Source organism: Candidatus Limnocylindrales bacterium (assembly GCA_035571835.1).
Classification (GTDB): Bacteria; Desulfobacterota; Binatia; order UBA1149; family CAITLU01; genus DATNBU01.
Genome location: DATNBU010000024.1, coordinates 115,344 through 165,001, shown reverse-complemented (window position 1 = coordinate 165,001; position 49,658 = coordinate 115,344). Strand labels below are relative to the sequence as shown.

The following is a 49,658-nucleotide window of genomic DNA, read 5'->3' as shown; positions in this document are numbered from 1 at the left end:
AGCTGCATCTCAGCGCGATCCATCTCCTGGCGAGGCATCTGACCACCGAGAACCACTTGCGAGTGCTCGAGCGCGCGAGGCACAAGAGCTCGCGCGAGGTCGAACGGCTGGTTGCCGAGCTGGCGCCGCGACCGGATGTGGTGTCGCGTGTTCGTGCGATGCCCAGGGCTCGCGCAGGGTGCGCGGCGAACAAGGGGCTGGTGGGGGCGGCCGGCGCGACTTCGATGGATTGCGAACAGGCCGGCAGTGCGAGCGATCCGCGCACTTGGGCAGACCGCGAGCCCATGGGCTGCGCGAGCGATCGGTGCACTTCGACAGACCGCGAGTCCGTCGGTTGCTCGAGTAATCGGCGGGCCTCCACAGACTCCGAAGTCGTCGGCGTCGCGATCGCTCCACGCTCAGCGCAGCCGGCAACACTGACGAAGCCGATCGTTCCGCTCAGCCCGCGTCGTTACAAGATCGAAATCACCGTAGACGAAGAAACGCATGACAAGCTCCGGTCGCTGCAGGATCTGCTGGGCCGGTCGTCGACCGGTCGCGACGCGGCCGCGATCATCAGTCGTGCGATCGACGTGCTGCTCGTGCGGACACTCGCGCGCAAGGCAGGCTCGACCGATCGACCGAAGTCGACGACGCCGACGAAAGAAAAATGCACCGATGGGCCGAGGTCGACCACGTCGACGAACGCGGGGTGCACCGATCGACCCGCCACAATGCCCGCGATCGATACGGCGGCCTCGAAGCGAGGACAGCGATCCCGAACCATCCCCGCAGCCGTGCGGCGCGACGTATGGCGGCGCGACTCGGGACGCTGCCGCTACGTAGACGGCCGCGGACGTCGCTGCCGCGAGACCAGCAACATCGAGTTCCACCACAAAGCTCCCTTCGCGATGGGCGGACCTCCTACGCCCGAAAACATCGAGTTGCGCTGCACGGCACACAACCAGTATCAGGCGGACCTCGACTTTGGCCGCGCCTTCATGGACGCGAGGCGCGGCAATCTTGCCGATGCGCGAACATTCCCCGGGGAATGTCGTACCGTCGACCGCGAGGGGATGGCGGCCGCGCCGTGAAGTCGTCATCGGTGTCCGGATCTTGTCGATGTGGACCGGTAGCGAAGGCGCACGCGAACTCCTCGAACGTTCGGGTCGCCGAACATGCCGATGACCGACTGCTCGGGACCGAAACCACCGAAGCGACAGGAATCCGACAGGCGCCGGCGAGGTGCGACGCGGCATGCGCAGATCGTCCCAGGTTTCCATCGCTGACAGCAGTAGTCTGAGTCTGGAAATCAGGCTGGTTGCGCGCGGCTCAGGACCCGAAGCACCCACACAAACCCGCGAATAGTCCAAAAGCTTACCTCGCGAGCCCGAAGGCGAATGCTGGAACCGGAGGCAGGCTCGGGACATACCGATCGGCGAGTCGATGCGCAGTCCATAGCCCCCATGAGCAAAGCCTTCACAAAAGAGTCCGATGGTGATGACGACGATGGCGTCGAGCTCGACGACGACAAGCCGGTCGGATTCAAAAACTACATCACGCCGGCGGGCTACAAGCGGCTGAACGACGAGCTCCGCCGCCTGTGGGATGACGAGCGGCCGAAGCTCGTCGAAACCATCACGTGGGCCGCAAGCAACGGCGACCGCTCCGAGAACGGAGACTACATCTACGGCAAGCGCCGCCTTCGCGAGATCGACCGCAGGATCCGCTTCCTGTCGAAGCGCATCGACAGCGCCGAAGTCGTCGAGAATACCGCGCGCGATCCGGACCACGTCTATTTCGGTGCAACCGTCACGGTCGCCGGCGAAGACGGCAAAGAACGTACGGTCAGCATTGTCGGTATCGACGAGCTCGATCCGGCGCGCGGCCGCGTCTCGTGGATCTCGCCGATCGCCAAGGCACTGATGAAAGCGGAGGTCGGCGACGTTGTGACGTTGCGGACGCCGGGCGGCGTCGAACAGCTCGAGATCATCGACATCCGCTACGACGAGCTGTTGTAGCTCGCATCCTGGCATCGGAGGCCGCGAGTGCGGACGTGGCCGATATCACGCTTTGTGTGTGGACATAGGCGTCGCACTCCCGATAGAACCTCTGCGGATTCGAATACGGTTGCGGTGGCCGCAGCGGATCTGCTCACAGTCGTTGAAAGGGAGAGATCTTCATGACGATGCCCGTTCGCATTGTTCCGTTCGCGTGTGCCGTGCTTCTGTCGCTCGCGCCGTCGCGCGCCGAGGCGCTCGAGGCGTCTTTCGCCGCCGACGTCTGCGCGACCAATGCCGATCCCTGCACGGTGACAGAAACCGTCCACGTCACTCCAGACGCAGTACTCGATTTCGGCGTTCGCCAGGTCCAGGTCGGACCCGACGCAAAGTTCGACTTCGGTTCCGGGAACGGCCGCATCTGGTGCGGTTCGTTCGTCGCGACAACCAATGGTGATGCCATTGTCGCAACGGGGCCGGGGGCCGTCAGCGGCAGTGACAGCGGCAGCGTGAGGATCGACGCGCGCGGATCCTGCTCGAGCGGCAGTCAGCCGCAGGCATGCGTGGACAGTGGAGATTGCCAGCTCGGCAGTTGCTCGGCCCGGCGCTGCAGCGCCCGCCCGCGCCTGAGCTGCGCATCCGATCTCGATTGCGACGTCGGGCCATGTTCGCCCACGCATCGCTGCTCCGGCTCGGCGGGATTCATCGGTTGCACGTCCGATGCCGACTGCAATTTCGGCACGTGTCCGGCAGAGCTTACATGCTCCAGCTTCGCTTACAGTCCGCAGCTCTGCACCGGCGATTCCGACTGTGACTTCGGCACCTGCAACGCGAACGGAGCGTCGATCACGATGAATGGCGGAATCCGCGGCAGCTCCGATTTTCCTGCCTTGATCGAGCTTCGCGCCGCCGACTCCGTCACGATCGGCGGCCCCGTCGACCTGACCGGCCGTGACGACGAATCCGATGGCGGCGAGCTCTTTGCGGAATCGGGACAAGGCGACGTGACGATCAGCGGCAAAATCCGCGCGAAGAGCGGCGGCGAAGCCACAGGCGGCGACATCGAGGTCGATTCCGCGCGTGACATCCTGATCACGGCGCCCATCGATGTGTCCGGCGGAGACTTCGACGGCGGATCGATCGAGCTCAACGCGGCGCGCGACCTCACCGTCGGAGCAAACCTGCTCGCGAGCTCGAGAGACGGCGCCGGATACGGCGGCGACATAATGCTCACCGCTGGACGGGACGCGAGGATCGCCAGCACGTCCCGTCACATCCGCATCGCCATCAGCGGCCACGCCGACGGAGAGAACTTCAGCGGCGACGGCGGCCTTTTCCTGCTCAGCACCGATGGCGATGCAACGTTCTCGAACGTCCGCATCCTGGGGCTCGGGTCCGCGCCTTCGGGCTTCGGAGCAGACATCGAAGCGACAGTCGGCGGCGACTTCCTTTTCGATGGAGACGTGATTGCGAAATCACGCGGAAAAAAAGGGTCCGGCGGAAGCCTCACCGTCGGCGCGACGGGGCTGCTCGCGATCGGCGATGGCTCGCGCTTCGATCTTCGCGGCGCGACCGGCGGCGGCGGAACCGTGGACCTGACGTCGTTCGAAGGCACGGCTGCCGTCTCCGGAAACTGGCTCAACAGCGGAGTTGCCGACGGGTCGGTCGGCGTGTTCAGCCTGGAGGCGTGTCGCGTCGAGTTCTCGGGCAGCCTGCTGAGCAAATCGGCCGGCGCACAGACGACGCTGACCGCCCACGAAAGCATGCTCGTCGAAGCCGGCAGCACGCTGAACACTCCGAAGGGCGAGAACCGCCTGATCTATCGCACGAGCACCAAGCCACCGGTCGTCGACGGCACGCTTTCTCCTGTTGCACTGCTGCAGATCGACGGCGCACTGGCCGGCTGCCCGGTCTGCGGCAACCACGAGATCGACGAAACCGAAACCTGCGACGACGGCAACACCGCAGACGGAGACGGCTGCAGCAGCGCCTGCCTGCTGGAATAAAAAGGGGACAGGTACATTTAAAATTACCGTTGAAATCCGGGACGAGGCACACCGACAGAAGCCTGTACCCGTCCCGGATTGCCGCGCCCGACCACGTTACGGCGCGCGCCAAAACGCGTAACGATTCCCGGCGACGGCTGCTCGTCACAACGAACGATTGTATGAACGTGTTCCGTCACGCATTGTGACGGTAATGCCGCGCACGTCGATCGTCTCCCGCATTGCCCACGACAGCTTCCGCCGCGCGCCTTCGACGATGCCGGGCGGCCAGTGGTGGGAGAATCTCGAGAGCAATTTCTGCGACCGGCCCGAAGGCTTCGAGCTCGAGCCGTGGGACTGGGCGCGGGTCAACGCGACGGCCGCCGTCGATCTCGTGATGCGGACGTGGGGCGGAACGCTGCTCGCGCTGACGATGCCGTTCGGCTACCTGCCGTCGCTCTCCGGAACGGGCTTTTCCGACACCCTCGAAGACTGGCAGCTCTACGTCGACCTTCTCGACGAGAATCGCGAGCCGACGTTCTTTTTCCGCGAGCCGCCGTCCGGCGTGCCGGTTACCGAGTACGAGCCGCGCTGGGGAATCTTCGAGCCCGAAGGCGGGCGCTGCCTCGGCCTCAAGTTCGAATCGCCGTACGCGCCGTTCAACTCGCGCCTCGACGAAACCTTCGCGAGCCACCGCAACAACCGCACAGCCCGCGCACGCTGGTGGCGCCACGACGGCCCTCCCCGTCCCGTGCTGCTCGCGATCCACGGCTTCATGGCCGATCCGTACTGGCTCAACGTGCGGTTCTTCTCGCTGCAGCAGTTCTACGAGCAGGGCTACGACGTCGTGCTGTTCACGCTCCCGCACCACGGCCTGCGCGCCGAAGACTCCACGTACTACAGCGGCCAGGGTTTCTTCACGGCCGGAATGAGCGGCATCAACGAGCACATGGGCCAGGCGATCTGCGACCTGCGCGTGCTCATCCGCTACCTGCGCAAGCAGTGCGGGATCGAAAAGATCGCGCTGACCGGCGTCAGCCTCGGCGGCTGGACGGCCGCGCTGTACGCAAGCCTCGACGACCAGGTCGACGCCGTGATCCCGAACGTCCCGGTCGTAAGCCCGGTCGATCTTCTGCTCGAATGGCATCCGGCCGGCGGCATCGTCCGCACCGGGCTGTTCGCTTTGCGCTGGTCGGTCAGGCACCTGCGAAAGATCATGGCGGTGACGACGCCGCTCACGTACCGGCCGAAGATCGCGACCGAGCGCCTGATGATCATCGGCGGCGTCGGCGACCGGCTGGCGCCGCCCAAGCATTCCCGCTTGCTGTGGGATCACTGGGACCGGTGCCGCATCCACTGGTTCCCGGGCAACCACGTGCTGCATCTCGATCGCGGCGCCTACATCACGCAGATCGGCGAGTTCCTTGAGCAGATCGGGTTTGCCGAGCCGGAGAGCGAACGGTCGCAGGCCGAATCGGCCTGACGGTGATCACCCTATCGCAGGCCGAATCGGGCCTGACGGTGCCGTCGCCGGCTGCCCCGCCCCTTCCTGTTTCTCGAGCGTGAAGTAGAACGTCGCGCCGTCGCCGGGAGCCGATTCCGCCCAGATCCGGCCGCCGTGGCGCCTGACGATCCTGTCGACGATCGCCAGTCCGAGCCCGGTCCCCTCGAACGGCCGCGCGGAAACCAGGCGGTGGAACACACCGAAGACTTCCGGCGCGTGCTTCATGTCGAAGCCGATCCCGTTGTCGCGCACGTACCAGACCCGCTCGCGGCCGACTGCGCTGCTGCCGATTTCGATGCGGGCATCCGGCCGGTCGCGGCTGAACTTGACCGCGTTGCCGACGAGGTTGACGAACACCTGCCGCAGCAGCGCGGGATCGGCGTCGCAGGCCGGCAGCTCCCCGAACACGACCTCGAACGGATTGCCGGCGGTCGTGCGCAGGCCGAGCCCGATCTCGTCGATCACGTCGTCGACCACCGGCCGTGATTCGACGGTTGCGATCTCGATCGGACGCCGGCCCAGTCGCGACAGCGCAAGCAGGCCGTCGATCAGGCTGTCCATGCGACACGCCGACGACTGGATGCGTGCGAGCGAAGCGATGCCGGTCTCGTCGAGCGCGTGCGACTGCTCGTCGAGCACGATCTTCGCGTAGCCGTTGATCGCGCGCAGCGGCGCACGAAGGTCGTGCGACACCGAATACGCAAAGGCCTCCAGATCGTGGTTTGCCGCTTCGAGCTCGGCCGTGCGCTCGGCAACGCGGCGTTCGAGCTGTTCGTTGAGCTGCTGGATCTGCTCGCGCGAGCGCGTCCGCTCGGTGACGTCCTGCGTCGTGCCGATCAGGCGCACGAGCTCGCCGGATTCGGGATCAAACACCATCTCCGCGCGCGCGTGGACGATGCGTACGCTGCCGTCCGGCCGGACGAGGCGGTGCTCGTTCGAATAGACGGTCTGCGTTTCGATGGCCTTGCGGAGCGCGCTCATGAGCGGAATCCGGTCGTCGGGATGGACGAAGCGCAGCGTCATCGACGGCGTCAGGTCGGTGCCGCCGGGCTCGAGGCCGAAGATCCGGTAGCACTCGTCGGACGCGCGCAGCACGTTCGAATCGAGGTGCTCGAGGGAGTCGAGCTCGAGCTCCCAGCTTCCGACGTTCGCGATGCGCTGCGATGCGATCAGGTGCGATTCGCTGCGTTGCAGCAGGCGGAGCGCAGCGTTGCGCTCGGTGACGTCGAGGAACGTGGTCAGGTGCCGGTGCGGCAGGAAGCTCGCGACCGAACGCAGCTCGAGATCGCGAAGCTCGCCGTCGGCGCGCCATACCTTGACCTCCGCCGTGAGCCTTCCGTCGTCGAGCAGCAGCTCGCTCAGCGTACGCGACTCGGCCACGTCGCCGATGTGCTCCCAGAACCTCGAGCCGACCACGTCCTGGATGCGGCGGCCGAAAATTGCGCAGCCCGACGGGTTGATGTCGAGCACGCGGCCGGAATCGTCGGTGATCATCACGCCGTCGGCGCACTGCTCGAACACCGCACGGAACTGCTCCTCGTTGGTGCGCCGCTCGAGCTCGGCGCGCTGGATCTCGTCGATCAGCCGGATCGGCTCTTCGACCTCCTGACGCCTGCGCTCGGCGAGCAGCAGCGAATCGGTCTCGTCGCGAAACGCCACGGCGACGAATTCGAGATGGCCCGACGAATCGACGAGCGGAAATGCGCGCGCCGACAGCGCGATGCGGCTGCGAGCTCCGTGGGTCGGAAGTGTTTCGTGCTCGTACCAGAACGTCGGCGTCGTGATCGTCTCGCCGGAGAATGCGCGGCGCAGCCAGAACAGCACGCCGCTGCGTCCGAGCACGGGATCTTCCGCGAGCTCGCGGCCGCGATCCGGAATGTCACCGAACAGATCGCAGTACGCGGGATTGACGCGCACCGGACGGCCTTCGGTGTTGTAGAGCGCAAGCGGAGTCGGTGTGTGCTCGAGCAGGCTCGCGAGAACGCCTGCGGGATCGGAAACAGCAACGAGGGATTCCTCGAGACCATCGGAGCGCCCTTCGACCATCGAGACCCTCCTCGACGCCGTACGAGCGATCGCACGACGCGTGGGTTTCGTAGAGAGCGCTGCCAGCCTCCGCCGCTCGTTTTCCGCCCGGCTCTCTCGCGGCGCACCATATGGACTTGGCCGCGTTCGCGGAAGAGCCATGCGAACGATTGCAACGGTTCGCGTACGGATTGTTGTCGGCGGCGCACGCTGCGGGATCCCTGCTGCAGGGCGCGCAGCGCAGCACTTCGTTCGAGAGAAACGGCGGCGGAGACGCGTATCTCCGCCGCCGATTGCCAGGCGGATTCGCTACGGTGTCTTCAGCGTCCGCGGGTTTGCGCGGGTGAACGTCGCATCGGCCTCGGCGTGATCGTTGCCGCTGTCGAATGCGACGCGGATCACCATGTCTTCCTCACCGTGGAAAGCCGCGAGGTCGAGGTCGCGTCCCTTCACACGAACCGAGATCGAGCCATCATCGGCCTGTTTGAGCGTGGCGCGCGTGAGCCCCGGCGGCGAAGATCCGGCGCCGGAGCCGTCCTTGTACTCCCACGTCGTCGCATTCTTCTGCGAAATCGCGGCGGCGGGGATCGTGAACATCGCGGCGTCGAACGCGAGCGCGAAACCGTCGGCGGCCGGATCGATGCCGCCGCCGTCGGAGTCCGTCGTGATCCGGATCCTGGCCGTGAGGCGATCGGCTGCGTCCTGGTCGGGCTTCAGGCTCATGCGTGCGCTCTCGACCTGGAGCTCGCCCTGGAACACTTCGCTTGCCGTCTGGCCCTGCGCTTCCTCGTAGTTGCCGGTGTTGCGCAGGTCGTGCCGCTTCTTCGGCCACTGGCCGGCGGCCGCGGGCGCCGTCGTGTCCCAGACGAACAGGCTGCCTTCGCGAACGCTCGAGACGACCTCGGCCAGACCGTCGCCGTCGACGTCGCCGACTGCAGCATTTGCGATGTGCCAGCCGCCGGTGAACTTGGGCCAGCCCGGCGGCTGCACGCCGGAAGCATCGTACGCGTTGACGAAATACCCCGCGCTGCCGAGCACGACCTCCGGCAGCGGCGTTCCTCCGACATCGGCGATCGACGGTCCCATCAGGAACGACAGGTCGTCGTTGTGACGCGGGAACGCCGGCTCCCACTCTCCGGTCCTCGCATTCCATGCACCGACATGATCCTCGGCGGTGATCTGCTGCTCTGGGATCACGATCGCCAGGAGACGCATGAGCCCGCCCGACGGAGCGGCAAACGACAGCTCGCCGAGACCGGCGAGATCGCCGAATGCACCTTCGCCGAGATTGGTGATCGACGGAGTGTCGGCGCTGTTGGCCGCCGGATAACCTTCGGTCGCGAGCACGTTGTACTTGCCGTTCGGGTCGGTGCCGTAGAACGACGTGCCGTCGGCGCGCAGCATGTAGCCGGGACCGGCCGACGCAAAGATGCCGATTTCGAGCTTGCCGTCGCCGTCGATGTCGGCGAGCGCGGGCGATGCGTTGACGCCTTCGCCGACGTCGGGCAGCAGCTCCGGCATCAGCTGCGCGATCTTTGCCGGCCATCCCGGAAGGAACGGCGACGGTGCGTGCAGCGCGCCGTCCTTGTGAATCGCATACACGCGCGTGTTGCCGGGGCTGACGAGGCCCGACTGCGAGACCGCCTGCAGCGTCGCATTGGTCAGCGTGACGTTGGGTTCTTCGTCGTAGGCTTCGTTGGTGCCGACGACGATGTCGAGGCTTCCGTCGCCGTCGATGTCGCCGACCGCCGGCGACGTCATGATCTTGCTGCCGCGATATGCGCCGGCAAGCGGCGTGACCTTGTGCGTGACCGGGTCGATCGACGCCATCCGCGCCGGATCGACGACGAGCAGCGGGAAGCCGCTTCGCAGCGCGCCTTCGTCGTTCCACACGTACACGTGCCGGTCGTTGGCGCCGGCGATGATGTCGAGCGTGCCGTCGCCGTCGAGATCGGCGAGCGCCGGCGATGCGATCACGGCGACATCGACGGTGTTGGCCGGATCGAGCACGGCGCTGCTCGAGTAGGCAGGGTTGACCGAAACCGGGAAGCCGGGCCGCCGCTGGCCGAGCCGGTTCCACGCATAGACTTTTCCTTCGAGATCGGCCGCCACCACGTCGAGCGAGCCGTCGCCGTCGAGGTCTCCGATCGCGACCGACGCGAGCACCGCGCCGCCGACCGGCACGGTCAGCTCGCCGGACGAATAACCCGCCGAACCCAGCCTGAGAGGCAGCGGATCGGTTGCGACCGGCCAGCCGGCAAGCTCGCTGCCGTCGCTTCGAATCGCGTGCACGACGCCGTCGGAGCTTCCGATCACGATCTCACCGACGCCGTCGCCGTCGAGATCGGCGATCGCCGGCGACGACGCGCCGTCGCCGGTCGTCACCGGAAAGCCGGCTTTGAGATCCGCGTCGTGGTGCACGAAGACGGTGCGGCGATCCTCGCCGAGAAGATTTCCCGGCTGGTCGCGCACCTGCACGCGCACGGTGTACGTGAATTCGTCGTAGTCGGAGCTGACGTCGGGAAGCTGCGTAAGGCGGCGCGAGACCTGCTCCGCGGTCGGCGCGGGAATCTGGTCGGCGCGGATCGTGGCGAGAACCCCGTCGGTCGGCGCCGTCTTCGTCGCACCGAACGCGACGATGTCGGTGTAGTCGCTCTCGCGCGGCTGGATGCCGTAGCCGATCTGGACGCGGTACGTGTAGCCGCTCGCCCGATCGGCCGCGACGCGCCCGCGCACGTCGAACGCACCATCGCGTTCGGCGTCGAGGTACGCGAACCACGACGGCTCGTCGATCTCCGCTTCGGGCGGAATGGTGCCCGCAAAGATCGCATCGACCGCGCGCGTCGCGTTGACGCGCCCGTAGCCGGTGAACTGGTCCCAGCCGTCCTGCGTCGCGTAGCGGACGGTGTCCGGGAACGAGACCGCGCGGTTGAGCTCGAAGTCGATGTCGTCGGCGCTGCGCGCGTGGAGCTGGCGCACCTCGTTCGGCGTCAGCGGATGATCGAGGATATGCGCGTCCGCTGCGTCGCGGCCCGCCGAGATCAGGAGCCCGGTGATGCCCGACGAGCGCCCAACTGCTTCCGACGAGCACGACGTCGACGAGACCGACACGGAGATATTGCCGCCGAAGTTCGTGCACCCGTTGAAATACAGCCACGACGCCGGCTGGACCGGCACGCCGTCGACGCCGAAGTCGCGGATCGAGTTGGCGACGATGGTGTGCACGTAGCTCGACGGAAAGTTGTGATGCCACGCATCTTCATCGGCCGCCGACGCCATCACGACGACGCCGTGGCGATACGCGTACGTGACTGCTTCCTGGCCGAAGCGCGAGTTGTTGTAGGTACCGAGCGCTTCCTGGACCACCGACGCGCCGGTGTCCACGGCGAACACGACCGCCTGCGCGAACGCATTGATGTCGGCAACGAAGCTGTCGCCGACGCGGATCGGAAGCGACATGCAGTTGGGGCACGCGCCGGCGTCGCCGCCGTTGTTCGATTCGGCGGCCGAGTCGCGCGACTCGCCGGTGCCGTGTCCGTACTGCACGTCGTCGAACGGATCGTTGTCGTACTGGAAGAAGTCCCAGCCGCAGATGTTGTCGGTGTAACCGTCGCCGTCGCCGTCGACGCCGTCGGAGAACAGATGGATCAGATCCTGCGGATCCTTTGCGCCGTTGCCGTTGGTGTCGGTGACGCGCGGATCGTCGTCGTAGTCGGGCGTGTTGAACACGCCGTCGCCGTTGCAGTCGTACGCATCGGTCCCGAGGCCCGCACACGGAGAAGGCTGCGGCAGCTCCCCGCGGTTGATCTTCCACTTGTTGCGAAGGTCGGCGACCGCGCCGCCGTCGTTCCATTTGATGCCGGAGTCGAGCACGGCGATCACGACGTCGGATCGTCCGGTGGTCCTGCGCCAGGCCGTATCGACGCTCATGCCGCTTACGCCGAGCAGCTCGTTCGCGCTCAGCTTGATGAGCGGGTCGGTCGTGCAGAACGACGTGCTCGCATACTTCCAGTTCAGGCCCGAGCAGTCGCCGGCCGTGCCGCCGAGCTCGTTCGGCAGCGGCGTGCAGCCGGGCGGCATGCCGGAGTTGTCGCAGCGGTTCGGATCGACCGGCAGTGGGAACTCGGCGTGCGCGGCAGCCGCGAGTGCGAGGATCGTGAGAAGGGCCGCGAGAAAGGCCGCGGCACGCCGCTCGCAGCCGCGATACGCGGACGCTTCGCGGCGCTCTACATCGCTGAAATCACGACGGTTTTCGCTACCGTCGACGGTCGGACCGACTGGGACGCTGAGCCGCATGGGACGACACCTCGTTCCTCCCCCAGCCTTTGGCTTTGGATCGGAGTAAGACCGCTTTTTACAATGTCGTCAATAGTGGACCGGACGGCGATTTCAGGAAAATGACGGCACCCGCGGCCGGGTCGGCCCGGGTTGCGCGCGGCCGGTTCTGTCGCGGGCGTTGAGGGTCGTCACGAGAAAGTCGGTCAGGAAGCGGGCTTCGTCGCGCGCGCCGTACAGTCCGACGCCTGCGACCACGACGCCGAACGTGACCATCGTCAGCGGCCCGACGAGGCCGATCCATGCGTTCGGTTTAAGATTGCCCGCACCGGAACGCATCGCAGAGACGGTTCTGAAAAACGCTGCACCGCCGATCGCGGTGACCATGCCGAACCAGATCGCCATGGTCACCGGGACGAACGGGTTCACCCCAACCTTGCCGGAAATCGCGGTGCCCTCGGCTGAACGCTGCATCGAGGCACGCAGGTGGCTCTGGAATGAGTTCCGGTAACCGATGCGTTTGCGCAGACGCAGCTTCGATTCCGACGCCTTGCCGATCACGGGCTTTGCGTTCGCCGGGGGAAGCAGCGTGAAGGCCGCCGACCACTCCGAGTCTATGGCGGCTCTCAGCAGGGACGCGCACTCGACCGGAGAATGCGGCGCCACCAGATCGACGACCGTCGCGCGCGGGATCCATTCAGAGAGGCGTGACATTGCTGACTCCGCGATCTGCCATCAATCCACAGTGCAGCCAAGAGGATGGGGACCGTTGGCCATCCGGACTTCGGCGTTGGAGATCCGGACTTCGGCGTGTGCACATGCATGCGCGGCGCGTCGAACCCGGCCGATCGCAGCCCGGCCTCCGCCTTGTGTTTTTGGGGGTCCCTGTGTACGTCGCCGGTGATTTTCGGCAGTCGCGGCGAACGGTTCGGGCTTGTTCCCGGGCCTGCCGTGGCCGCCCCGGCCGGGCCCAACAACCTCCAGCAGGAAGCGCAACACACCGAAATGGCTCTCAAAGAAGTCCTCGACGAACTCCAGGCCCGCAGCAGCCAGGCCGAAGCCGGCGGCGGCAAGGAACGCATTTCCGCCCGCCATGCCAAGGGGCTGCTCAGCGCCCGCGAGCGCATCGACCTGCTTTTCGACAGCGGCACCTTTGTCGAGGTCGACAAGCTCAAGACCCACCGCTGCAACGACTTCGGCATGGACAAGCAGCGGATCCCGGGCGACGGCATCGTGACCGGCTACGGCACGGTCGACGGCCGCACGGTGTTCGCGTTCGCCCAGGACTTCACCGTCCTCGGCGGCAGCCTCTCGCACGCGTTCGCCGAGAAGATCTGCAAGATCATGGATCTCGCCATGAAGGCCGGCGCGCCGGTGGTCGGCCTCAACGATTCGGGCGGCGCGCGCATCCAGGAAGGCGTCGAAAGCCTCGGCGGCTACTCCGACATCTTCTGCATGAACACGCTCGCGTCGGGCGTCGTGCCGCAGATCTCGGCGATCATGGGACCGTGCGCCGGCGGCGCTTCGTACTCGCCGGCGCTGACCGACTTCATCCTGATGGTCGACCAGAAGAGCTACATGTTCATCACCGGCCCCGAGGTCATCAAGTCGGTGACCCGCGAGGTCGTCACGCAGGAAGACCTCGGCGGCGCGTTCTCGCACAACTCGAAAAGCGGCGTCGCGCACTTCATGGCGTCGAGCGACGAGGACTGCATCGAACAGGTGCGCAAGCTGCTCGGATACCTGCCGTCGAACAACATGGACGAGCCGCCGATCCTCGCATGCGACGATCCGGTCGACCGCGCGACAACGGATCTCGACACGCTCGTCCCGGAAGGCTCGAACCAGCCGTACGACATGCACCACGCGATCGAATCGGTGGTCGATGCCGGCAGCTTCTTCGAGGTGCACGCGCACTTCGCGAAGAACGCCATCGTCGGCTTCGCGCGCATCGGCGGGCGGCCGATCGCCGTTGCCGCCAACCAGCCGATGTTCCTTGCCGGCTGCCTCGATTCGAACGCGTCGAACAAGCTCGCGCGTTTCATCCGCTTCTCGGACTGCTTCAACCTGCCGGTCGTCACGTTCGTCGACGTGCCCGGATTCCTGCCGGGAACCCAGCAGGAATGGGGCGGCATCATCCGGCACGGTGCGAAGATCGTCTACGCGTACGCCGAAGCTACGGTCCCGAAGATCACCATCATCACGCGCAAGGCGTACGGCGGCGCGTACGCCGTCATGGGCCCGAAGCACGTGCGCGCCGACGTGAACCTCGCGTGGCCGAGCGCGGAGATCGCGGTGATGGGCGCCGACGGCGCCGTCAATATCATCTTCCGCGGCGAACTGAAGGACGCGGCCGACGCCGAGCAGCGCCGGAAAGAGCTCGTCGACGACTACCGCGGGCGCTTCGCGACGCCGTTTCGCGCGGCCGAGCTCGGCTACATCGACGAAGTCATTTCGCCGTCGCAGACGCGGCTGCGCGTCGCACAGGCGCTCGCGATGCTCGCGCACAAGAAAGACACCAACCCGCCGAAGAAACACGGCAACATTCCCCTCTAATAGGAGCAGCTTCGGTGGTCGATGAATTTCGCAACGTTCCGCCCGGAGTCGGCGGTCTCGCCGGCAGGCCCGACCTGCTGCGCGTCGCCCTCGCGGCCTACGCTGCCCATCTGCAGAAGCGCGCTCGCGTGCGCATTCCCCGCGGACTGACCGCATGGTCGCTGTCGGCGCGCATCCAGTCGGTGCAGCGCCTGCAGTCGCGCTGATCGGAAACACGATGGCGACGTACAAGGTCAAAGCATACGGAAAGGAATACACCGTCGAGGTCATCGAGCAGGCCAGCGGCGCGCGCATCATCGTCGAAGGCTACAGCTTCGAGGTCGAACAGGCCGCGCCCGGCTCGGTCCCCGGCCAGAGCGTAGCGCGTCCGGCCGCACGACCGGCTGCTCCCGCGGCGCCTGCCGCTGCTCCGGCGGCCGCACCGCCCGCCAAGGCGAAAAAGGCCGCTGCCAAAAGCGATGCTCCGGCTGCTGCACCGGCGGCCGCCGCAAAGGCACCGGCGACGGGACGAGGTGCCGTCGTCGCACCGATCCCCGGCGTGATCACGAAGGTCTGCGTCGTCGAAGGTCAGGAAGTCAAAGCCGGCGAGACGGTCGTCAAGCTCGAAGCCATGAAGATGGAGAACGACATCACCGCGCTGACCAGCGGAGTCGTCAAAGAGGTCGCGGTGGCGGAAGGGACCGAAGTTTCGGACGGGCAGCTGCTGGTCCTGATCGAGTAGGAAAAGAGGACAGGTACATTTCATGGCCAGTTTCGATCAGGAGCTCACCCGCTGGAACACGAAGATGCTCGCGCCCGCGCTCGCGAAATCCGCCGAACGGCGTGAGAAATTCGAAACCCTCTCGAGCATTCCCGTCGAGCCTCTCTACGGGCCGACGAACGGCTCGGAGTATCCGGCCAAGCTCGGCATGCCCGGCGAGTTTCCGTACACGCGCGGCGTGCAGCCGAACATGTACCGCGGCCGCCTCTGGACGATGCGCCAGTACGCCGGCTTCGGCACCGCCGAAGAAACCAACAACCGCTTCCGCTTCCTGCTCAGCCACGGCACCACGGGACTTTCGACCGCGTTCGATCTTCCGACGCAGATGGGCCGCGACAGCGATCATCCGCTGGCCGAAGGCGAAGTCGGCAAAGTCGGCGTAGCCATCGATTCGCTGGCCGACATGGAAACGCTGTTCGACAAGATCCCTCTCGATCAGGTCACGACGTCGATGACGATCAACTCGACGGCGGCGATCCTGCTGGCGCTCTACCTCGCCGTTGCCGAAAAGCAGGGCGTCGGCTGGGACAAGGTCGGCGGCACGATCCAGAACGACGTGCTGAAGGAATACATCGCGCGCGGCACCTACATCTACCCGCCCGCCGCCTCGATGCGCATCGTCGCCGACATCTTCGCGTTCTGCACCAAAGAGGTGCCGACGTGGAACACGATCTCGATCAGCGGCTACCACATGCGTGAAGCCGGCTGCACGGCCGTCCAGGAAGTCGCGTTCACGATCGCCAACGGCATCGCGTACGTCGAAGGCGCGAAAGCGCGCGGCCTCGACGTCGATTCGTTCGCATCGCGCCTGGCGTTCTTCTTCAACTGCCACAATCACTTCTTCGAGGAAGTCGCCAAGTTCCGCGCCGCGCGCCGCATGTGGGCGCGGATCATGAAAGAGCGGCTCGGTGCCAAGAAGGAGCGCAACATGATGATGCGCTTCCACACCCAGACCGCCGGCTCTTCGCTGCAGGCCCAGCAGCCGCTCAACAACGTCGTGCGCACCACCGTCCAGGCGCTCGCGGCCGTCTGCGGCGGAACCCAGTCGCTTCACACCAACGGTTACGACGAGGCGCTGACGCTTCCGACCGAGACCGCCGCGACCACCGCACTGCGCACACAGCAGATGATTGCCTACGAGTCGGGTGCCGCCGACACCGTCGATCCCCTCGGAGGCGCCTGGTACATCGAGCAGCTCACCGACGAGATCGAGCGCCGCGCGCAGGATTATATCGACGCGATCGACCGCATGGGCGGCTCGGTCAAGGCGATCGAGAAAGGCTTTCAGCAGCGCGAGATCCAGCAGGCTGCCTACACGCACCAGCAGCTCGTCGAATCGGGCGACCGCATCATCGTCGGCGTCAACAAGTTCCAGGGCAAGGAGACGATGAAGGTCGATCTGCTGCGCCTGGATCCGGCGCTCGAGCGGCAACAGAAGGCCAGGCTGGGCAAAGTGCGCGCCGAGCGCAATGCTGCGGACTGCAAAGCCGCACTCGCCGAGGTCATGCGCCGCGCCGGCACCGACGAGAACCTGATGCCGGCGATCGTCGATGCCGTACGCAAATACGCGACCCTCGGGGAAATTTCGGACGCGATGCGGACCGCGTTCGGCGAGTTCGACGCGCCGGTCTTCATCTGAGCAAGAAGAAGCCAAAGGGACGTTCGAACAAACAGGGCGGCAAGCGCCGCTCGACCAAGCGTGAAAACCGGGAGAGTCCCGGCTACTCCACCAAAGCGGGACTGCCGCGGCTTCCCGCGCGCGACGCGAGTTCTTCTGCGGACGTCGTGCGCGATGCGCTCTCGACGCATCTGCTCACGATCCTCGCCTCCGCACGACGACCGTCCTCGACCGTCGAACAACTCACGCGTGCGACCGGCATGGAGTCCGGCGACATCGCCGCGTCGCTCGACGCGCTCGAACGAAGCGGCGACGTCGTGCGCATGCCGAAACACAAGTGGGCGCTCGCTGAGCGGTCGGGGATGCTGACAGGCCGGGTCAAAGTCGAACGCTCGGGGCGGGCGCTCGTGATCCTCGACGTGCCGGACGCTCCGCTGGTCGTCGAACGCGGCGCGCTCCGGCCGGCGATGAACGGCGACCGCGTGCTCGTCGAGCCGATGCGTTATGCGCGCGGCGGTCTTCACCACGCACGCATCCATCGCGTGCTCGAGCGCAGGCACCAGACGATCGTCGGCGTGGCTTCGCCGATCGCGAGACGGCGCCTGCTGCCGCTCGACGATCGCATCGGCCCGTACATCGTCGTGCTCTCGGACGACAGCGACGAAGCGCCGCCGAAGATGGCGGTCGCCGCCACAATCCTCGAGTACCCGACTTCGCACCGCGACCTCGTCGTGCGCGTCGACCGCGTCCTCGGCGAAGTCGGCAAGCTCGCCACCGAAATCCAGGCGGCGTGCCTGCTGCGCGAGATCGACGAAGAATTTTCCGAAGAGGTCACTGCCGAGGCCGCTGCGTTCGCGGAACCGCACGAATCCGACCTCGAAGGCCGCACCGACCTCCGCTCGATGCTGACCGTGACGGTCGATCCCGTCGATGCGAAGGACCACGACGACGCGGTCGCGATCGAACCGGGCGAAGACGGCGGCTGGCGCCTCGTCGTGTCGATCGCCGACGTGTCGCATTACGTGCGACCCGGAACGCGGCTCGACAGCGAAGCCTACGAGCGCTCGACCAGCGTCTACTTTCCCGGCTGCTCGATCCCGATGCTGCCCGAGCGGCTGTCGGGCGATCTCGCCAGCCTGCATCCCGGCGTCGACCGCCTGACGGTATCGGTGTTCCTCGACATCGATGCGCGCGGCAATGTCGTCGATGCGTCGTTTGCGCGCTCGGTCATCCACAGCTTCGCGTCGCTCACGTACGAGCAGGTGCAGACGGTTCTCGACGAGGAAGGCTTTCGCCCGGCGAGCACGCGCGACGACGAGAGCGATGACGCCGCGGCAGTCGATGCAGCCGAAGACAGCGCCGGGCTTCGTGCCGCCGTCGAGCTCGATGTGCATTCGCTGCCGGCGCCGACGCGTACCGCTCTCGTTTCGATGGCCGAGTGCGCCGATGCGCTGCATCGCCGCCGCATGAAGCGCGGTGCCATCGACATGGATCTTCCCGAAGCCGTCATCGAGCTCGACGAGACCGGCGAGGTCCGCGGCATTCACCGGCGCCCGCGACGCTTTGCGCACCGTCTCGTCGAGGAATTCATGCTGGCCGCGAACGAAGCCGTCGCCGAGCGCATCGACAAGGCCGGAGCGCCGTTCCTGTATCGCATTCACGAGCGGCCCGACGACGAAGCCCTGACGGAGCTGGCCACACGCGTTCGCGCGCTCGGCCTGCGGCTCGAACGCGACGGCGGGCTGGTCACGCCGAAAATGTTCCAGAAGCTGCTGGCCGGCGCCGTCGGCCGGCCCGAAGCCCGCCAGATCAACAACATGGTGCTGCGTACGATGACGCGCGCACGCTACTCGGCCGACAAGGAAATCCACTTCGGCCTCGCGAGCCGCTGCTACACGCATTTCACGTCGCCGATCCGGCGCTATCCGGACATCATCGCGCACCGCGCGCTGCTCGCGGTCGAAGCGTCGCGCGCCAGGTCCGGAAAACGCGCGCCCGAAGCGTCGTCCACCGAAACCGGGGCGACGATCCCTGATTTCGAAGCCGAGGCATCGCTTGCGCGGAAACGTGCAGGCCTGCAAGCCCTTCCGTCGCACGAAGCCCTCGGCCCGGCGGGTGAGCACACCTCTTCGCGCGAACGCCGCGCAATGGATGCCGAGCGCGACGTCGTGCAGGCGGCGGGCGTGCTCTACATGATGAGGCACGTCGGCCGCCGGCTCGACGGAACCGTAAGCGGTGTCGATCGCTGGGGCTTCTGGGTCGAGCTCGACGTCGCGTTCGTCGAAGGCTTCGTGCACATCGGCAAGCTGCGCGAATACTTCGATTACGTTGCCGAGCGCATGGAGCTGCAGAGCCGCGTTTCCTCCGCGGTGATCCACATCGGACAGCGCGTCAAAGTGCGGGTGGCGTCGGTCGATCTTGCCGCTCGGCGAATCGAGCTCGAGCCGGCGTGATCGGTCACCCGCGAGGGAAGCGATTGGACGCCGAAGCTACGCCTCGCGGGAGCCTTGTCAGGCCGGAGCGAGTGCGGCGTCGGTCGCGACCGGTTCGCTTTTTTCTCCCTCGCCGCTCGCCTCGTGTTCCTTCGTCATCCTGGACAAGCCTTTGTATTCACGGAGCTGGGCGTCCGTCGGCGGCCACGCCTGCGGAAACGCGCGGACAAACCGCGCGAACGACTGCCGGAATACCGAATCGGTCACCTGGGAAACCTGATCCTCGAGCGCGTCGGACGTGCTCGGTAGCGAAGCCACCGCAACCTCCATCATGCCAAGCGTGACGAGCAGCTCGTCCGAAATCTCGACCTCCGGCTGATCGTCATCGTACTTGTTTCCGAACCAGTCATCGAGGCGGTCCGCTTCGACCTTTTCTCTGCGCACGCGCATCGCCTGAAAACGCAGCCGGTTTTGGTGCTTCTTGATCGCGCGCAACGCCGGGTCGAGCGCAAAGACTGCAGGGTGCCAGATCGACATGGCATCGAGAAAATCCTTCGAATCCTCGACCATATCTTCCGTGGCGAGTGCGGAGCGACGCAGCATCAGTAAAACGAGAATGAGCACGCAGAGAATCGGCACGATCCATGTCTGCAGAAAGCTGGATCGTGCGAGCGCTGCTGCGCTGACGGCGTTGGGTTTCACCTTGGTCGGATCCGCGATGATGTTCTTCTCTGGCGGCGACGGACTGACAACGTATGGAGAAGGCGTCGAATCATCGTCGGAAGTTGTCGTCTTGTCTGACGAACCTGCCGGCTTCGACGAATGGTCGGTAGGAGCGGACTGTTTCACCGGTGGGGATCCGAGGGTGTCGGTGATCAGAAATGCTGTGAACAGCACGGCAATGGGCAACGCCGCCGCCTCCGGGGCAAAGCGGATGGCGCGGCGGATACGCTCCGGCCACGGCGAGTACGGCTTGCCGGGCTCTTTTGCAGGATCTGTCAGCGCTCCTATGGCCAAGGCGAGCGTCGCCTCGACGCTCGCTTCGGGAACACGGATCGTCATGTTGAACAGTTTCTCGAGATATTTTTCTGCATATGAAGAGTCTTTGTCCTCTTTGGCTGCGATGTTGACGCGGACCTTCACACGCTCGCGATCAATGCCGAGGATCACAAAACAATCCCCCGCGGTAGCGAGGAAGTTGACCGCTTCGAGCACCCGCATCACCTGCTCTTCAGAGCATCGGTCGAGATCGTCGATGAAGATGACAAGTCCGGCACCGGTGCGCGATTGCAGGGCACGGCACGTATCGTGAAACTCCCGTGCGAAACGATAGTGAAAACTGAGCTTTTCGCTGTAATCCATCACCCGCGAATTCCTGGACATCGTAGCCAGCAAGGACACCGGATCGGCGTTGAGCGCCTTGAACGGGACGATCAATTGCTCTGCGATTTTCAGAACGACGGTGAGCGTTCCGAGACCGCCGCCGATTGTGACGAGGGCCGTGAGCAGAGTCTCCGACAGCGACTTGTTCTTGTCCGCGATCTGTTCTCTGCCCCAGGTCCACCAATTGCTCACTCGATCACCGAGATCGGGCAGCCATTGGTGAAAGACGTACCAGCAGGCAGCTATGGACAAGACGACCGCGAGCAGTCCCCAGACTTCCCGCTCGATTCGGAACCAGATGAGGCGGACGTGAAAGCGAATCCCTGACAGTTGCCAGAACGGAGGGATGGCTTGGGAACGGATGTTCTCGAACAGCGCCGCGAAAAGCTGCTCGTCGTTCTGCTGGTGCCAGGCATTGAACCAGACGGAGCGCTCGCCACGTCGCTGCAGGCGCTCGCGAACCAGATTCATCAGCGAGCTCTTGCCGGTGCCCCACTTTCCTTCGATGGCAACAGTGAGAGGTGCAATGGTGGACGGGTTACGCAAAAATCGTTCGATCGCCAGCGAAAGATCCTTCAGGCCGGCAACGTCCGGATCGTCGAGTGTGATGGGTCTGTCCGGAGTAGCGCGTCCGACGATTGCCGAAACCAATGAGAGGTCGGGAATGCGGCGGTACGCTTCGAATGTACCGTACAGCAGGAGCATCAACAGCGGCAGGGCGACGTACAGAATCCACGGTGGCGGAAGCTTCCTGTATTGGAGTTGCACCCAGGTCTGCCCGCCGTCGGTCGATTGGAAGAGCGCGGGGCGGCGCGACTCATCGTCGCCGGCGGCTTTCTCACCGTCCTGGTTCCATCCCGAGGAAAGCCACGCGACGCTGCCCTCGGCGTCTTGCTGAACGTAAAAGGACTGCGGTACGAAGGGGAACGGCTGCGTCGACAGCTTGGCTGCCAGCGACGGGCCCGGCTTGCGCTTCGCACTTTCGAACTCGCTTTTCATCTGCTCGATGGAACGAACGAACTCGACCTTTCCGGTGAAAGGCACTGACGCCGCGTAGTCTGCGGCACTCATTCGCGCGAGCCGTCTCTGGCTATCGAAGAACAGGATGTAGTAGGTAGACCCGTCGACCCAAAAATCGTGCCGGCTGTCGAGGACCGACCGGCATCCGATCTGCACCGAGGGATGAGACTGGGAGCAAAGCCACAGTTCTGGCTCTACGGCGATTTCATTTCTGTACGCCGTATCGAAGTACGTCTCGCCCGGCGATAGTCTGGCCCAGGTTTCGCCGCCGTCAGCGGAGGCCATGAGATACCTTTCGCCGGAACCAACGATCGATGCCTCGGCGTTCCTTCCGTCGCCGGAGATGAAAAGCGAAAAGATCTTGTCGCTTTCACCACCGATCACATGACGAACGCGATTCACGTCGGGATTCGGTGGACTGCCGGCCGCTGCGTTCGTACGAATCGTCACCGAATTGTTCTGATTTGCCAACAGGCAGCGGCTGCCGTCGAATGAACAGGCGGCGGTCGAAGAGAACGTAAGCTTTTGCGGATCGAGGCCAGACGTCGGACGCGGCGGCGGGGTGGCGTTCTCACCTTTCGCTCCGGGCGCAATCGTCGCATCAATTTCTGCGGGGCGAGGATCGGGCTCTGCCGGGTTTTCTCGTGGCGCCAGCCCCGGAAGAGATACCGGGGCTGTTGGGGAGTACGACTTCACGGCCGGCTTGGCCGGATCCGGACCCTGCTGTGGCGTTTTCTCTTGTTCCGGACGACCTTGCTGTTCCTGCTGCTTCGATTGCGCGTCTATTCGGCGTTTTTCCTCCAAGTCCCTCTCGCGCTGCAGACTCTTCTCTTCGGAGGAGGAGGGACCGGCATCGAACGCGAAGCTGGGTGTAACGAAGGAAAAAGAGTTGGAGAACAACGACGCAACGTTGCGTGGTTCTTCCACCGACGGATCCTCGACGTTGATCCAGTCGGTGCGCAGCGGCCGGAACGTCAGAGTGCCGTGCGGACCGATTGGAACGACGGTCATGTTCTGCATTGCTCGATCTGGCTGCCAATAGAAAAGCCAGTCATGCCAGGAAGGATTGGGCTCGAAAGGATCGGGCCGGATCGAATTCTTGAAAAGGCCGGCTGAGATGACGCCGGTAAGCAGCGCAGCCACTATCCCCAGAATCTGGAATACTCGAAAGGCTCGCATCACGTCGCCTTCGGAACGTAGCCGAAGCCGGCTTTTCTTCGTTGTGGGTGCTGCCATCGTCCCCTCCATCGCGGCGAGGGTCCGCGTATCCGCCGCTCGTAGCTTCGAAAGGGTGGAGTCTTAGTGTCCAGGACGCTGGGAGTCCAGTGCCAGGTCCATTCGTGGCCAGCTTGAACGCGCGGCAGGTGATGCCGCTCACGCCGCAAACGATAGACGTTCGACACGCTTCTTTCGAGACACAGGACACCGCCCCGTTTCGATCCGCCTCAGAGTAAGTTCACACCCGGCGGTGGACACATGTCGAGCCAGGCTTTCGGCGACGTCGGCAGCGACGCATCCGGTCGGACCACGAGCGCCGCTGCTAGTGGAGGAACGCCGATGCACGATCCTGCGGATTGCGCTCGTCCGCGATGGAGTGATCCCCCAGCGGCTTGCGCGCTCGTCCTGAAATGCGTCGCTGCTGCGAGGATCGCATCTCCGCGTACACAACGACAGCTTCGGTGCGAAACGGTCGCATCGGTTCGCGCTACGCGCGAATGCGTGTGATGCGCGGAAACGGCCTGATTTGACGCTTCTCATCGCTGCCGCCATCCGACGGGCGCGCCTCGCAACGCATCGTTCGTACAAAACAATGACGCGCTGCACGCGACGGTGCTCTCTTCCCTGACTGCGATCAGAGTGCGCGAGTCATATTGGTCGTCTTCTCGTTTCGTGTCGTCATTCCCACTCGAAACAAGCGGGACGGCGCCTGAAAGAAGCATCGGAAATGTTCTTCGATTTGTGCACCGGCCCGGATGGAGCGGACCGAAGTTTGAACGCGTTCGCCCGAACACCGGCAACCTGGAGGGTTGCCGACGGCAGCGTGAGCGTTGCCCAGAGGAGATCCTGACCATGGCGACCTCGCCGAAAGACATCCTGTGTTTCTCTCACCTGCGCTGGAATTTCGTGTTCCAGAGGCCGCAACACCTGCTGAGCCGGTGGGCCAGAGAGCACCGTGTTTTTTATATCGAGGAGCCGCAGACACGCGCATCCGAGATTGCCGCACTCAAGATCGAACGTTCCCCGGAAGGCGTCCACGTCGTAACGCCGCAGATCCCGGAATCGTTTTCAGAAAACCTTGCGACCACGCTCAAAGGCCTGATCGCCGAGATGCTCATCGAGCATCGCATCGAAGAGTACGTGAGCTGGTACTACACGCCGCTCGCCCTCGCCTTCACCGACCACCTCCAACCACGCGCGATCGTGTACGACTGCATGGACGAGCTTTCCGCATTCCGCGGCGCGTCGAGCGAGTTGAAGGAGCGCGAGCGCGAGTTGTGCAACCGGGCGGATCTCGTCTTTACCGGCGGGCAGAGTCTCTACGAATCCAAACGCTTCCTGCACCATTCGGTACGCGCGTTCCCGAGCGCCGTCGACGTCGCGCATTTCGCCGAGGCTCGCACGATCCGCGACGAACCGACGGACCAGGCCGGCATCCCGCATCCCCGTCTCGGCTTTTTCGGGGTGATCGACGAACGCATGGACCTCGAGCTCGTGGCACAGCTCGCCGAGCGCCGCCCGGACTGGCACATCGTCCTCGTCGGCCCGATCGTAAAGATCGATCCGTCCGAAGTTCCGAGCGCGCCGAACATCCACTGCCTCGGCGGGAAGTCCTATGACGAGCTCCCGCATTATCTGGCCGGCTGGGACGTCGCGATTCTTCCGTTCGCGCGCAACGCATCGACACGCTTCATCAGCCCGACCAAGACTCCGGAGTATCTCGCCGGCGGCAAGCCGGTAGTCTCGACGTCGATCCGCGACGTCGTGCGGCCTTACGGAGAGCTCGGTCTCGCGGAGATTGCCGACGATCCGCACCACTTCGAGGAAGCCGTCGAGTACCTTTTGTCGACCGACCATAGAGCACGCCAGGCCACGGCGGATGAATTCCTGAAAACGATTTCGTGGGACAAGACGTGGGCATCGATGAAAGAGCTCGTCGATGCGGCCTGCGCCAAAGGCGCGCCGCCGCCGGAATCCCAGCGAGGCCGCCGCACGGATGGCCGGCCGCAGACCGGTCAGGCAACCGACGCAGCGCGATCTCTCCACCGTTCGCAGAGAAGCCCGGGGCTCGACGGCAGGTCCGGTGCGCGCGCGCTTCGCCGTGCGCGGCCGCACTTCGATGCGCTCGTCGTCGGCGCGGGCTTTGCGGGAAGCGTCTGCGCCGAGCGTCTTGCGTCGGCGGGCGGGAAGAAGATTCTCCTTTGCGACGTCCGCCCGCACATCGGCGGCAATGCGTACGACCATCCGAACGACGACGGAATTCTCGTCCACCGCTACGGCCCGCACATCTTTCACACGAACTCTGCCGACGTTTTCCAGTACCTGTCGCAGTTCACCAGATGGCGCCCGTACGAGCACCGCGTGCTCGCGCACATCGACTCGAAGCTGTTGCCGATCCCGATCAATCTCGACAGCGTCAACGGTCTTTACGGCTGGAACCTCGATTCCGACGGCGTCGAGGCGTTCTTCCGGCGTGTCGCCGAGCCTCGCGAAAAGATCACGACGTCCGAGGACGTGATCATCAGCAAGGTCGGCCGCGAGCTCTACGAGAAATTCTTCCGCTACTATACCCGCAAGCAATGGGGCCTCGACCCGAGCGAGCTCGACTCGTCCGTGATCGCACGCATTCCGGTGCGCACCGATCGCGACGACCGCTATTTCACCGACACGTTCCAGGCGATGCCGGCCGGTGGAATGACGGCGATGTTCGAGAACATCGTCGACCATCCGAACATCACGGTCGAGGTCGGCGTGGACTACCGGACGCTTTCCGAACGGGTCAGCTACGACGAGATCGTCTATACCGGTCCCATCGACGAGTTCTTCGGCAGCTGTTACGGCAAGCTTCCGTATCGCGCGCTCGAGTTCCGCCACGAGACGCTCGACAAGCCTCGGCATCAGCCGGTGGCCGTCATCAACTACCCGAACGACCACGACTACACGCGCGTCACGGAGTTCAAGCATCTGACAGGCCAGACGCACGCGAAGACGGCGATCGTCTACGAGTATCCGCGCGCCGAAGGTGATCCGTACTACCCGATTCCGCGGCCGGAAAACGCGAAGCTGTACAGGCGATACGAGCTGCTCGCGCAGGCGACCAGGCACGTGCACTTCTGCGGCCGGCTGGCGACGTACAAGTACTACAACATGGACCAGGTCGTCGCGCAGGCTCTTACGGTCTCGTCGCGCATGCTTGGCGTGGTGCGCAAACAGCTTCTTGCCAATGCGAGCTGACAGCCGGATTCCGACCGCCGGCCCGATCCAGCTGTGGGCCGGCGTCGAATGCACCGTGAACCGCATCGGTGACCGGTGGCTGAACCAGATTGCGCGCTCCGGGCACGACACCAGGGAAACCGATCTCGACGTCATCGCGGCGCTCGGTGTGACGGCGCTGCGCCAGCCTGTGCTCTGGGAGCTCGTGGCGCCGGACGGAAACCTCGCCGCAGCGGACTGGAGCTGGACCGATCGCAGGCTCGAGCGTCTTCGCGAGCTCGGCGTGCGGCCGATCGTCGGTCTCCTCCACCACGGCAGCGGGCCGGGTCATACCAGCCTGCTCGATCCGATGTTTCCGGCGAAGCTCGCCGCCTTCGCCGCGGCTGTCGGCGAGAGATACCCGTGGGTCGACGCGTACACGCCGATCAACGAGCCCCTGACGACGGCGAGATTCAGCGCGCTCTACGGACTGTGGTACCCGCACTCGAAGGATCCGGCCTCGTTCGCGCGCGCTCTCGTGCACCAGATTCGTGGCATCGCGTTGTCGATGCGCGCAATCCGCGAGATTCATCCGTCTGCGCGCCTGGTTCAGACCGAAGATCTCGGCACGATCTCGAGCACCGCCGCACTCCGGTACCAGGCCGACTTCGAGAACGAGCGCCGTTGGCTCAGCTACGACCTTCTGTTCGGACGCTTCGGATGCGAACATCCGATCCGCTGGATTCTCGATGATGTCGATCCTCGCGTGCTCGAGCAGCTCCAGGCCGAACCGTGCCCGCCAGACGTCGTCGGCCTCAACTACTACGTCACCAGTGACCGTCATCTCGACGAGCGGCTCGACCGCTACCCGGCGCATCTCCACGGTGGCAACGGCCGGCATCGCTACGCCGACATCGAAGCGGTACGCGTCGCCGACTCCGCGATCGCCGGACATGCACGGACCCTGCAGCTTGCGTGGGAGCGCTACGGCCGGCCGGTGGCGCTGACCGAAGTGCACATGGACGGCACGCGCGCCGACCAGCTGCGCTGGCTCGACGAGGCATGGAGCGGCGCGAATGTTGCGCGCAGCGCGGGTGCCGACGTCGTCGCGGTCACCGCGTGGGCGCTCTTCGGCTCGTTCGACTGGAACTCGCTCGTCACGCGCGACGACGGATACTACGAATCCGGAGCGTTCGACCTGCGCAACCCCGGCCGGATGCCTCGTGCGACAGCGCTCGTCGACATGCTGTCGGCGCTCGGCCGCGGACAGAGGTTCGAGCACCCACTGCTTGCGCAGCACGGATGGTGGCGGCGAGCATCGCGGGTCATCGCGTTCGGCGAAACCGAGCGCGCGCTTCAGGAGGATTCCCCGCTCGCTCAAGTCGATGGTGATTGCGAGCTCGCCACACGCGAATGCGCAGCGCGCGACGATTTCCCGCTGGCCGGCACCGAGCGCGCGCGGCGCGACGCCCAGCCGCTCCTGATCACCGGGCGTACCGGAACGCTCGGCAGCGCCTTTGCACGCCTGTGCGAGCATCACGGCATCGCCACAGTCGTGCTCGGGCGCGAGGAGCTCGACATCGCCGACATCCGCTCGGTGCGGCGGACGTTCGAACGCTACCAGCCATGGGCCGTCGTCAATGCCGCTGGCTATGTGCGCGTCGACGACGCCGAACGCGACCTGGCCCGCTGCTTCCGCGAGAACGTCGAAGGTCCGGCCAACCTCGCCGAGGTGTGCCGCCTCTACGGCGCGAGGTTTCTTACGTTCTCGAGCGACCTCGTCTTTGGCGGAGAGAAGATTTCGCCGTATGTCGAGCGCGACGCGCCGGCGCCGCTGAATGCCTACGGCCGCAGCAAGGCCGAAGCCGAAAGGCGCGTGCTTTGCGTGCTGCCGTCGGCGCTGGTCATCCGGACGAGCGCGTTCTTCGGCCCGTGGGACGATTACAATTTCCTTGCGAATGCGCTCACGCAGTGGCGATGCGGAAATCCGGTCGAGGCCGACGATTCCCAGATGGTGACGCCGACGTACGTGCCGAGCCTGGTCGCGGTCTGTCTCGACCTGCTCGTCGATGGTGAAAGTGGCCTCTGGCACATCTCGAACCCGGATCCCGTAACATGGAAGGATCTCGCCGCGACGCTGGCCGATCTGACCGGGCACCCACGAGACATGATCGTTGCGCCTCGCATTCGCCCGTGCGTGGCGAGGCGTCCGCGCTACAGCGCGCTCGCCAGCGAACGCGGCACGTTCCTTCCGAGTCTCGAAGTGTGCCTGCAGCGCTTTCTCGACGAGCGCACGCGCGAAGATTTCGCCGCGCGCGCCTTGGCGGCCTGCTGAAAAGACTGCATGGTACGGTAAGGATCGCCTCGCGCACTCCGTGCGTCTCGCATGGTGCGCATTCGTGCGCGAGTGGGGTTCGCATGACCAGGTTCGGATGACCAGCGAAGAGCTCGACAGATACGGGCGCGGCTACCCGCGGCCGCAGCTCCGGCGCGCCGAATGGCAATCGCTCAACGGCACGTGGGATTTCGCCATCGACGCCACCAGCGCCAGGGGCCGAAGCGACGTCGAGTGGACGCACAAGATCGTCGTTCCGTTCTCTCCGGAAACCGAACGCAGCGGAATCGCGAATACCGGATTTTACGACGCATGCTGGTACCGCACGCGCTTCGCATGCACGCGGCCCGCTCCCGACAAGCGCGTGCTGCTCCACTTCGGCGCCGTCGACTGGCGGTGCACCGTGTGGATCAACGACGTCAAAGTCGGCGAGCACGAAGGCGGATACACGCCGTTTCACTTCGACATCACCGATGCGCTCGTCGAATCCTCAGAGCAGGTGGTCGTCGTGCGCGCCGAAGACGATCCATCTGATCTCGAGAAGCCGCGCGGAAAACAGGACTGGCAGCTCGATCCGCATTCGATCTGGTATCCGCGCACGACCGGCATCTGGCAGACGGTGTGGACCGAGGTCGTACCGGCGGTACGAATCGACCGGCTCGTCTGGACTTCGAGCCTCGAGCGCTGGGAGTGCGGACTGGCCGCCTGGATCCTCTGCGAGGGACCGGATTGCGGCCTCAAGGTGAGCGTATCGCTTGCGTGCGGCGACAAGCTGCTCGCGCGCGATGTCTACGAGGTCGTCTCGAAAGAGGTTCATCGCCGCATGGCGTTCTCCGACCCCGGCATCGACGACTTTCGTAACGAGCTGCTGTGGAGCCCGCGCAACCCGCGGCTGCTCGAGGCCGAGATCCGGCTGCTGTCGCCGGCAGGCGAGACGATCGATCTCATCCGCTCGTATACGGCGCTGCGGGCCGTATCGCTCGAAGGCGACCGTTTCGTGCTCAACGGTCGTCCGTACTTTCTGCGCATGGCTCTCGACCAGGGATACTGGCCGGATTCCGGACTGACAGCTCCGGACGACAACGCGTTCGTCCGCGACATCCGCCTGGCGCGCGCGATGGGTTTCAACGGCGTGCGCAAGCATCAGAAGGTGGAAGATCCACGTTTTCTCTACTGGGCCGACCGGCTCGGGATCCTCGTGTGGGAAGAAATGCCGAGCGCCTATCGCTTCACGCGAACGGCGATCACGCGACTGACGCGCGAATGGGAGCGGGTTCTTGCCAGGGATCAATCCCACCCGTGCATCGTCGCGTGGGTTCCGATCAACGAGTCGTGGGGCGTGCCAAACCTTCCGCAGAGCGCCGTCGAGCGGCATTACGTCGAGGCGCTCTATCACCTGACCAAGACGTTCGACGCCACGCGGCCGGTCGTCGGCAACGACGGCTGGGAAAGCGTCGCGACCGACATCGTCGGCGTGCACGACTACGAATCGAATCCCGAGCGCCTGCGGCACCGCTATCATGGCGACCGCATGTTGCCGCACGTGCTGCATCAGGAGCGTCCCGGCGGACGCCGCCTCGTGGTCGGAGAACGCCCGCACGCCGACCATCCGGTGGTGCTGTCGGAGTTCGGCGGCGTGAAACTCTCGCGCGATCCTTCGACATGGGGCTATTCGACGAGTGGAGACTCCGAAGAGCTCGCCAGGCTCTACGAACGATTGATGGAGGCGGTTCGTTCGCTCGGGATGCTGGCGGGCTTCTGCTACACGCAATTCACCGACACGTATCAGGAAGCCAACGGGCTGCTCGACGCGCACCGCAATCCCAAGTTTCCGATCGCGCGCATCCGTGCCGCGACCATCGGTCCGCCCGGAGAAGCACCGATCTGGTTCGAAAACGCGCTCGAGGAGCGCGCGATCGACGACAACGGGAATTCGTCGCAGGAATGACTTGCGCGCGGCGACCCGTCGCACCCGCACTCGTTCAGAGCAACTCGTTGATCATGTAAACCGCGTGGTCATGCAGCTTGTGGAGCAACCCGCGCCGTGACCAGGTCTCGAGATCGATCTCGCTGCTCAGCGGCTCGTACTTCTCGAACACCGAATCGATCTTGCCGGCGGTGGCTGCATCGCAGATGCCGAGCGTCAGCTCGTCGTTGGTTTCGAACGATCGGTCGTCGAAGTTGCTGGAGCCGACCGCCGCCCATACGCCGTCCACGGTCATCACCTTCTGGTGCAGCAATGTGTCGGGATATTCGAACAGCCGCACGCCGCAGCGCAGGAGCTTCTCGAAGTTGCGGTGTCCGGCGTGCTGGACCATCGGGTTGTCCGAGCCGCTGGTCGCCGGCATCAGCACGCGCACGTCGACTCCGCGCTTCACTGCTTCTCCAAACGCGTCGATCGCCTCGGGCTCGGGGATGAAATACGGATTCTGGATCCAGATGCGCTTTCGCGCGAGGCAGATGACCGTGTGATGCAGGATCTTGACCGCCGGCGCCGATCCTCCGGGCTTGGAGTAGGCAGCATGGATCAGCACGTCGCCGGCCGCTTCGAGCTTCGGGAACACGTCGTCGCCCACGAACAGCTCGCCGGTCTCGCCGGCCCAGTTCTCGCTGAACGCCGCCTGCACGCTGTGCACGATCGGGCCGTGCAGATGCACGCTGATATCCGAGTAGTGATCCTTGTCTTCGGCATTGCCGAGCCAGTGGTCGACGATGCAGTGGCCGCCGACGAACGCCTCGCAACCGTCGATGACGACGAGCTTGCGGTGATCGCGGTCGTTGATGACGCCGATGTTGCGGATCGACTTCTCGTGAAAGCGCGCGACGCGGCAGCCCGACAGCTCCATCTGCGTCACGGCGGCTTTGCCTATTCCACTGGAGCCGATGGCATCGACGAGCACTCGCACCTGGACGCCGGATCGCGCGCGCTCCGACAGCGCGTCCGCAACACGCCGGCCGAGTTCGCCTTCTTTCCACAGAAAGGTTTCGAGATGAACGGAGCGTTTCGCCGACCGGATCCGTTCCAGCAGCACGCCGAAGTAGGCGCCGTTTTCGAGCACGGCAACGCTGTTGCCTGCGACGGGGGTGCTCAGCGTCAAACCGGCCAGCGACGGAATGAGCTCATCGATCGGCGATCCGCACTCGATGTCGAGCTCCGGGCTGAGATGGCGCCGCACCGACCACACGACGAGCACGAGGATCACCGACAGCAGGCAGAACGCGACCGCAGCGTACAGGGCCACTTCGTCGGATGTCGGCACGCTCATCGGCCGCGGCTCCCGACCGATCCACTGTTCGAACGATGCATCGGCGTAAGTGAAGCATGGTTTTCCGATGGTAGCGGGACGTGCGGCGTACTTTTCTTGCGCGCCCCCGTTGCGCCGGCGCTGCGTTGGAGTGCGTCACTGCCACGATCGCGGAATCGCTCGCGAGCCGCCAAAAACCCGCGTGTAAGCACCGTCCCGGTCGCGTAGAGTGATGACCAGGGGACGATTCGATCACGATGATCCGATCGAGATTGCTTACGACAGCTGCCGCGAGGCTCGGCGTTCTGATGCTTGCTGTGCTCGCGACTCAGGCGGGGATCAACCGCGCGGGCAGCGCAAGTATCGATTCCGCTGGGCGCGTCGCTCGTGACAACGCGGCAGGCGCGTGGTCGCTCGACCCGCCGATTGCATCATCTATTGCCGTTCAGTTTTCCCACGGCGTGCGCGTGGTCACCTACAATATCCACAGCGGGCTGGGCCCCGCGTTTTCGCTATGGCAGTCGCGCGCGGCCGTGGAGCGCAACCTGCGCGAGATCGCCGGCGACATCCTGGGTTCGGCGCCGCGCGGCCATGCCGTCGACGTCGTGGCACTGAATGAAGTCGATTTCGGCTCGCGACGAAGCGGCTGGATCGATGAAGCCGCTTTTGTCGCGGACGAACTGAAGCAGCGCAGCGGCGAAGTCTACGACATCGTGCGCGGCCAGACGTGGGAGCGGAATTTTCCCGGCCGCGAGGTCCGCTTCGGCAACGCGCTGCTGGTGCGGCTGCCGATCCTCGCGGCGAGCGAATGCCTTCTCAGCGCTCGCACGTGCGACGGCGCGCCTTCGAATGACGACCTTCCGTCGCTGCGGCCGACCGGTCTCGGGCGGCTGGTGAGCGAAGAGAGAGGCGCCATCAAGGTTACCGTGCTCGCCGGCGGGCAACCGGTGGACGTTGTCGTCACGCACCTCGACGCATTCTCGGAAGATCTGAGAGAACGGCAGGCAACGCACCTGCTGCGCCGCTTCATCGATCCCGCACGCAGCACCATCGTTCTCGGCGATCTCAATGCGGTCGACGCGTCGCTTGCAGGCCGGCGACCTTATTTCCGCGCCGAGCGAACGGTGGACATCCTGACGAGCGGCTCGCTGGCCGATGCCCGGACAACGTACGCCGCCGTCCACGCGCCCCTATCACAGGATTGGGCAACCTATCCGGCCGAGGCTCCTGCGCTGCCGCTGGATGCGGTGCTTGCTTCGCCCGATCTCGTTCCCGAGGAGATGGCCGTCATCGGCCGCGGCGCGTCCGATCATCGCGGGCTCGCCGCCCTGCTCGTGCGGAACGCCGGCGTTACAGCTCCGCTTCCGCCGCGTGCCCCGGCCGAAGCCGCTCGAGACTCATTGCCGCGCGAGACTCCCATAGCTTTGCACCCTGGCGCCGGCTGACAGCGAGCGCGGTCCGGAAACACTCCATCGCCTGCTCGAGCGACTCGCCGCCGCCGCATCGCGTGAGAACCTCGCCGCGCAGCCGGTGCAGCTCCGCCTCGCAGAAGCGCTCGCCGGTGCGCTCGACATGCGAGAATGCGCGCTCGAGAGTCGCCAGCGCGTCGTCGAAACGATCGGCGTGCAGGTATCCTTCGGCAAGCGTCGCGAGCCGCCCGCTTGCGAAGCGCTCGGTGCCGGACTCGTGCGCCGCCGACTGGCTGCGCATCATGCAGCCGAGCCCTTCGTCGGTGCTCCCGCGCTCGACGAGCACCCAGCCCTGCGTCATCAGGCAGAACGTCTGCCAGTACGGAAATCCCTGCTCGGTGCAAAGAGCGACCGCTTCGTCGGCGGCCTGTCCGGCTCCATCCACGTCGCGCGCAAGCTGGCGAACCCATGCGGACTGGGTGAGCGCGTTGGCAAGGAAAAAAGGTTTGCCGAGATCGCGTGCGCGGGCGAGCGCTTCGTCGGCGCGTCTCATGGCCTCGTCGATCTCGCCGAGCGCGACGAGCGCGTTGGCGAGAAAACAGAGGCCCGACACGCGCAGATCGCTTGCGAGCACGAGCTGGTCGCGCTCGCCATGCTCGACGGCTTTTTCGAGGTGTACGCGTGCCGCCTGGATGTCACCGAGGTTGAGCAGCGTCGAGCCGAGCGCCGTGTGCGCGCCGGCGATGAGCAGCGGCATCGGCAGCTTTTCGGCGAGCCGCATGAGCTGCTGGGCAAGCTCGAGTGCCGTCCGGTACTCGGCGCGGATCAGGTAGTAGACCCACACCCCTCCCAGCACGAAGCCGAGCTGCGGCTCTTCGCCGAACTGCTGGCAGATCTCTCGAGCGCGACCGTACGCTTCGCCGACCTGCGGCGCGCCGTAACCGATGACGGCGATCAGCGCGTCGCCGAGCGAAACCTGAAGCTGGAGCTCATAGCGCATTCGCTGCGTGTGCATCTGCTCGTCGGTTTCGGGCATCGAGGCCAGGACCTCGAGGCCGCGTCGCAGATGGACGACCGCTTCGCGAAATGCCGAGCGTTTGGCCGCGCGCTGGCCGGCCCGCAGCCAGTACTGGACGGCCGGTTCCGCAAGACCCGCCGCCGTGTAGTGGTGAGCGAGCAGCTCCGGCTGCGTGAAGACGATGTCGCGGAAGCGATTGGCGAGAGTGTCGGCGACCTGCCGGTGAATCAGCTGGCGGCGGCTTTTGAGCAGCGAGTGGTACGCCGCCTCCTGGACCAGCGCGTGCTTGAAGACATGCGTGGTCGCGCTCTGCGAGTGAATCAGTCCCGCAACGACCAGTCGGTCGAGCGCCTGCTGCAGCGTTGCATCGTCCTTGCCGGAGACCGCCTGCAGCATCTGGTCGCTGAACTCGCGACCGATCACGGCAGCCAGCTGCGCGACCTCCTTGGCAGTTCCGAGCCGGTCGAGACGCTCCATCAGCGAATCCTGCAACGTGGACGGAATCGCCAGTGGCGGAAGCGATCCGGAAAGCGAGAACGTTCCGTTCTTCTCGACGAGCAGTCCCGACTCGAGGACCATCTTGACGAGCTCTTCGATGAACAGCGGCACGCCGTCGGTCTTGGCCACGATCTGCTCGACGACCTCGCGCGGAAGCCCGCGTCCGGATGTCAGCGCGTCCACGATGCGGCCGATGTCGTCGGGCGTCAGACGCGACAGCCGGATCTCGCGCACGTTCGCCCGCACCGCCAGCGGAAACGAGTTCTCCGGCCGGCGCGCGAGCAAGGTCAGGATCGGCAGGTTGTCGATGCGATTGAGCACGAGCCTCAGGATGTCGAGTGACGACGGGTCGGCCCAGTGAAGGTCTTCGACGACGATGACGAGCGGTTGCCGGCTCGCGAGCGCCTGCAGCCATCCGAGCAGCGCATCCGTCGTCAGCCGCTTCTGCAATTCCGCGCTCTGGCCGGCAATCGCGCTCGTCTTCGGCAACGGCAGCGAAAGAAGCGACGCGAAGATCGCTGTTGCCTCGGGTCCGGCCTGTGCGTCGGCCGCCAGCGATTTCCTCAGTTTTTCGAGCCGAACCTCGGGTGAATCTCCGGTCTCGAAGCCGATCTCCTGCTGGATGAGCTGGATGATCGGAAACAGCGCGCTCGACTGCGTGTGGCTGTAGCAGCGGCACACGAGCCAGCGGTGATCCTCTTCGACGGCTTCGCGCGGAGCCTCGGCTTTGCGCGAAACGGCTGCACGGAATGCATGGAGCAGCCTGGATTTTCCGATTCCGGATTCTCCGGAGATCAGGACGACCTGTCCGCGCCCGTTTCTGGCCTGTTCGAAGCGATCGACGAGCACGCCGAGCTCGCGCTCACGACCGGTCAGAGGAGTAAGGCCGGAGGGGGCGGCCTGCTCGAACCCTCCGGCCGCCGCGCTCTCGCCGACCACCCGGAACACTCCGACCGGCGCGCCGATCCCTTTCAGGATGTGCGCGCCGCGGTCTTCGAGGTCGAAGCGGCCTTCGACCAGCCTGCGAGTCGCGTTGCTGACGAGCACTTCGTCGGGTTCGGCGAGCGCCTGGAGCCGCGCCGCGATGTTCGGCGTGTTGCCGACCGCGACGTTCCTGTCGTGCGTCTCGCCTGCGAGGTCGCCGGTCACCACGAGCCCCGTGTGAATGCCGACGTGAACGTAGAGGCGCTCGGCGATCATCGGCAGTCGCTCGTGCAGGCGTGACATCGCACCGACCAGCGCAAGAGCTGCGCGAACGGCGCGCACGGCATCGTCGGCATGCGCGTGCGGATAGCCGAAGTACACCTTGACGGCGTCGCCCGCGTACTGGGCGACGTGGCCGCCGCAGGCACTGACGACCTCGGCGCATGTCTCGCGATATGCGCGCATCACATCGCGCCATTCCTCCGGATCGAGCCGGTGCGCGATCTCGGTCGAAGCGGCAAGGTCACAGAACAGGATGGTGAGCTGGCGACGTTCGCCTTCGCCGCCCGCGGGCGCGCCGGCGGCCGGCGCAGCAAGCGGTGCGCCGCATTCGCCGCAGAAACGGAAGCGGTCCGGGTTGTCGGTTTCGCAGCCGGCGCAGACGGACATGGAACTATCTTGTCGGGGATTGCTCAGGCTGCGGCAAGTCCGCCCGAGGACGGTTGCTGGCGCTCTGCGTCACGCCATCGGTGAAAAAACGAACGGCGGCGGCAACCGTGTGTTGCCGCCGCCGTAACGTGCTTGCGTCCGTAAGCGTGACGGACGGATTCCAGTCGGGAGTGCTGTACGTGACTGCGTACAGCGGCGGGACCCTCCGTCCCCATCTTCCATTGACCAGGAGGCGCTTACTTCACCGTCGCCTTGTACGTGATGCCCAGAGCAAACGTGAAGATGTTGTCCTCGTCGGATTCCGGAGCCACGAGGTACGCGATCTCCGGACCGACTGCCCAGTGTTCCGTGAGGCATGCGTCGAATCCGAAGCCGAAACGGAACACGAAGTCTCCGCTCGGTTCATGCTGGAGATAGCCCAGTCCCGCCAGGAAAAACGGTTGGAACCGCCCGGTCAGCACGTACGGCTTTACATTCGCGGAGGCGCTCCAGCCGTCTTCCTCGTCCGGATTCAGGTCGTGGTAGAAGTTGTAGTCGGCCTCCAGCGCCACGTGCGGATGCAGGCGCCAGCCGGCACGGACACCGACGCCGCCGCTCAATCGGTTGCTGTTGAAACCGTCGTCGATCGCGGCCAGTCCGTCGAGTCCGACGTAGATCGCGTCCTTGGCATAATCCGGCGACCCGGATTCCTGCACCGTGACCGTGGTCTCGGTCGTGGTCTCAGCCGCATATCCCGGTCCACTGACGGCAAACAGGCCCAGGGCGCAGCCGAATAACGCGATGATTTTCCTCATTCTTGTCTCCTTTGTCCGAGAATCGACGCGCTACGGGAGGGGCGTCCCACCGCAGCGATCGCGTCACGATACCGCCCGATCGGACCTCTAGCAACTCAGTCGGCGGGGGCATCGGGCGCTCTGCAGCGCTGTGGCGACCAGCAAACTGAGGACCGCTGCGGCGGCCTCCACCCAAGGCAGGAATCGGAGCTGTCGTGTTTCCCGCTCGATCGACCCTCCGTCGATGGCCTTCTGCTCGTTCGAAGTTATTCTGTCCGGCGACCTCGAGAGGAGAGCTGCTGATTTGAAACGTTGCACTACCCCCGCCGCGCTTGCCTTCGTCGCAATCGCATCCGTCTGCCGCGCCGCCGGCGACGGCGGCGTCACCGACGATCTTCGCCGCTCGGTGGTCGTGCGCACCGTCGAGCATGTTGCGCCGGCCGTCGTCGGCGTCTTCGCCGAAAAAACCGTGACCGATCCGTCGCCGTTCCGGTCGTTCGGCGACAACCCGTTCTTCGACCCTTTCTCGCCGTTTTTCGGCACCCCGCCGCAGCGCCGGGGCCAGAAGCAGGAATCGCATCGCGAGCCGGTTTCGATGGGATCGGGCGTTCTCGTCGATGCGTCGGGAATCGTCGTGACCAACGAGCACGTGGTCGCCTCCGGTGATTCGATCCGCGTGCAGCTCTCGGACAATCGCGAGTTCGAGGCCAAGGTGATCGGCGGTGATCCCGACTTCGACCTTGCCGTGCTCAAGCTCGATGCGAAGAGCCCGCTGCCGTTCATACCGATCGGCAACGACGACTCGATCCTGATCGGCGAGACGGTGATCGCGATCGGCAATCCGTACGGGCTCGACCATACGGTCACGACCGGCGTCGTCAGCGCGCTCGGCCGCACGCTGCAGACCAGCGAGTCGCTCTACCAGGACATCGTGCAGACCGATGCGTCGATCAATCCAGGCAACTCAGGCGGCCCGCTGCTCGACATCCGCGGCCGGCTGATCGGAATCAACACGGCAATCCACCGCGACGCGCAGGGCATCGGCTTTGCGATACCGATCTGGCGCGTGCGCAACGTGGTCGACCAGATCCTCAAGCACGGCAGCGTGCTGCCGACGTGGATCGGCCTCGAGGTGCAGGAGCTTACCCCCGACCTTGCCGTGCATTTCGGCGTTCGGGCGGGAAGCGGCGTGCTGGTGCGCGGAGTCGAAGCCGGCAGCCCGGCTGCCGAGGTCGGGCTCAAGACCGGAAACGTGATCACGCGCGTGCAGGGTGAACGCGTCGGCAACACCGCCGACTACGCGCTGCGCGTGCGCGGCCTTTCGTCGGGAGAAACACTGCGGCTGTCGGTGATCTCCGAGGGCAGCGCCGAGCACGAGGTCGATGTCCATACCGCGCCTCTTCCGACCGACGTCATCGACCGCTTCGCGTGGGAGACGATGGGCCTCAAGGTCGACGAGCAGCGCGGCCTGGTAACCGTTCGCAGCGTGCGGCCCGGCAGCGCAGCCGACGAGATCGGGTTTGCAACCGGCGACGTCGTCGCCGCGATCGGCGGGCGCGAGATCGACAGCGTCGACGGCTTTCGCAAGGAGATCGGCGCGGCGCGCGGAAACTCGAGCCTGGTCGCATCCGTCGTGCGCGGGCGCCGGATCTATCGCGTCGTCGTTCCGCTGACACGCGCCAACCGCCAGCCGAAGGGCAACGCCCAGCCGTGAGGTCGGGCCGCGACAGCCCGAAGAGGCAATCGCTCGCGCTGCAGATGCTGACCAGCGGATTCGCAGCGCTCGGCATCCTGTTCGCGCTCGCGTTCCCGCTCGGATGGCTGCGCACGGTGCGAGTGTCGTCGATCAACATGGCGCCGACGCTGGTTCCGGACGATCGCGTGATGGTGCGAAGCTACGGCGGCGAGCCGCGGCCCGGCGACGTCGTCGTGTACCGCTCGCCGCTCGGTGATTCGCTGCTCGTCGCCCGCGTGGTCGCGGTGGCCGGCGAAACGATCGAGATGGATACCGGTGGTCTTCTTCTCGATGGCTGCCCGGTAGCTGTCCCGACAGGGGCCACGCCTGCGGCGGAAGTCGACGACGGAACGTGCAGCATCGAAAGCGATCGCTGCGCCAGCCATGCCGGATGCCGGACTCCGACCTGCGCCGAAGGGTCGGGTGTCGCCGCGAGCCGCGGCGAGGCTCACGCTGCTCAGTCCGAGGACGACGCAAAGGCTGAGACGGATGCAGAGGCCGAAACCAATCCGCTCGTCGTCACCGAGGCGGTCGGAAGCCACTGCTACTTCACGCGCACGGCGGGAGCGTTCTCGAGCCTGTTCTTCGAGCGCCGCGGCGTACCGGCCGGCCACGTGTTCGTGCTCAACGACAATCGCGTCGACGAGCGCGACTCACGGATTTACGGTGCAATTCCGCTCGAGGCCGTCGTCGGCGTGGCATCGTTCGTCTACTATGCATCGGACGAGTCCGGGATCCGCTGGGATCGAATCAACCGTCGGGTTTCGTAAGCCCCGGCCCTCGCCGAAGGAATCATGCAGCCCTCTGGACAATCCTGCGCGCAGGCACGCCTGCGACCGTGCGAGCGAACCTGATGGAGCGACCAGCGAACCTGATGGAGCGACGCGCGACCCTGATGGACCGGAGAGCAACCACCGGCGGCGGAATTGCTGCCGTCGCCGGCGTCGTGCTGCTCGCCACAGGCACCTGGCTGCATCCGATGCAGGCCGATCCGAACGATGCAATCGACGCGTTCACCGAATACGCCGCCGATCGCGTGTGGGTTGCGAGTCATCTGATGCAGCTTGCCGGCGTGCTGCTGATGAGCGGCGCGCTCCTCGTCCTCGAGCGCGTACTTGCCGAGGGTCGCGGCGCCTGGTGGGCACGCATCGGTGCCGCGGGTGCGACTGCAGGGATCGCGCTCGCGGCGGCACTTCAGGCCGTCGACGGCATTGCGCTCAAGCGCATGGTCGACGCATGGGCCGGAGCTTCGGAGCCGTCGGTTTTTCCGCTGTTCGCCGCGGCGTTCGCCGTGCGCCAGATCGAAGTCGGCCTTGCCGCGATGCTCAGCATCGTGCTCGGCTCGACCACCGCGATCTACGGGGTCGCGATGCACGCCGACTCGCGTTTCGCGCCGTGGATCGGCTGGCTCGCGGTCTTCGGCGGATTCACGACGGCGTGCGCCGGCGTCGTCATGGCGTACACCGGCTTCTCCGACGCGACGATGATGATCAACATGCCCGCCAATTTCGTGCTTCTGCTGTGGATGCTTGCGGTCGGCAGGATTCTTCTCGGGCTCGAGCCGGCCGATCCGGCATGAGCGAATCGGCCGCAGAAACAGAACGCCGCGAGCGTGCCGGCACGGCGGCCCACGCGGTGCTGGTGGCAACCGGCATCCTGCTGTCGCGCGTGGCGGGGCTCGTCCGCCAGAGAGTGTTCGCGCACTATTTCGGCCAGTCGGACCCCGGCGACGCATTCAACGCCGCATTCCGCATTCCGAACTTCCTGCAGAACCTTTTCGGCGAAGGCGTCTTGTCGGCGTCGTTCATCCCGGTCTACTCGAAGCTTCTCGCCAGGGGAGAAGAGGCCGAGGCGCGACGCGTCGCCGGCGCGGTCGCGACGCTGCTCGCACTCGTCACGAGCCTGCTCGTGCTCGCCGGCATCACGTTCACGCCGCGGCTCGTCGATCTGATCGCACCGGGCTTCGAAGGCGAGAAGCGCGAGCTGACGCTGCGGATGGTGCGCATCATCTTCCCCGGCACGGGCCTTCTCGTGCTGTCCGCGTGGTGCCTCGGGATCCTCAACAGCCACCGCCGCTTTCTTCTCTCGTACACGGCGCCGGTAGTCTGGAGCGCGGCGATGATCGCCGCGATGCTCTACTTCGGCACGTACATCCGTACGCCCGACCTTGCGGTCGCGCTGGCGTGGGCATCGGTCGCCGGAGCGGCGCTGCAGCTGCTCGTGCAGCTTCCGGTCGTGCGGCGCCTGGTGCGCGGCGTGCGGCCGTCGCTCGGAGTCGGCTCGCCGGGGACTCGCACGGTGGTGCGCACGTTCGGCCCGGTATTCGTCGGGCGCGGCGTCGTGCAGATCAGCGCATACGTCGACTCGGTGATCGCGAGCTTCCTGCCCGCCGGCGCGGTCACCGCACTCGCCAATGCGCAGACGCTCTACACGCTTCCGGTCAGCCTGTTCGGAATGTCCGTCTCTGCAGCCGAGCTGCCGGCGATGTCGCGCGTGATCGGGGATCACGACGAAGTCGCACGGCTGCTGCGCGCGCGGCTCGACGCGGGCCTCGGTCGTGTCGCGTTCTTCATCGTCCCGTCGGCGATGGCGTTCGTCGCGCTCGGGCGCGTGATTGCAGCCGCGCTGTTCCAGACCGGACGTTTCGGCGCCAACGATGCGGTCTGGGTCTGGGGGATTCTCGCCGGATCGTCGATCGGGCTGCTCGCCTCCACGCTCGGGCGGCTTTACTCGTCGGTCTACTACGCGCTTCACGACACTGGCACGCCGCTTCGCTATGCCGCGACGCGCGTGCTCGTCGGAACCACGCTCGGATGGTTCGCGTCGCTTCATCTTCCCGGGATCGTCGGTGTCGATCCGAAATGGGGAGTTGCGTTCCTGACCGCAGCATCGGGTACGGCCGGCTGGGTCGAGTTCTCGCTGCTTCGCCACACGCTCAACAAGCGCATCGGACGCACCGGGCTTGCACGCGAACGCCTGCTCACGCTGTGGGGCTCGGCTGCGGTTGCTGCGCTGGCCGGGCTTTTGATCGAGCGCTTCGCGCTTGGGCTTCCTCCGATCGTGCTCGCCGTCGCGGTGCTCGTTCCGTACGGAGTGACGTATCTCGCCATCACGTCGGCGGCAGGCATCGGCGACGCCACTGCGATGCTCGCACGCATCCGGCGGATGGCCCTGCGGCGCTGACGTTTCGCGGGTGGCGATACGGAGGCGCCGCATCTGGCAGGTCCCCGCTTCGCCACATCTGGCAAGTCCCCACTTCGCCGCATCTCGCATGCTCTCCGTCCGCGCTTGCATCGCATCGGGTCATCGCAGCGTATGGGGGCGCCATGTTTGCCGGCCATTACACGTCTGCATTCGTCGCAAAGCGCGCGGCGCCTCGTGCGCCGCTGTGGCTCCTGCTGCTGGCGGCACAATTCGTCGACGTGCTGTGGGTGCTCGCGATCCTTGCCGGCGTCGAGCACGCGCGGCTCGATCATTCGCTGCTCTCCAATCCGCTCGATCTCTACGACATGCCGTGGACGCACAGCCTGGCCGGATCCGTCGTCTGGTCGGCAGTGGCGTTTGCCGGTGCGCGCCGGTGGCTCGGGCTCGCAACACGCGAAGCCGCTGCAGTAGCGGCAGTCACGCTGTCGCACTGGTTTCTCGATCTCGTCGTGCATCGACCTGACCTGACCATCGCGGGCGGCACGACGAAACTCGGCCTCGCCCTCTGGAATCATCCGGTCGCGGCATGGCTTCTCGAAGTCGTGCTCGTCGTCGGCAGCGTGCAGCTTGTGATGACGTCGCTCGCCGGCGCGAAGGCACGCACGCGCTGCTTCCGCCTCGGCATCGTGCTCGTCGTCCTTCAGACGGCGACCACGTTTGGTCCGATTCCGCAGTCGGTGACGGCGATGGTCATGAGCACGCTGGCGGTCTACGTCCTCGTGACGCTTGCCGGACGCTGGGTGGAAGGTCGTTGAGAAAAAGGGACAGGTACATACGCGTTGTGTAGATGTACCTGTCCCATTTTGGGGTCTTCGGGATTTCGTGCGAGGTCCCCTGCTCGGGGTTTTTGATCAAACGGGTTCAGTCGAACATTCCCCGGGGAATGTTGGCGATGGCGGCGGTTCCGCCAGGTTTCGTCGGACGCGCACGCGTGGCGGCGGGCGCGGATCGCGGCCGGCTATGCCACTTTTGTTATTGAAGCGTCGTCGCGATGTCGATTTCGTTTGACGCGATTTTTCGCCGCTTCAGGTCGCCTATAACGACGCAAAACAGGGCGCACGACTTTTTTCGCCGACTTCGCGCGTTGCGCCGCTCAGATCTCGCGCATTTTCGCGAAAGGCGCATGCCTGATGGCGGTCGCATCCTTACGGAGAACGACGCCTGAAAAACCCGTGTTACAAGGGTCGTCATGACGACATCCTTCGACAGTGTTGCAAATCTCTCCGAACAGGAACTGCTCGATCACTTCGAGTGCCTGGTCGCACGCGACCGTCGTACGACCGCGGCGCTTCTCGTCGCGATCGCCGAGATCGACGAGCGCAAGCTCTGGGCCAGCCATGCCTGCTCCTCCATGTTCATTTTCTGCATGGAGCGCTTCCACATGTCAGAGCAGGTAACCGCCAAGCGGATCTGGGCTGCGCGCACGGCGCGCCACTTTCCGGTCGTCCTGGATCTGGTCGCACGCGGCGAGATCCATCTCAGCGCGATCCATCTGCTGGCCAGGCATCTGACCACCGAGAACCACCTGCGAGTGCTCGAGCGCGCCAAGCACAAGAGCTCGCGCGAGGTAGAGCGGCTGGTTGCGGAACTGGCGCCGCGAGCGGATGTGGCGTCGCGTGTTCGGGCGATGCCCGGGCGTCGCGGTGCGAACGCGGCGAGCAACGGGCCGGTGGTGGCAGCGCCAACGTTGGCCGATGGGTGTTCGCCGGTTCGCCATCAGGCTGGCGATGCGAGCGATCCGCGCACTTGGGCAGACCGCGAGTCCGCCGGCTGCTCGAGTAATCGGCCGGACCCCGAGGTCGTCGGAGTCGCAATGGCCCTACGGTCAGCGCAGCCGGCAACCGCGACGAAGCCGATCGTTCCGCTCAGCCCGCGCCGCTACAAGATCGAGATTACCGTAGACGAAGAAACGCACGACAAGCTTCGGTCGCTGCAGGATCTGCTCGGCCGGTCGGCGACCGGTCCCGACCCGGCTGCGATCATCAGTCGTGCGATCGACGTGCTGCTCGTCCGGACACTCGCGCGCAGGGCAGGCTGCACCGATCGACCGAAGCCAACCACGTCGACGAACGCGGAGTGCACCGATCGACCCGCCACAATGCCCGTGATCGATACGGCGGCTTCGCAGCGAGGACAGCGATCCCGGACTATCCCGGCGGCCGTGCGGCGCGAGGTATGGCGACGCGATTCAGGACGCTGCTGCTACGTAGACCGCCGAGGACGTCGCTGCCGCGAGTCCAGCAACATCGAGTTCCACCACAGAGCTCCGTTCGCGATGGGCGGACCTCCTACGCCGGAGAATATCGAGCTGCGCTGCACGGCGCACAACCAGTATCAGGCGGACCTCGACTTCGGCCGTGCCTTCATGGATGCGAGGCGCGGCAATCTCGCCGATGCGCGAACATTCCGCGGGGAATGTCGAGGGATGGAGGTTGCACCGTGAGAGGTCGTCGCAGTGCGGATCTTGCCGATGTGAAACGGTCCTGGTAGCGAAGGCGCACGCGACTTCCTCGGGCGTTCGGGTCGCCGAACATACCGATGACCGTCTGCTCGGGACCGAAACCACGGTAGCGATACGAATCAGACAGGCGACGGCGAGGTGCGACGCGGCTGTTTCGGCTAGCCGAGGCCGAGCTGCACGGCGAGTGATGCGTTGTCGGTGTACTGCACGTCCTCGATCACCAGCCCGTCGTCGTCGAGTGTCGTGAACGTCGATCCCTCGAGCTGGATCTTCTTTCCGGTCGCCGGGATGCCGAACAGCTCACCATCGTGCGTGCCCGTCATGATCCACCGGTCGGCATGACGACGTCCGTCGACCAGCAGCACGACTTTCTCCAGCCGAAAATCGGGGAACGCGGTGAGCAGCAGCACCGCGCGCTCGCGAATCGCTGCCCGGCCGCCGTGCTCGACGCCCGATCCCGCTTCGCGCAGCACCGCGTTCACCGCGAACACCGCCGCCACGCGATCCGGGTCGTGGGCGTTCCAGGCCGCGTAGGTTTCGTCGTTGATTTTCCTGGTGTGCGCTTCGAGCTCGGCACCGGTCATCGCGCGAGCTCGGTCATGACCATCGACGCCACGTCCGCGAAGACTTCCTGGGCTGCGGCCCGAAGCGGTTTGTCACGCTCTTCGAGCTTGGCGACCAGCTTGCCGAGCACGCCGAAGTAGAGCTCGAGCTCGCGCTCACCGATCTCGGGCAGACGCTGGTTCATCAGGTCGATGAAGTGCTCGTGCACGTCGGCGATCTGATCGAGAAGGTTGTCTTTCCTGGCTTGCTCTTCGCTCATGGCGTTCCGCATCCTTGACGACGATGGGGCTCATCCTGATGAGCTCCAATTTCGCGATTGGCGGGAGGAATGCCATGCACAGCGCCATCAGGCAATACGCAGGGAGCCGTCCGCTCCATGATCCCAAAGTGTCATCGGCGGGAGTCAACGGTGATGCCACCGCCGATTGTCGCGGCAGACTTGTCCGTCGATTCGCATCAGCCGGAGGCCATTCGCACTAGCCGGACGCGAGACGAAGCACGAGCTGGTCGAGCTCCCGGATCCCGAGCACGAAGCTTCGCGGCCTCGCGAGCGCACGCGCGAGTGCCTTTCGAATGGATGCCGGCCGAAGCGGCTCGCCTTCGCATTCGGCGGCAATGTCGTCGAGCGTGTGAAACGGCGCGATCAGATCGCCGGTGATCTCGAGCGCGGTCAGGCGGTCACCGCGAAGGCTTCCGGCGCACTCGACGACGCCGAGCATCGCGACCTCCGCGGCCGTCCGCCGATCGACGGCGACAGGCCCGGGGCTCTGGAAAAACCCGTGCGCGGCGTCGACATCGGCCATCGTCACGTCAGCGTCCGAATCGGCCGCGGTCGCGACTTCGCACGAGAAGCTCGTGGCGGCGAATCCGGCGAATGCCTGCGCCCATCCGTCGTCGGTCCATGCGGATGCGTTCGCGCCGAGCAGCTCGGCGACGGACGTCGCCGTCGCGAAGCCGTCGCGGTCTACTCCGGCCACACCGGCCGGATCACAACGGTCGAGCAAAGCGGCAAGGTCGCGAAACGTAGCCCGGTCGGCCATGTGCATCTCGATGATGCCGATGCCGTCGCGCATGACCGTAAACGATGCGTGCGCGACCGTGCGCCCATTCACGGTGATCAGATCACGCCCGCCATAGAACGCATCGACGCCGCGGTCGCGCAGCATCGAAAGCAGCGGACGCAGCGCACGGTTCAGGATCTGGTCGGGCCGAAGCGACGCGCTGGTCGGATCGAGCCAGTCGACGACCGGCACGACGAGCGTCACGCACGCAGTACCCGGTCCGACCGGCACGATGCGACCGCCCGACAAACGGCGCGAGACTAAACCCGCCGCACACGCGGCCGCATCGGCGCGATGGAAGCGGCCGAGCAGAATGCCGGCTTCGTCACGTCGCCATACCCGGACGCGTGCGCAACCGTCGTCGGCCGAGCGAAGCGCAGCGAGCTGATCACGTGCGAACGTCCGTGGCGCATCCTCCACGCCCCCGAGCTCGATCACGAGTTTTTTTGCAGGATGCATCGCGCGCGGACCGTTGCGCTATCCGGTCAAAATGCCAAGCTGCACGAAGCGCTTCGATGTTCGCACGTTTCCGATTGTTCGTTCGTTTGGCCAGCTTTGCGGTCCTCGCCGTGGCGCTGTGGCTGTGGATGCGGGGGCCGACGATCGCTTCCGGCAGTTATCTCGTCGTCGATGTCGCAGGTTCGTTTTCGGAATCCCCACCGGGAAATTTCCTTTCGCGCCTGATCGACCGCGGGCATTCGATCGCGATCTTCGACGAAGCGATGCGCAAGGTGCGCCATGACGGCCGCATCGCCGGCGTGATCGTGCGCATCGGTGCGCTCGATGCCGGCTGGGCGCAGGCCGAGGAAATCCGCAGCGCACTGTCGCTGGTCAAGGCGGCCGGCAAAAGGGTCATCGCCGAGCTCGAAGTCGAGCTGTCCCCGGCCAGCAAGGAGATCTTCATCGCGTCGGCCGCCGACGCCGTGTACGTCGCGCCGGCTTCGGCGCCGATGCTGACCGGCATGCAGGCCCAGGCGGTATTTCTCGGCGGTGTGTGGCCCAAAGTCGACGTCCGCATGCAGGTCGAGCAGATCCGCGAATACAAGAGCGCGGGCGACGAGCTTTCGCGCGAGTCGATGACGCCCGCCCACCGCGAGATGCTCGAATCGATCCTCGACGACGTGCACGCCCAGCTCGTGCGCACGCTCGCAAGCGCACGCAACCTGGTTCCGGCCGAGCTCGACAAGGCGATCAACCGCGGGATTACCAAGCCCCAGCAGCTCGTCGATGCCGGCATCGCCAACGCCGTGCGCGCACCGTCGGAAGTGCTGTCCGAGCTCGGCAGCGGCACTCCGCCCGAAACAGTCAAGGAAGAGATCTACACGCGCGTCACACCGGCCTCGCTCGGAATCGGCGACGGCCCGTCGATTGCCGTCGTGCACGCGGTTGGTGCGATCACGACCGGGAAGAGCCGGCCGGGCGGCGGAAGCGCCGGCTCGCGGACCGTCAGCGAAGCGCTCGCTGAAGCTGCGCGCGACAACGATATCTCCGCGATCGTGCTGCGCGTGGCGAGCCCCGGCGGCTCGCCGGCGGCATCCGACGAGATCTGGCTCGCGATTCGCGATGCGGCAAAGAAAAAGCCCGTCATCGCATCTCTCGGCGACGTGGCGGCTTCCGGCGGCTACTACCTTGCGTCGGCAGCCAACCGCATCGTGGCTGCACCCGGAACGCTTACCGGCTCGATCGGTGTCGTGTTTTTCAAGCCGGATGTCAGCGGCCTGCTCGAGCGCGTCGGCGTGCACACCGAATCCCTGTCGCGCGGTCGTTATTCGCGGCTCTTCGATCTCGACAAGCCGATGGATGCCGAAGAGCTCGCGCTCGTGCGCGACCAGATCAACGACACGTACCGCCTCTTCCTCGAGCGCGTCGCCACCGGACGCAAGAAAAAGCCCGAGGATATCGATCGCTTCGGCGGCGGGCGGGTGTGGACCGGGCAGCAGGCTTTCGAGCGCGGCCTCGTCGACGAGATCGGCACGTTCGCCGACGCCGTCCATGCGGCGGCCAACGCCGCCGGAATTCACGATCCGGACAAGGTCCAGCTCGTGTATTATCCGAAGAAGGACAGCCTGGTCGCGCAGCTTGCCGACCTCGGCGGCCAGGTGCGGGCACAGAGTGACCCCGTCGCCCGTATCGCGCAGGCTCTCGGCGAAGCACGCCTCGAGCTGCTGCTCGATCCCGGCATCCAGGCGGTAGCCGAGACCGTTCCGACCATCGAGTAAGCGCGCAGGTCGACACATGCCGAGCACCATTCAGGAGAATTCGAAATGACTCTTCACGGTCCGCCGCCCAAAGCGTTTGCCGAGCGGCGAGCGGCAGTGCGCGCCGCGCTCGACGGCGCGGTTCTGTTCCTCCCCGAGACGCCGGAGGCGGTGTACGCCAACGACGTCCACTACACGTATCGTCCCGACACCAACGTGCGCTACCTCAGCGGCTTCGAGGAGCCTTGCGCGCTGCTGCTGTCGAATCACGGCAAGGAAGAAGACGGCTTTACGCTGTGCGTACGCGCGCGCGACGAGAAGTCCGAGACGTGGACCGGAAAACGCGCGGGCGTCGAAGGCGCGCGCGAAACCTACGGCGCTGACCATGCGTTCCCGATCGAAGAGACGTGGGCAGTGCTGCTCCGGCAGCTTCGGCGCGCCGACCGGCTCTTTTACGCACACAGCCGCGATCCGCACGTCAACCAGCGCGTTCTCGAGCTGGTGCATGAGGCCAACGCCGAACGGCCGCGGCGCGGCGGCGACCCGATCGTAGTCAGCGAAGCCACGGCGCTGCTGGCCGAATTCCGCCTGCACAAACGGCCCGAGGAGATCGATCGTATGCGCGAGGCGGGCCGCATCAGTGCGGCCGCGCACATGCGGCTGATGGAAACGTTGCGTCCGGGCCAGACCGAGTACCAGGCGCAGGCGCTTCTCGAGTACGAGTTCCGCTACGGCGGCTGCACCGGGCCTGCGTACGGCAGCATCTGTGCCGGCGGCGCCAACGCGACCGTGCTGCACTACACCAGCAACGACCGCGCGCTTGCCGACGGCGAGCTGCTGCTCGTCGACGCGGCCGGAGAGTACGGCGGCTACTGCGCCGACATCACGCGAACGTTCCCCGTCGGCGCGTCGTTCAGCGCCGGCCAGGCGGAGCTCTACGACATCGCGCTTGCGGCCCAGGAGGCATCGATCGAGGCCGTGCGCCCCGGCATCGCCATTGAGGAAGTCCATCGCACCGCGCTTCGCGTGCTGGTCGAAGGTCTGATCTCGATCGGGCTGCTGACCGGTACCGTCGACGAATGCATCGAGCGCAACGCGTACACGCCGTTCTACATGCACAACACCAGTCACTGGCTCGGCATGGACGTGCACGACGCCGGCAGCTACCGCACGTCCGGAAGCTCGCGCGTGCTCGAGGAAGGCATGGTGCTGACCGTCGAGCCCGGTCTCTACGTGCGCAGCGACCTGCTGGTCGACGAGAAGTTCCGCGGCGTCGGCATCCGCATCGAGGATGACATCCTGGTGACGGCCGGCGGCCGCGAAATCATGACGAGCGACGTAATCAAGGGTCGCGGCGAGATCGAAAAGATCCGCAAGCGCGCGCTCGCCGCAAAGCCGTCCGCCGCGAAGCCGTTGGCAGCGAAGGCGTGACCGTCAGCCGCCCGCGTTGCGCGTAAGATACGCGAGAATGCGGTCGCGCTCGGCAGCTGTCGGCGGCGGCACCCTCGCCTCGAGAAATTTCTTGTCCATGCGCTCGACCTGCACGCGCCACATCGCCGGAGTCAGCGTCTTCGGCTGATACGCGCGGTGGCAGGTGCCGCATCGGTCGGAATACAG

The 49,658-nt window shown here is 65.6% G+C and carries 32 protein-coding genes (1 of these 32 only partly in view); 21 read left to right on the top strand and 11 right to left on the bottom strand.

Features of this window, described 5'->3' with window-relative positions:
* From VN634_10180 to VN634_10165, 4 genes are all read left to right on the top strand, one after another.
* Positions 1–1,073: hypothetical protein (locus tag VN634_10180; GenBank protein ID HXC51240.1), on the top strand; the 1,073-nt coding region annotated here is incomplete at its 5' end.
* Between the two features lie 372 nt (positions 1,074–1,445).
* Positions 1,446–2,000: a transcription elongation factor GreB gene (greB, locus tag VN634_10175; protein HXC51239.1), complete on the top strand. Its 555-nt coding sequence runs from the start codon at positions 1,446–1,448 to the stop codon at positions 1,998–2,000.
* Between the two features lie 161 nt (positions 2,001–2,161).
* The gene (locus tag VN634_10170) at positions 2,162–3,985 is read left to right on the top strand and encodes a hypothetical protein (protein ID HXC51238.1); all 1,824 of its coding nucleotides are present in this window, start codon (positions 2,162–2,164) and stop codon (positions 3,983–3,985) included.
* A 193-nt stretch (positions 3,986–4,178) separates the two neighbouring features.
* Positions 4,179–5,447, top strand: a complete 1,269-nt coding sequence (locus VN634_10165) for an alpha/beta hydrolase (protein HXC51237.1) — start codon at positions 4,179–4,181, stop codon at positions 5,445–5,447.
* A 6-nt stretch (positions 5,448–5,453) separates the two neighbouring features.
* Here the strand turns inward: VN634_10165 and VN634_10160 are convergent, their stop codons facing one another.
* The 3 genes from VN634_10160 to VN634_10150 form a co-directional block, all read right to left on the bottom strand.
* Positions 5,454–7,514 carry a PAS domain S-box protein gene (locus VN634_10160; GenBank protein ID HXC51236.1) on the bottom strand — a complete coding sequence of 687 codons (2,061 nt, stop codon included), beginning with the start codon at positions 7,512–7,514 and terminating at the stop codon, positions 5,454–5,456.
* Positions 7,515–7,802: 288 nt separating this feature from the next.
* Positions 7,803–11,789 carry an FG-GAP-like repeat-containing protein gene (locus VN634_10155; protein HXC51235.1) on the bottom strand — a complete coding sequence of 1,329 codons (3,987 nt, stop codon included), beginning with the start codon at positions 11,787–11,789 and terminating at the stop codon, positions 7,803–7,805.
* Between the two features lie 93 nt (positions 11,790–11,882).
* A complete protein-coding gene (locus tag VN634_10150; GenBank protein ID HXC51234.1) occupies positions 11,883–12,329 on the bottom strand; it encodes a hypothetical protein in 447 nt (148 codons plus the stop codon).
* Positions 12,330–12,773: 444 nt separating this feature from the next.
* Here VN634_10150 and VN634_10145 point away from each other — a divergent pair, with 444 nt between their 5' ends.
* The 5 genes from VN634_10145 (at position 12,774) to VN634_10125 (ending at position 19,155) form a co-directional block, all read left to right on the top strand.
* Positions 12,774–14,324: an acyl-CoA carboxylase subunit beta gene (locus VN634_10145; protein HXC51233.1), complete on the top strand. Its 1,551-nt coding sequence runs from the start codon at positions 12,774–12,776 to the stop codon at positions 14,322–14,324.
* Positions 14,325–14,338: 14 nt separating this feature from the next.
* Positions 14,339–14,530, top strand: a complete 192-nt coding sequence (locus VN634_10140) for a hypothetical protein (protein ID HXC51232.1) — start codon at positions 14,339–14,341, stop codon at positions 14,528–14,530.
* A gap of 11 nt (positions 14,531–14,541) precedes the next feature.
* Positions 14,542–15,045 carry a biotin/lipoyl-containing protein gene (locus VN634_10135; protein ID HXC51231.1) on the top strand — a complete coding sequence of 168 codons (504 nt, stop codon included), beginning with the start codon at positions 14,542–14,544 and terminating at the stop codon, positions 15,043–15,045.
* Between the two features lie 22 nt (positions 15,046–15,067).
* A complete protein-coding gene (locus VN634_10130; GenBank protein ID HXC51230.1) occupies positions 15,068–16,723 on the top strand; it encodes a methylmalonyl-CoA mutase family protein in 1,656 nt (551 codons plus the stop codon).
* Positions 16,724–16,869: 146 nt separating this feature from the next.
* Positions 16,870–19,155, top strand: coding sequence for an RNB domain-containing ribonuclease (locus tag VN634_10125; GenBank protein HXC51229.1), 2,286 nt, complete (start codon positions 16,870–16,872; stop codon positions 19,153–19,155).
* A 57-nt stretch (positions 19,156–19,212) separates the two neighbouring features.
* On the opposite strand, the gene VN634_10120 is transcribed toward VN634_10125, so the two are convergent.
* On the bottom strand, positions 19,213–22,773 hold the full coding sequence (locus tag VN634_10120; GenBank protein HXC51228.1) for a P-loop NTPase fold protein: 3,561 nt from the start codon (positions 22,771–22,773) through the stop codon (positions 19,213–19,215).
* An 834-nt stretch (positions 22,774–23,607) separates the two neighbouring features.
* On the opposite strand from VN634_10120, the gene glf reads away from it, so the two are divergent.
* From glf to VN634_10105, 3 genes are all read left to right on the top strand, one after another.
* Complete coding sequence (glf, locus tag VN634_10115) at positions 23,608–25,989, top strand: UDP-galactopyranose mutase (protein ID HXC51227.1); 2,382 nt, start codon at positions 23,608–23,610, stop codon at positions 25,987–25,989.
* Positions 25,979–28,282: a family 1 glycosylhydrolase gene (locus VN634_10110; protein ID HXC51226.1), complete on the top strand. Its 2,304-nt coding sequence runs from the start codon at positions 25,979–25,981 to the stop codon at positions 28,280–28,282. Before glf ends, VN634_10110 begins: the two co-directional genes overlap by 11 nt.
* A gap of 97 nt (positions 28,283–28,379) precedes the next feature.
* Positions 28,380–30,230, top strand: coding sequence for a glycoside hydrolase family 2 TIM barrel-domain containing protein (locus VN634_10105; protein HXC51225.1), 1,851 nt, complete (start codon positions 28,380–28,382; stop codon positions 30,228–30,230).
* 34 nt (positions 30,231–30,264) lie between these two features.
* Here VN634_10105 and VN634_10100 read toward each other — a convergent pair whose 3' ends face one another.
* Complete coding sequence (locus VN634_10100) at positions 30,265–31,548, bottom strand: phospholipase D-like domain-containing protein (protein ID HXC51224.1); 1,284 nt, start codon at positions 31,546–31,548, stop codon at positions 30,265–30,267.
* 236 nt (positions 31,549–31,784) lie between these two features.
* Here VN634_10100 and VN634_10095 point away from each other — a divergent pair, with 236 nt between their 5' ends.
* Positions 31,785–32,972: an endonuclease/exonuclease/phosphatase family protein gene (locus tag VN634_10095; GenBank protein HXC51223.1), complete on the top strand. Its 1,188-nt coding sequence runs from the start codon at positions 31,785–31,787 to the stop codon at positions 32,970–32,972.
* Here VN634_10095 and VN634_10090 read toward each other — a convergent pair.
* The gene (locus VN634_10090) at positions 32,878–36,045 is read right to left on the bottom strand and encodes an AAA family ATPase (GenBank protein ID HXC51222.1); all 3,168 of its coding nucleotides are present in this window, start codon (positions 36,043–36,045) and stop codon (positions 32,878–32,880) included. The two genes, VN634_10095 and VN634_10090, sit on opposite strands and share 95 nt — an antisense overlap.
* A 236-nt stretch (positions 36,046–36,281) precedes the next feature.
* Entirely contained in the window at positions 36,282–36,839 is a 558-nt protein-coding gene (locus VN634_10085; GenBank protein HXC51221.1) for an outer membrane beta-barrel protein, read from the bottom strand.
* Between the two features lie 283 nt (positions 36,840–37,122).
* On the opposite strand from VN634_10085, the gene VN634_10080 reads away from it, so the two are divergent.
* The 6 genes from VN634_10080 (at position 37,123) to VN634_10055 (ending at position 44,200) form a co-directional block, all read left to right on the top strand.
* A complete protein-coding gene (locus tag VN634_10080) occupies positions 37,123–38,532 on the top strand; it encodes a trypsin-like peptidase domain-containing protein (GenBank protein ID HXC51220.1) in 1,410 nt (469 codons plus the stop codon).
* A complete protein-coding gene (gene lepB / locus VN634_10075) occupies positions 38,529–39,323 on the top strand; it encodes a signal peptidase I (protein ID HXC51219.1) in 795 nt (264 codons plus the stop codon). The genes VN634_10080 and lepB overlap by 4 nt, the downstream gene beginning before the upstream one ends.
* A 125-nt stretch (positions 39,324–39,448) precedes the next feature.
* The gene (locus tag VN634_10070) at positions 39,449–40,132 is read left to right on the top strand and encodes a hypothetical protein (GenBank protein HXC51218.1); all 684 of its coding nucleotides are present in this window, start codon (positions 39,449–39,451) and stop codon (positions 40,130–40,132) included.
* On the top strand, positions 40,129–41,736 hold the full coding sequence (murJ, locus tag VN634_10065; GenBank protein ID HXC51217.1) for a murein biosynthesis integral membrane protein MurJ: 1,608 nt from the start codon (positions 40,129–40,131) through the stop codon (positions 41,734–41,736). The genes VN634_10070 and murJ overlap by 4 nt, the downstream gene beginning before the upstream one ends.
* Positions 41,737–41,879: 143 nt before the next feature.
* Positions 41,880–42,512, top strand: a complete 633-nt coding sequence (locus VN634_10060; GenBank protein ID HXC51216.1) for a hypothetical protein — start codon at positions 41,880–41,882, stop codon at positions 42,510–42,512.
* 434 nt (positions 42,513–42,946) lie between these two features.
* Entirely contained in the window at positions 42,947–44,200 is a 1,254-nt protein-coding gene (locus VN634_10055) for a hypothetical protein (protein ID HXC51215.1), read from the top strand.
* Positions 44,201–44,376: 176 nt separating this feature from the next.
* Here VN634_10055 and VN634_10050 read toward each other — a convergent pair whose 3' ends face one another.
* The 3 genes from VN634_10050 to VN634_10040 form a co-directional block, all read right to left on the bottom strand.
* Positions 44,377–44,802 (bottom strand): ester cyclase, encoded by a 426-nt coding sequence (locus tag VN634_10050; protein ID HXC51214.1) that lies wholly within the window; start codon positions 44,800–44,802, stop codon positions 44,377–44,379.
* The gene (locus VN634_10045; protein HXC51213.1) at positions 44,799–45,041 is read right to left on the bottom strand and encodes a hypothetical protein; all 243 of its coding nucleotides are present in this window, start codon (positions 45,039–45,041) and stop codon (positions 44,799–44,801) included. Before VN634_10045 ends, VN634_10050 begins: the two co-directional genes overlap by 4 nt.
* Positions 45,042–45,258: 217 nt before the next feature.
* Entirely contained in the window at positions 45,259–46,302 is a 1,044-nt protein-coding gene (locus VN634_10040) for a hypothetical protein (GenBank protein HXC51212.1), read from the bottom strand.
* Between the two features lie 56 nt (positions 46,303–46,358).
* On the opposite strand from VN634_10040, the gene sppA reads away from it, so the two are divergent.
* Together sppA and VN634_10030 are read left to right on the top strand one after the other, a co-directional pair.
* Positions 46,359–48,062, top strand: coding sequence for a signal peptide peptidase SppA (gene sppA, locus VN634_10035; protein HXC51211.1), 1,704 nt, complete (start codon positions 46,359–46,361; stop codon positions 48,060–48,062).
* Between the two features lie 45 nt (positions 48,063–48,107).
* A complete protein-coding gene (locus VN634_10030; GenBank protein ID HXC51210.1) occupies positions 48,108–49,472 on the top strand; it encodes an aminopeptidase P N-terminal domain-containing protein in 1,365 nt (454 codons plus the stop codon).
* 3 nt (positions 49,473–49,475) lie between these two features.
* Here the strand turns inward: VN634_10030 and VN634_10025 are convergent, their stop codons facing one another.
* A protein-coding gene (locus VN634_10025; GenBank protein ID HXC51209.1) for a hypothetical protein crosses the window boundary here: on the bottom strand, positions 49,476–49,658 show its 3' portion. It continues 96 nt past the right edge of the window; 183 of the gene's 279 nt are visible here — the last part of the coding sequence; its start codon lies off the right edge, out of view — the gene reads right to left on this strand; it ends in the stop codon at positions 49,476–49,478.

Bases quoted from the DNA above. Each gene is read 5' to 3' on its own strand.
- greB (HXC51239.1), top strand. From the start codon at position 1,446: ATGAGCAAAGCCTTCACAAAAGAGTCCGATGGTGATGACGACGATGGC.
- VN634_10170 (HXC51238.1), top strand. From the start codon at position 2,162: ATGACGATGCCCGTTCGCATTGTTCCGTTCGCGTGTGCCGTGCTTCTG.
- VN634_10165 (HXC51237.1), top strand. From the start codon at position 4,179: ATGCCGCGCACGTCGATCGTCTCCCGCATTGCCCACGACAGCTTCCGC.
- VN634_10160 (HXC51236.1), bottom strand. From the start codon at position 7,514: ATGGTCGAAGGGCGCTCCGATGGTCTCGAGGAATCCCTCGTTGCTGTT.
- VN634_10155 (HXC51235.1), bottom strand. From the start codon at position 11,789: ATGCGGCTCAGCGTCCCAGTCGGTCCGACCGTCGACGGTAGCGAAAAC.
- VN634_10145 (HXC51233.1), top strand. From the start codon at position 12,774: ATGGCTCTCAAAGAAGTCCTCGACGAACTCCAGGCCCGCAGCAGCCAG.
- VN634_10135 (HXC51231.1), top strand. From the start codon at position 14,542: ATGGCGACGTACAAGGTCAAAGCATACGGAAAGGAATACACCGTCGAG.
- VN634_10130 (HXC51230.1), top strand. From the start codon at position 15,068: ATGGCCAGTTTCGATCAGGAGCTCACCCGCTGGAACACGAAGATGCTC.
- VN634_10120 (HXC51228.1), bottom strand. From the start codon at position 22,773: ATGGCAGCACCCACAACGAAGAAAAGCCGGCTTCGGCTACGTTCCGAA.
- glf (HXC51227.1), top strand. From the start codon at position 23,608: ATGGCGACCTCGCCGAAAGACATCCTGTGTTTCTCTCACCTGCGCTGG.
- VN634_10110 (HXC51226.1), top strand. From the start codon at position 25,979: ATGCGAGCTGACAGCCGGATTCCGACCGCCGGCCCGATCCAGCTGTGG.
- VN634_10105 (HXC51225.1), top strand. From the start codon at position 28,380: ATGACCAGCGAAGAGCTCGACAGATACGGGCGCGGCTACCCGCGGCCG.
- VN634_10100 (HXC51224.1), bottom strand. From the start codon at position 31,548: ATGAGCGTGCCGACATCCGACGAAGTGGCCCTGTACGCTGCGGTCGCG.
- VN634_10095 (HXC51223.1), top strand. From the start codon at position 31,785: ATGATCCGATCGAGATTGCTTACGACAGCTGCCGCGAGGCTCGGCGTT.
- VN634_10090 (HXC51222.1), bottom strand. From the start codon at position 36,045: ATGTCCGTCTGCGCCGGCTGCGAAACCGACAACCCGGACCGCTTCCGT.
- VN634_10085 (HXC51221.1), bottom strand. From the start codon at position 36,839: ATGAGGAAAATCATCGCGTTATTCGGCTGCGCCCTGGGCCTGTTTGCC.
- VN634_10070 (HXC51218.1), top strand. From the start codon at position 39,449: ATGGACCGGAGAGCAACCACCGGCGGCGGAATTGCTGCCGTCGCCGGC.
- murJ (HXC51217.1), top strand. From the start codon at position 40,129: ATGAGCGAATCGGCCGCAGAAACAGAACGCCGCGAGCGTGCCGGCACG.
- VN634_10060 (HXC51216.1), top strand. From the start codon at position 41,880: ATGTTTGCCGGCCATTACACGTCTGCATTCGTCGCAAAGCGCGCGGCG.
- VN634_10055 (HXC51215.1), top strand. From the start codon at position 42,947: ATGACGACATCCTTCGACAGTGTTGCAAATCTCTCCGAACAGGAACTG.
- VN634_10050 (HXC51214.1), bottom strand. From the start codon at position 44,802: ATGACCGGTGCCGAGCTCGAAGCGCACACCAGGAAAATCAACGACGAA.
- VN634_10045 (HXC51213.1), bottom strand. From the start codon at position 45,041: ATGAGCGAAGAGCAAGCCAGGAAAGACAACCTTCTCGATCAGATCGCC.
- VN634_10040 (HXC51212.1), bottom strand. From the start codon at position 46,302: ATGCATCCTGCAAAAAAACTCGTGATCGAGCTCGGGGGCGTGGAGGAT.
- sppA (HXC51211.1), top strand. From the start codon at position 46,359: ATGTTCGCACGTTTCCGATTGTTCGTTCGTTTGGCCAGCTTTGCGGTC.
- VN634_10030 (HXC51210.1), top strand. From the start codon at position 48,108: ATGACTCTTCACGGTCCGCCGCCCAAAGCGTTTGCCGAGCGGCGAGCG.